The sequence below is a fragment of the Actinoplanes sp. G11-F43 genome (assembly GCF_050589265.1).
GTDB lineage: Bacteria > Actinomycetota > Actinomycetes > Mycobacteriales > Micromonosporaceae > Actinoplanes.
Genome location: NZ_JBNZCE010000017.1, coordinates 1 through 57,671, shown reverse-complemented (window position 1 = coordinate 57,671; position 57,671 = coordinate 1). Strand labels below are relative to the sequence as shown.

The 57,671-nt window shown below is 71.3% G+C and carries 47 protein-coding genes and 1 tRNA gene (1 of these 48 running past the window's edge); 30 read left to right on the top strand and 18 right to left on the bottom strand.

The genetic code is table 11. From position 1 onward, the window contains the following. Together ACQ0O7_RS19095 and ACQ0O7_RS19090 are read right to left on the bottom strand one after the other, a co-directional pair. Window positions 1-751 carry the 5' portion of a helix-turn-helix domain-containing protein gene (locus tag ACQ0O7_RS19095; protein WP_430783476.1) on the bottom strand. It extends 128 nt beyond the left edge of the window, so only the first 751 of its 879 coding nucleotides appear in the window; it begins with the start codon at window positions 749-751; its stop codon lies off the left edge, out of view. 195 nt (window positions 752-946) lie between these two features. Beyond that, window positions 947-1,378 carry an SsgA family sporulation/cell division regulator gene (locus ACQ0O7_RS19090; protein ID WP_014446635.1) on the bottom strand — a complete coding sequence of 144 codons (432 nt, stop codon included), beginning with the start codon at window positions 1,376-1,378 and terminating at the stop codon, window positions 947-949. A gap of 310 nt (window positions 1,379-1,688) precedes the next feature. On the opposite strand from ACQ0O7_RS19090, the gene ACQ0O7_RS19085 reads away from it, so the two are divergent. The 3 genes from ACQ0O7_RS19085 (at window position 1,689) to ACQ0O7_RS19075 (ending at window position 6,320) form a co-directional block, all read left to right on the top strand. Beyond that, a complete protein-coding gene (locus tag ACQ0O7_RS19085; RefSeq protein ID WP_430783475.1) occupies window positions 1,689-2,063 on the top strand; it encodes a TIGR02611 family protein in 375 nt (124 codons plus the stop codon). Window positions 2,064-2,116: 53 nt separating this feature from the next. Then, window positions 2,117-2,188: transfer RNA gene (locus tag ACQ0O7_RS19080), tRNA-Val, on the top strand. 859 nt (window positions 2,189-3,047) lie between these two features. After that, window positions 3,048-6,320 (top strand): hypothetical protein, encoded by a 3,273-nt coding sequence (locus tag ACQ0O7_RS19075; protein ID WP_430783474.1) that lies wholly within the window; start codon window positions 3,048-3,050, stop codon window positions 6,318-6,320. 517 nt (window positions 6,321-6,837) lie between these two features. Here ACQ0O7_RS19075 and ACQ0O7_RS19070 read toward each other — a convergent pair. From ACQ0O7_RS19070 to ACQ0O7_RS19055, 4 genes are all read right to left on the bottom strand, one after another. Continuing rightward, complete coding sequence (locus tag ACQ0O7_RS19070; protein ID WP_430783473.1) at window positions 6,838-7,371, bottom strand: hypothetical protein; 534 nt, start codon at window positions 7,369-7,371, stop codon at window positions 6,838-6,840. Window positions 7,372-7,689: 318 nt separating this feature from the next. Continuing rightward, window positions 7,690-8,409, bottom strand: a complete 720-nt coding sequence (locus ACQ0O7_RS19065; RefSeq protein ID WP_430783472.1) for a TetR/AcrR family transcriptional regulator C-terminal domain-containing protein — start codon at window positions 8,407-8,409, stop codon at window positions 7,690-7,692. Further along, the gene (locus ACQ0O7_RS19060) at window positions 8,406-9,926 is read right to left on the bottom strand and encodes an amidohydrolase family protein (protein ID WP_430783471.1); all 1,521 of its coding nucleotides are present in this window, start codon (window positions 9,924-9,926) and stop codon (window positions 8,406-8,408) included. The genes ACQ0O7_RS19065 and ACQ0O7_RS19060 overlap by 4 nt, the downstream gene beginning before the upstream one ends. Before the next feature lie 99 nt (window positions 9,927-10,025). Further along, entirely contained in the window at window positions 10,026-11,048 is a 1,023-nt protein-coding gene (locus ACQ0O7_RS19055) for a LacI family DNA-binding transcriptional regulator (RefSeq protein ID WP_430783470.1), read from the bottom strand. Between the two features lie 267 nt (window positions 11,049-11,315). Between ACQ0O7_RS19055 and ACQ0O7_RS19050 the strand changes: the two genes are divergently transcribed. The 5 genes from ACQ0O7_RS19050 (at window position 11,316) to ACQ0O7_RS19030 (ending at window position 16,468) form a co-directional block, all read left to right on the top strand. Continuing rightward, window positions 11,316-12,587 carry an ABC transporter substrate-binding protein gene (locus ACQ0O7_RS19050; RefSeq protein WP_430783469.1) on the top strand — a complete coding sequence of 424 codons (1,272 nt, stop codon included), beginning with the start codon at window positions 11,316-11,318 and terminating at the stop codon, window positions 12,585-12,587. Between the two features lie 60 nt (window positions 12,588-12,647). Further along, complete coding sequence (locus tag ACQ0O7_RS19045; protein WP_430783468.1) at window positions 12,648-13,580, top strand: carbohydrate ABC transporter permease; 933 nt, start codon at window positions 12,648-12,650, stop codon at window positions 13,578-13,580. 2 nt (window positions 13,581-13,582) lie between these two features. Next, window positions 13,583-14,479, top strand: coding sequence for a carbohydrate ABC transporter permease (locus tag ACQ0O7_RS19040; RefSeq protein WP_430783467.1), 897 nt, complete (start codon window positions 13,583-13,585; stop codon window positions 14,477-14,479). Further along, the gene (locus tag ACQ0O7_RS19035) at window positions 14,476-15,843 is read left to right on the top strand and encodes a GH1 family beta-glucosidase (protein ID WP_430783466.1); all 1,368 of its coding nucleotides are present in this window, start codon (window positions 14,476-14,478) and stop codon (window positions 15,841-15,843) included. Before ACQ0O7_RS19040 ends, ACQ0O7_RS19035 begins: the two co-directional genes overlap by 4 nt. A gap of 130 nt (window positions 15,844-15,973) precedes the next feature. Further along, window positions 15,974-16,468: a hypothetical protein gene (locus ACQ0O7_RS19030; RefSeq protein WP_430783465.1), complete on the top strand. Its 495-nt coding sequence runs from the start codon at window positions 15,974-15,976 to the stop codon at window positions 16,466-16,468. 65 nt (window positions 16,469-16,533) lie between these two features. On the opposite strand, the gene ACQ0O7_RS19025 is transcribed toward ACQ0O7_RS19030, so the two are convergent. Continuing rightward, window positions 16,534-17,535 (bottom strand): LuxR C-terminal-related transcriptional regulator, encoded by a 1,002-nt coding sequence (locus tag ACQ0O7_RS19025; protein WP_430783464.1) that lies wholly within the window; start codon window positions 17,533-17,535, stop codon window positions 16,534-16,536. Window positions 17,536-17,761: 226 nt separating this feature from the next. Between ACQ0O7_RS19025 and ACQ0O7_RS19020 the strand changes: the two genes are divergently transcribed. From ACQ0O7_RS19020 to ACQ0O7_RS19010, 3 genes are all read left to right on the top strand, one after another. Continuing rightward, complete coding sequence (locus tag ACQ0O7_RS19020; RefSeq protein ID WP_430783463.1) at window positions 17,762-17,989, top strand: hypothetical protein; 228 nt, start codon at window positions 17,762-17,764, stop codon at window positions 17,987-17,989. A 27-nt stretch (window positions 17,990-18,016) separates the two neighbouring features. Further along, window positions 18,017-18,265, top strand: coding sequence for a hypothetical protein (locus ACQ0O7_RS19015; RefSeq protein ID WP_430783462.1), 249 nt, complete (start codon window positions 18,017-18,019; stop codon window positions 18,263-18,265). 65 nt (window positions 18,266-18,330) lie between these two features. Next, window positions 18,331-19,677: an FG-GAP repeat domain-containing protein gene (locus tag ACQ0O7_RS19010; protein ID WP_430783461.1), complete on the top strand. Its 1,347-nt coding sequence runs from the start codon at window positions 18,331-18,333 to the stop codon at window positions 19,675-19,677. 64 nt (window positions 19,678-19,741) lie between these two features. Here ACQ0O7_RS19010 and ACQ0O7_RS19005 read toward each other — a convergent pair whose 3' ends face one another. Beyond that, window positions 19,742-21,319 carry a cellulase family glycosylhydrolase gene (locus tag ACQ0O7_RS19005; RefSeq protein WP_430783460.1) on the bottom strand — a complete coding sequence of 526 codons (1,578 nt, stop codon included), beginning with the start codon at window positions 21,317-21,319 and terminating at the stop codon, window positions 19,742-19,744. Window positions 21,320-21,450: 131 nt separating this feature from the next. Between ACQ0O7_RS19005 and ACQ0O7_RS19000 the strand changes: the two genes are divergently transcribed. After that, window positions 21,451-21,909 carry a hypothetical protein gene (locus ACQ0O7_RS19000; RefSeq protein WP_430783459.1) on the top strand — a complete coding sequence of 153 codons (459 nt, stop codon included), beginning with the start codon at window positions 21,451-21,453 and terminating at the stop codon, window positions 21,907-21,909. 57 nt (window positions 21,910-21,966) lie between these two features. Here the strand turns inward: ACQ0O7_RS19000 and ACQ0O7_RS18995 are convergent, their stop codons facing one another. Together ACQ0O7_RS18995 and ACQ0O7_RS18990 are read right to left on the bottom strand one after the other, a co-directional pair. Beyond that, window positions 21,967-22,671, bottom strand: coding sequence for a DUF4190 domain-containing protein (locus tag ACQ0O7_RS18995; protein WP_430783458.1), 705 nt, complete (start codon window positions 22,669-22,671; stop codon window positions 21,967-21,969). Between the two features lie 77 nt (window positions 22,672-22,748). After that, a complete protein-coding gene (locus ACQ0O7_RS18990) occupies window positions 22,749-23,405 on the bottom strand; it encodes an HAD family hydrolase (protein ID WP_430783457.1) in 657 nt (218 codons plus the stop codon). Window positions 23,406-23,465: 60 nt separating this feature from the next. On the opposite strand from ACQ0O7_RS18990, the gene ACQ0O7_RS18985 reads away from it, so the two are divergent. Continuing rightward, window positions 23,466-25,487 (top strand): peptide deformylase, encoded by a 2,022-nt coding sequence (locus tag ACQ0O7_RS18985; RefSeq protein WP_430783456.1) that lies wholly within the window; start codon window positions 23,466-23,468, stop codon window positions 25,485-25,487. On the opposite strand, the gene ACQ0O7_RS18980 is transcribed toward ACQ0O7_RS18985, so the two are convergent. Together ACQ0O7_RS18980 and ACQ0O7_RS18975 are read right to left on the bottom strand one after the other, a co-directional pair. After that, window positions 25,467-25,856, bottom strand: coding sequence for a CU044_2847 family protein (locus tag ACQ0O7_RS18980; protein WP_430783455.1), 390 nt, complete (start codon window positions 25,854-25,856; stop codon window positions 25,467-25,469). The genes ACQ0O7_RS18985 and ACQ0O7_RS18980 overlap by 21 nt on opposite strands. After that, window positions 25,837-26,790, bottom strand: a complete 954-nt coding sequence (locus ACQ0O7_RS18975) for a helix-turn-helix domain-containing protein (RefSeq protein ID WP_430783454.1) — start codon at window positions 26,788-26,790, stop codon at window positions 25,837-25,839. The genes ACQ0O7_RS18980 and ACQ0O7_RS18975 overlap by 20 nt, the downstream gene beginning before the upstream one ends. A 183-nt stretch (window positions 26,791-26,973) precedes the next feature. On the opposite strand from ACQ0O7_RS18975, the gene ACQ0O7_RS18970 reads away from it, so the two are divergent. The 8 genes from ACQ0O7_RS18970 (at window position 26,974) to ACQ0O7_RS18935 (ending at window position 37,094) form a co-directional block, all read left to right on the top strand. Then, a complete protein-coding gene (locus tag ACQ0O7_RS18970; RefSeq protein ID WP_430783453.1) occupies window positions 26,974-28,101 on the top strand; it encodes a DUF418 domain-containing protein in 1,128 nt (375 codons plus the stop codon). 5 nt (window positions 28,102-28,106) lie between these two features. Further along, a complete protein-coding gene (locus ACQ0O7_RS18965; protein ID WP_430784000.1) occupies window positions 28,107-29,246 on the top strand; it encodes a sensor histidine kinase in 1,140 nt (379 codons plus the stop codon). Beyond that, the gene (locus ACQ0O7_RS18960; protein WP_430783452.1) at window positions 29,243-29,872 is read left to right on the top strand and encodes a response regulator; all 630 of its coding nucleotides are present in this window, start codon (window positions 29,243-29,245) and stop codon (window positions 29,870-29,872) included. Before ACQ0O7_RS18965 ends, ACQ0O7_RS18960 begins: the two co-directional genes overlap by 4 nt. Window positions 29,873-29,976: 104 nt before the next feature. Beyond that, window positions 29,977-30,477 carry a hypothetical protein gene (locus tag ACQ0O7_RS18955; RefSeq protein WP_430783451.1) on the top strand — a complete coding sequence of 167 codons (501 nt, stop codon included), beginning with the start codon at window positions 29,977-29,979 and terminating at the stop codon, window positions 30,475-30,477. Continuing rightward, complete coding sequence (locus ACQ0O7_RS18950) at window positions 30,477-31,871, top strand: hypothetical protein (RefSeq protein ID WP_430783450.1); 1,395 nt, start codon at window positions 30,477-30,479, stop codon at window positions 31,869-31,871. Before ACQ0O7_RS18955 ends, ACQ0O7_RS18950 begins: the two co-directional genes overlap by 1 nt. Beyond that, complete coding sequence (locus ACQ0O7_RS18945) at window positions 31,868-33,166, top strand: vWA domain-containing protein (RefSeq protein ID WP_430783449.1); 1,299 nt, start codon at window positions 31,868-31,870, stop codon at window positions 33,164-33,166. The genes ACQ0O7_RS18950 and ACQ0O7_RS18945 overlap by 4 nt, the downstream gene beginning before the upstream one ends. A 26-nt stretch (window positions 33,167-33,192) precedes the next feature. After that, window positions 33,193-34,305, top strand: coding sequence for an ATP-binding protein (locus ACQ0O7_RS18940; protein WP_430783448.1), 1,113 nt, complete (start codon window positions 33,193-33,195; stop codon window positions 34,303-34,305). Next, window positions 34,302-37,094 (top strand): DUF5682 family protein, encoded by a 2,793-nt coding sequence (locus ACQ0O7_RS18935; protein WP_430783447.1) that lies wholly within the window; start codon window positions 34,302-34,304, stop codon window positions 37,092-37,094. The genes ACQ0O7_RS18940 and ACQ0O7_RS18935 overlap by 4 nt, the downstream gene beginning before the upstream one ends. A gap of 154 nt (window positions 37,095-37,248) precedes the next feature. On the opposite strand, the gene ACQ0O7_RS18930 is transcribed toward ACQ0O7_RS18935, so the two are convergent. Together ACQ0O7_RS18930 and pnuC are read right to left on the bottom strand one after the other, a co-directional pair. Then, window positions 37,249-40,158, bottom strand: coding sequence for a carbohydrate binding domain-containing protein (locus ACQ0O7_RS18930; RefSeq protein WP_430783446.1), 2,910 nt, complete (start codon window positions 40,156-40,158; stop codon window positions 37,249-37,251). A gap of 240 nt (window positions 40,159-40,398) precedes the next feature. Then, window positions 40,399-41,094 (bottom strand): nicotinamide riboside transporter PnuC, encoded by a 696-nt coding sequence (pnuC, locus tag ACQ0O7_RS18925; protein ID WP_430783445.1) that lies wholly within the window; start codon window positions 41,092-41,094, stop codon window positions 40,399-40,401. Window positions 41,095-41,140: 46 nt separating this feature from the next. On the opposite strand from pnuC, the gene ACQ0O7_RS18920 reads away from it, so the two are divergent. The 4 genes from ACQ0O7_RS18920 to ACQ0O7_RS18905 all read left to right on the top strand — a co-directional run bounded on the left by ACQ0O7_RS18920 (window position 41,141) and on the right by ACQ0O7_RS18905 (window position 49,081). Further along, a complete protein-coding gene (locus tag ACQ0O7_RS18920; protein ID WP_430783444.1) occupies window positions 41,141-42,070 on the top strand; it encodes a magnesium transporter CorA family protein in 930 nt (309 codons plus the stop codon). 70 nt (window positions 42,071-42,140) lie between these two features. After that, a complete protein-coding gene (locus ACQ0O7_RS18915; protein WP_430783443.1) occupies window positions 42,141-45,155 on the top strand; it encodes an FtsX-like permease family protein in 3,015 nt (1,004 codons plus the stop codon). Then, window positions 45,152-48,136, top strand: coding sequence for an FtsX-like permease family protein (locus ACQ0O7_RS18910; protein ID WP_430783442.1), 2,985 nt, complete (start codon window positions 45,152-45,154; stop codon window positions 48,134-48,136). The genes ACQ0O7_RS18915 and ACQ0O7_RS18910 overlap by 4 nt, the downstream gene beginning before the upstream one ends. 291 nt (window positions 48,137-48,427) lie before the next feature. Continuing rightward, complete coding sequence (locus tag ACQ0O7_RS18905; protein ID WP_430783441.1) at window positions 48,428-49,081, top strand: ABC transporter ATP-binding protein; 654 nt, start codon at window positions 48,428-48,430, stop codon at window positions 49,079-49,081. Between the two features lie 74 nt (window positions 49,082-49,155). On the opposite strand, the gene ACQ0O7_RS18900 is transcribed toward ACQ0O7_RS18905, so the two are convergent. After that, window positions 49,156-49,998, bottom strand: a complete 843-nt coding sequence (locus ACQ0O7_RS18900) for an ABC transporter ATP-binding protein (RefSeq protein WP_430783440.1) — start codon at window positions 49,996-49,998, stop codon at window positions 49,156-49,158. A 64-nt stretch (window positions 49,999-50,062) separates the two neighbouring features. Here ACQ0O7_RS18900 and ACQ0O7_RS18895 point away from each other — a divergent pair, with 64 nt between their 5' ends. From ACQ0O7_RS18895 to ACQ0O7_RS18885, 3 genes are all read left to right on the top strand, one after another. Continuing rightward, the gene (locus ACQ0O7_RS18895; RefSeq protein WP_430783439.1) at window positions 50,063-51,001 is read left to right on the top strand and encodes a ribose-phosphate diphosphokinase; all 939 of its coding nucleotides are present in this window, start codon (window positions 50,063-50,065) and stop codon (window positions 50,999-51,001) included. Between the two features lie 63 nt (window positions 51,002-51,064). Next, the gene (locus tag ACQ0O7_RS18890; protein ID WP_430783438.1) at window positions 51,065-53,089 is read left to right on the top strand and encodes a response regulator; all 2,025 of its coding nucleotides are present in this window, start codon (window positions 51,065-51,067) and stop codon (window positions 53,087-53,089) included. Between the two features lie 42 nt (window positions 53,090-53,131). Then, on the top strand, window positions 53,132-54,784 hold the full coding sequence (locus ACQ0O7_RS18885; RefSeq protein ID WP_430783437.1) for a protein kinase domain-containing protein: 1,653 nt from the start codon (window positions 53,132-53,134) through the stop codon (window positions 54,782-54,784). 68 nt (window positions 54,785-54,852) lie between these two features. Here ACQ0O7_RS18885 and ACQ0O7_RS18880 read toward each other — a convergent pair whose 3' ends face one another. After that, window positions 54,853-55,131, bottom strand: coding sequence for a PLD nuclease N-terminal domain-containing protein (locus ACQ0O7_RS18880; protein WP_430783436.1), 279 nt, complete (start codon window positions 55,129-55,131; stop codon window positions 54,853-54,855). Window positions 55,132-55,196: 65 nt separating this feature from the next. Then, window positions 55,197-55,388, bottom strand: a complete 192-nt coding sequence (locus tag ACQ0O7_RS18875) for a hypothetical protein (RefSeq protein WP_430783435.1) — start codon at window positions 55,386-55,388, stop codon at window positions 55,197-55,199. A 26-nt stretch (window positions 55,389-55,414) separates the two neighbouring features. Here ACQ0O7_RS18875 and ACQ0O7_RS18870 point away from each other — a divergent pair, with 26 nt between their 5' ends. Further along, the gene (locus tag ACQ0O7_RS18870; protein ID WP_430783434.1) at window positions 55,415-55,798 is read left to right on the top strand and encodes a hypothetical protein; all 384 of its coding nucleotides are present in this window, start codon (window positions 55,415-55,417) and stop codon (window positions 55,796-55,798) included. A 24-nt stretch (window positions 55,799-55,822) separates the two neighbouring features. On the opposite strand, the gene ACQ0O7_RS18865 is transcribed toward ACQ0O7_RS18870, so the two are convergent. Continuing rightward, entirely contained in the window at window positions 55,823-56,695 is an 873-nt protein-coding gene (locus tag ACQ0O7_RS18865; protein WP_430783433.1) for an alpha/beta fold hydrolase, read from the bottom strand. Between the two features lie 69 nt (window positions 56,696-56,764). On the opposite strand from ACQ0O7_RS18865, the gene ACQ0O7_RS18860 reads away from it, so the two are divergent. Beyond that, a partial coding sequence (locus ACQ0O7_RS18860) for an AfsR/SARP family transcriptional regulator (RefSeq protein ID WP_430783432.1) occupies window positions 56,765-57,671 on the top strand: 907 nt, incomplete at its 3' end.

Genomic DNA, 57,671 nt, shown 5'->3' with positions numbered 1-57,671 from the left:
ATCCGAGGATCCGGCCCACCTCCGCGACCGACAACGAGGTCGCCGCGAGCAGCCGCCGCGCCTGCAGCGCGACCCGGTCGTCGACGACCTGCTTGGCGGTACGCCCGGTCAGAGCCAGACTGGCCCGGGTCAGGGTACGCACCGAGCAGCCCAGTTCGGCGGCGTAGTCCTCGACCCGCCGGGTGTTCGGGTAACCCGACTCCAGCCGGACCCGGAACCGCTCGAACGTCCGGCCCTCGACATGCGTCCTGGCCTCGTCGACCGGATCGAGCACCCGGACCCGCAGCAGCAGCGCGGCCAGCTGGTGCCGCAACAGTGCCGCGGTGACCGGCCCCGGTGGTCCACCGGCGTCCGCGAGGAGATGGGCGAAGGCGGCCCGGAACACCTCCGGATCGGGTGGGACCAGTGGCGCGCGGGCCGGCCCGGCCGGAGCGTCGGGACTCACCCCCGGCAGCTCGTCCGGGCCGAACAACCCTGGTCGGAAGACGATCGTCACCGGATCACCCGATGACTCGGCGAACCGTACCGCCTGCCCAGGCCGGACCCAGAGCAGTGTGCCCGCGGCGCACGGGTGCTCGTCGAAGTCGATCTCGGCGAGCAGTGGACCGTGTGCGGTGAACACGAGCGCGTGACAGTTCAATAGGTCGGTGGTGGCGCCGGCGGCCACCGGTAGCACGCATCCCCCGATGCCCGACCAGTCCGGTGGAAGGCAGGCGGGTGCCGGCTCGGTGTGTTGTATGAGTGTCGACATCGCGCCTGACGGTAGTCGTCGATGCGTTCCTTCGCATCCACTAGCGCACCGACTGGGGCCTATGTCCGTTTTCCGGCTCGGTATTCGCTATACGTCCGATTCCGATTTCTTTTCGGAGATCGATTGCTTTTCCGGATAAAGGGCGACCCGCGCGGACCGGCAGTGTCCGCGCGGGTCTTTGGTTGCTGGCGTTCCTTATCGCCCGGCCAGTAGCCGGTTGACCGCCGCGTCGACGTCCAGATGGTCGGACTCGCGCCCGCGAGGCACCACCACGTAGGTGCGCCGCAGGAAGCGGACCAGGACACTGCGCGGAACCTCGAACAGCGCGTTCCCGTCCGGAGACGAGAGCGCCAGGGCGACGAAATCGCCCCGCGGGGTGGCCCACGGCCACACCCGGACGTCGCCGATCCCCGCCGGCTCGTCGAGCCCGGTCACGAGCAGTTCCCTTGCGAAAGACCAGCTCACGGCTTCCCCACCGGCTGATTCCGCATGGAACAACACATGGACCGCATAGGGGTCGGCTGGGTCGTACCGCAGACTGGCGCGCACGGGCAGTGCCGTCGCGTCAGGCGCTACGAGCCGCAGCGAGGTTTCGACCTCGACGGTCGTTGGACGAATGGTACTCATGGACGAACTCCCCCCGGCACCGCTGCGAGGCTGGTGAACCCCGCGTTTCCCATACTCAGGCGATCCTTGTAGTTACGCTCCGCCATACGCTGATCTCACCCAGTAGTGGGAAGACGGTTCCGAAAACCGTTCTAAGCGAGACGTAATGAGATATCTTGTCCCGTTCTGCCCAAGTACTCGGTTCCGCCCGGCGTCGGGTGGTCCAGCAGTTGACTTACTCCGGTAACGTCCATTCCTCCCGGGTAGTGACGGGGCCCAGGGACACTGGGGGATGAAATGGGCGCAAAACCGGACGACGGGGTTCTGAGACGTGCGTGTGCTTGACCGTATCCGCTCCAACTCCACCGGCCGGCTCGCTCTGAAGATCGGCGTCGGCATCCTCGGCACGCTGGTCACGGCGGTAGGCATCGTCCTCATCCCACTCCCCGGACCCGGCTGGGCCATCGTGATCCTCGGGCTGGCCATCCTCGCCATCGAGTTCCACTGGGCCCGAGGCCTGCTCGCCTTCACCAAACGCCACGTCCAGAGCTGGACGCACTGGATCGCCCGCCAGTCTCTCCCGCTCCGCGCCCTGATCGGGCTGCTCGGCATGATCTTCATCAGCTCGGTGGTCTGGTTGAGCGTCCTGCTCAGCTTCGACCTCAACCTCTACACCTGGACCCTGGACTTCCTGGGGTGGCGCTGACCCCCCTGGTTCGCGCGGCCCCGGAACCATCTAGTAGAGTTCCATCTCGTTGAGGGCGATTAGCTCAGCGGGAGAGCGCTCCGTTCACACCGGAGAGGTCACTGGTTCGATCCCAGTATCGCCCACTTTTCCTCACCCCCGTCACGGGGTCGAGGCTCGGCATGTTGCCGAGCGTTTGCCGGTTTTGCTGAACTGCACGGGTTTCGAGCTCTACTGCTCGGAGCCCGTTTTTGTTCTGCTTCGCGGCTGGCGCCGATGGATTCGGCTGCCTCCGGGCACGGGAGCCATCGTCGGCAGATCCAGCGCGCCCGAGCGCTAGGGAGATCGACCTGGGCTCGGGCGTCCACGGCTGCCAGGCAGACGCTCTGCTCGGCTGTCGCCTTGTTCTCCCGGCTGGTGGGGGTCTTCGCTCTCGGTCCAGCGGTGCTGATGGCGCTTGCGGTGATCACCACTCCGGTCAGGAGCATGCATCCGGCGGCGGCGAACGCCATGGTGTAGCCGTAAGCGCTCGGGCCGATCTCGATTCCACCGAGCCGGCACTCTCGAAGGGTGGCCCGGAGCCGAGGGATGACGTGACAACACATCGCCTTCGGCTAAGGACTCGATACGCCGCAGGCGGCGAAGCCGAGGTACGGACACCTGGAGACACGTTCCGAAGACGCCGGGCGTACTGACGGCGGCTGCCGGGCGCTGGAGGTGGGGGCAGGCATAGGCCGGGCCACCGAGGTGCCGGCCCGAGAGGGTCCGCCCGTCGTCCGGACGTGCGGGTGGTACGCAGGCTTCGAGGAGTTCATCCCACGCAGCGGTTCGGACTGCTGTTCAGCGTGAAGGCATGACACTGGACTGCGCCCCGGACGCGATGGGCACCGGCCGCGGACGCGCTGGCCGGCAGCGCGACGCTGGCCCTGTGCTGGAACACCGCGTCGTTCGTGAGCTGCCGAGTGAGGCGATATTCGATCTCGTTCCGGTGCGTTCGTAGGCACAATGTACGCCGTGCTTACCGCCACTCGTACTCTGCTGACGTCGCTGGATCCGCTGTCGTACCGCGAGCGGATGAACCGGCTCACCGAGTGGGCGCGTACCGCGCCGGACCGTGACCAGGTCTGCGGTGAGCTGCGCGAACGGGGCCCCTATGAGCGGCATCTCGCTCTGGTCGCCGCGATGGTGGCCCAGGACGCTGACGGCATCGCCGGTGCGGCGCGTGATCCACAGCCGTCGATCAGGATTGCCGCGCTCACTGCGGCGGTGTCCGCCGGCGCCCTGCCCGGCGATCATGTCGATCGGCCGGCGGTGGAGCGGCGACGTGTCTATCGGGCCTTGCGCCGCCGACATGTGCCGGGCGTCGCTGATGCGCTGATCACCGTCGTCCGGGCCGAATTCGGTGATGAGGAGGCCGCCGCTCTGCTGCCCGGCTGCGGCGCTGACACGGTACGAGCACTACTGCCCGACCTGGAACATGCGCTCCACCTAGAACGACTCGTCCGCTGGCACCCCGGTCCGCTCCTGAACCGGGTGCGTGAGCGGCTGGCCGAGGCTCCGGCCGAGCTGCGTGGCCGGATCTGGGGCGACGCCGCCGGTGCGGTGCTGCGATGTGACCCGGCGCAGGCTCTCGACCTGATCGAACGGTACGCGCCACGGGAGTCGCTGCCCGGCCCGCTCGTCGCGTACGGCGTCCTCGCTGCGCACGATGCGAGCCGGGTGGTGCGTCTGCTGACCGCGCGTGACCGTACGGCCTGGCTGCAACGGATCGTGTTGCCTCCGGCCCTGCTGCGCCGCCTCGCGGTGCTGCCCACCGGCGACCTGGCGGAGCTTGCCAGCCGGTTCCGCGAGCACAGCCGGGCACTGGCGGGGTTGCTCGCCGCGGTCGCGCCGGCCCGGCGCGGGGAACTGTATGACCGGGCCTTGGCCGAGGTCGACACGGCGTCGCTGATTCCGGCGGCCGAGATCATGGAGGTGCTGCCCGCCGCGGTCCGGATCCGCGAGGCGGCCAGGGTGCTGGGCCTGTCGAGAATCCAGGAACGCGAAGCCCAGGTGCTTGCCTGGAGCGCCTACCTGGCATGGCCGGACGCGTCCGCGGCGTTGGAGGTCGCGCTGCGTTCGGGCGACGCCGACGAACGAGCCTCCGGCTATGCGCTGCTGGTGGAGGCCGCTCGCCGGTCCCGCGACCGGGAGGCGGTCGCGGAGGTGATCGTCCGGCTGGGTCGGCTACGCAACGAGCAGGATCCGGTACGCGCGTCCGCGCTCACCGCACTGGCAAGGGTCGCGCCGCTGCTGACCGCGGGCACGGCGGCCGGGCTCACGCAGCTCACCACCGACGCGGTTGACGCCCGTGACGCGTCTGCCGCCACCACCACCGCGTTGAGCACGCTTGCCGCCGACGTCCTGCAGCACCATGTCGCCGTACCGCAGTTGCGCGAATGGGCACTGTCGACCATCGACCTGGTGAGCACCGGCGCGCAGGTTCCGGTGCTGCGCCGTTTCGACACGGTCCTACGTCGTGGACAGGAGGCGATGGTCTTCGAACGGTTACGGGGCTGGGTCGAGGCGGGCATCGCCCGCGGCCGGTACGGTCCGCTGTTCGCGCTCACCCACGCGCTGGGTAAAAGGGCCCGGCAGCTGCCGCACCTGCAGGATCTGCTGCGGCGGGCGATCGGCCCGCGCACGCTGGCTTCGGTGGCCCGCCCGGCCATCGGGCTGTGGCTCGACGACCCGCGGACCCGTTCGGAGCGAGTCGCCGAGGTACTGGCGATCGATCCGACGGCGGTGACGATCCACGGCGTGTGGGCGACCATCTGCGCCTCTCGGACCGATCTGCTGGACCTGGTGCTGAGCCGCCGCCCGCGCGGACGGTTCGTGGAACCCGGGACACGCTGGGTGCCTGCCTGGGCATTGCACACCGAGCGGTGGCTGCCCCGCCAGCAGGCCCGTTTCGTGGAGCTGCAGGAGCTGATCATCGCGGACACCGAGCAGCCGGTATGGCAGCGGGCGGCGGCGATCCGGGCCGCTGCCCGTGTGCCCGGCGCGGGTCGTGAACTGGTGCTGCGCCACATCGACGCCCCCGAGGTGCCGATCGCGGAGGCGGCGCTGGGGGCACTGGTCTGGACCGATCGGCCGGACGAGGCACTGCCGGTGCTGCTGTCGTACGCCGATGGCGACCGGGCGCGCGTCGCACTGTACGCAGCCGGCCGCGCTGTCCGGCACACGCGGCCATCCCTGCTGCCGGATGCGCTCGGCTCGGTGCTGACCCGCCCCGCGAAGATCACCAGTCGCAAGGAGGCTGCCCGGCTGCTGGCCCGCTACGGGCCATCACAGGTGATGGCGTCGCTGCTCGAGGCGTACACGAATCCGGACGCGCACCGCGACCTGCGCGCGGCGATCGTCTCCGCCGCCCGACAACGTCTGCGGGCCGAAACGAGCTGGACCATCCTGCGGACCGCCGTCGGTGGGAGCCGTGAAGAACGCCGCGCTGTCCTGAGCGCCTACCCGTACACGATCCCGGAAAGACACCGCCGACGTTACGGCGAGCTCATCGTCGAGGCGTGCCAATCCACCGATCGGGAGGTCCGGCGGGCAGCGTTCGGCCAGCTCGGGGAATGGTCACCGTGGCTTGCCGGGGTCACCGCGATGGTCGTGGACCGTCTCACCGATCTCGGCGAGACGATGGCGCACATCGAGGTCGCCAATCTCCTCAAGGCCGGCGGCGACCCGACACTGCGTACCGCGTTGGCTCGGCTCGTGGACCGCGACGCTGCCGACGATCATCCCGGCGACCCGGTCTCGGACCGACCGGCTCGACGACGCATCAAGCTGCTGGCGCGAGGTGCGGTCAACCGGTCAGGGAGCCGGCCGGTCGATGCCGACCGAACGGCGCTGGTCGACGCGGCGCGATGGCTCGCTCGCCATCCCGCATTCACCGGTACGGCTGCTGAGCTCCTGGTCGATCTGGGCCGGCTGGACAATCTGGACGAGATCGCCGGACTCTGTGCGGCCCGCCCCGTTCTCGCCGTACGCACCGCCGAACACGTCGGAGCCCGCCTGCGGGGCCTGCGCCACTGGCCCGACCCGATGCTCCTCGCCGATACCGTCACGGCGCTGGCAGGGCGCGGCGACCTCGCCGGAGGACTGTTCGCGGTGGCGGTGGTCCGGCACGGGGCCGGGTTCGGATGGAAGCAGCCATGGCGGGACCTGCTGACCGGGCTGCGGCGGCATCCGGACATAGACGTGCGCGAGGAGGCGTACGCCATCGACATGAGCTGAGCGCCGCCCGGTCGGAGCGACCCACCGGGCAGAACCGGCCACTCCACCGAACGCAACGCGTCGGAGCCTTCGCTCGGCGATGGGCGTGTACCGACCGACGACCGGCGGGCGGCCCAGGTAGAACCACGACAAAGTCATGACTCTCCGGGTCCTGGCCCACACTGGGCGCCTCGCCGACGTCCCGAAAGTCAGAATCAGGCGTCGGCAACGTTGGCAGGGGTCCTAGCCCATTCCTCCGGGCTTGCATCCACATATCAGGATCCATGAGGATCCGCTCAGCGTGAGCAGCACGTTGTCATCATCGAGTTGCGCGTCCACCCTCACCTCGAACCGCTCCATGTGCGAGAGCATCGCAGCAAGATCGACGCAGGACCGCCCTTCGGGAGCGAGGAGACGCCGTTCCGGCATCGCCGACAACCGCTCGCGACCGCCGAGGCCACCCTCCGCACGGACACGCGGCAGAAGAGGACGGCCGCCGAGCGGGAGGCACCGAAGATCTCACAAAGGGAGGCCGGCCTCAACGATGGGCGACAAGCCGTCGATTCAGCTCGGCGAGCAGCGCCGACGGTCTGGGCGCCATCAGGCCGACGTCGACGATGAACGCGGGGGCGCCCGAGCGTCGACGTATCCGTGGTGCCTCCGCCGACACGGCGGCGACGGTAACGGCGTTCAGGCTCGTGGGAATTATGAGCAGCTCGGTCAACGGGCCGGTGAAGCGCAGCCCGACCGACTGAACCGCCGACCACGGCAGGAACACCGGTTGGCGGCGGGTGGCCGCGAACTCCAAGCCGGCGGCCGAGGTTCGAATCCAGCCGAGATTGCGGCCGGCAGTGAGGACGGCCCCGGTTGCTCCGGCGATCGCCGTCAGCAGCACCCAGGTCACCGTTTCAGTGAAGTCCCACTCCTCTAGCGAGAGGCCGATCGCGATCCCGCGCATCAGCAAAAACGCGGGAATGAGGATCAGTGTCATCCGCAGCCATAGCCGCGACCGGCGCAGACGGAATGTCACCGCGTCGTCGGCTGGGGCGGGGATGGGGTCAACGCTGGCCATCAGGGAAGTATCCGCAACCCGGCTCGTTCTCGGATCAGCCGAAAGATCACAGCCCGAGCCGTGGTCGCAGCCAATGCCGGTTGCCGGCGCATCTGGGTCGGCACCCAGTCGAGCCTCATCGGCAAGACACGACGTCAAGCCGTCACAGCGCACCAACCGGCCGCCCCCGCAGCGGCCGGTCCGAGTGGTTGGCGGCTGTGGCGGGATTGGCGGCCTACACGTCGCAACATCGTCATCCAGGTCGGCGCGAACGGTTCGGTCGACTGCGAGACAGCGCCAGACTTGGCGTATCGCCGCGACGGAACGGCGATTTGAGCACTACGAAACTACCTCGCTGCGACCGAGAAGCGCGTCGATCCCGTCGAGGATCACGGTGAGACCGAGTTGGAACGCGTCGTCCTGGGGCCCGTCGGCCAGCGCGGCCCCGACCGCCGCGGCGATCGACGGGTAGCGGCCGGGGTGCCGGCGTAGCACCTCGCCGATCACCGTGGTGAGCTGGGCCTCGGGGTCGCTCTGTGCGATGCCCTGCTGCGCGATGGCGCGCACGTGCCCGGCGAGCACTGCGATGACGTCCAGCCGCTGGGCGCCGGGAATGTCTGTTCCGTCGAGCGCGGACAGCGCCTGTTCCATCCAGGCGAGCTCGTTGGGGCCGGTCACCCGTGGGCCGGCGGTGGCTTCGAGGATCCACGGGTGACGCCGGAAGGCGGGCAGCAGCAGGCGGGCCCAGGCCGCGAGACGGGCTCGCCAGCCGACCGCATCGCTGCCGGGGTCCGGCGGTGGGCCCAGCGCGGTGTCGGCCATGAGCGCGATGAGTTCGGCTTTGCCGGGCACGTACGTGTAGAGGGCCATCTTCGAGAAGCCGAGGGCTGCGGCGACGCGCTGCATGGAGATGGCGGTCAGATTCTCCGTGTCGGCGATGGTGATTCCGGCCTCGGCGATCACCTTGAGGCTGAGTGCTCCTTTCGGGCCTCGGCGGGGTTGCGCACGCTCGCCCCACAACACCTCGAATTGTCCGGTGCGGCCGGCGGGTGCGTTCACCCGCAACAGCTTACGGTCGCCGGCGACGTCCGGGTGGCCTGGGCGGTGGCCGCGATGCTCGCCAGCAGGCGCTCGCGCTCGGTGGGGGAGATGTAGCGGCCACGGACCAGCACCGCGTGGATCCTCAAGGTGTTGCGGATGTCGTCGAGGGGATTCGCGTCCAGTACGACGAGATCGGCGACGTGGCCACGCCGGACGGTTCCCGACGCGTCGTGCCGGCCGAGGAAACGGGCCGGCTCGCGGGTGGCTGCCTGGAGGGCCTGCATGGGAGTGAAGCCCGCTTGGACGAGCAGCGCCAGTTCGTCATGCACGGAGAATCCTGGATAGCCGAACGCGATCCCGCCGGCGTCGGTGCCGGCGAGGACCGGTACGCCGGCCCGGCGCATCTCGCCGATGACGCGAAGCCGATGCGCGAAGAGCATCCGATGACGCCGTGCCTGCTCGGCGGTACGCCCGTCGACGAAGGTCTCCGCCAGTTGTGCTGCCCAGTTCTGTGCCGTTCCCGGTGGCAGATACCGCAGCCGTTCTGGATCGGCGTCGACCTCCGCCGGCAGGTCTGTGATTCTGTGCATGACCAACGTCGGTGTGATCGCGGTTCCTCGCGCGGCTAGCCGGGCATAGATCCCGGCCGCCCGGTGGGGGTCGTACGTCGTCGCGGCCAGCCACTCGGCGGCCTGGATGCCATGGAACCATTCACGGTGCCCGGTACCGTTGCCGCTGAGCCGGATGGCGCCAAGGAGCCGCCGCACCGCCGCTTGATTGCCCGAGGCCCCGATATGCGCCGGGAACAGGTGCTCGAAGCTGCGTTGCCCGGCTGCGGACGCCTCGGTCATCGGTACGGCGTCGGCGGCGTGACCAGCGAACGGAAGTCCTTGGCGTCGAGCCTCGGCAGCGACGGCGTGCAGGATCCGACGGTCGATCCGGCTGTACAGCTTGACGAAGTCGGCACCGTCGCGTCTGGCCCGGCGCACTGCTTCCCGCGCTTCACGCGGCGTGCCGATCTCGTCGAACACGCCCGCGGTGTTGCCCGACCAGATGGAGGGACGCCCGTCGAGGATGGCGCTGCCGACGATCCAGCGCGGCCCGAGGAGCTCGCCCGCCTCCACCCGCTCGCGCCACTGGTGAACCCAGGGCAACCCCATCATCTCGCGAACGGTTGTGACGCCGGCAGCGACGTACAGCGCGGGAAGAATTCCTTCCGGGAAGAGCGAGTGGACGTGCATGTCGCACAGCCCGGGGATGAGGAACCTCCCCCGAAGGTCCACTTCGAGCGCATGGGGAGGCACCCGCACCTCCGCGCTGCGACCGATGGCCGAGATCGTCTGGCCCGTGACGATCACCGTCGTGTCGGGTTGCGCCGGCGCGCCCGTGGCATCGATGAGAGTGACGTGTGTCAGGGCCACCACCGGGCCGGCCGCCGCCGCCGGTTGCCGGGGCAGTCCGGCGGCACCGATGGCGGCGCCGAGACCAGCCGCGAGTACGCCCCGTCGGGACAGACGATCCGAACTCAGTCTCATGGCGTCACCCTCGGTCAGTTAACTCCGTCCGGTGGATTCAGTATATGGCGGACGGAGTTAATGTCCATGCCGCAGATCGACGTCTTCCGGTCAGCCGGTCTAGGTGGAGCCGCGGAGGATCAGCCTGGTGGGCAGCGTCGTCGGTTCCGGTGGGGTCGGCGTACCGGCCAGCATCGCCATGAGAGACTCCGCGGCCGCTGTGCCGAAACCGGTCTTGTCCTGCGTGACGGTGGTCAGGCCGGGCGGGATCAGCGCCGCCACCTCGATGTCGTCGAAGCCGATGACGGCGACGTCGTCGGGGACGCGCAGACCGGCCTCGCGGATCGCCTTGATCGCGCCGACCGCCATCTCGTCGCCGGCGGCGAACACGGCGGTCGGGCGGGGGTCGCGGGCGAGCAGCCGCGTCATGGCGGCGTGCCCGCTGTCCAGATAGAAGTCGCCGGACACCACATCGTCATCGGCCAGGGTGATCCCCGCCTCGGTGAGCCCCTCCCGGAAGCCGGCCAGGCGTTGCGTGGCCGGCCAGTTGCCGGCCGGCCCGGTGATGGTGGCGATGTGCCGGTGTCCGCGTTCGATCAGATGCGCCGCGGCCAGCCGGCCGCCCCCGGCGTTGTCGGAGGCGATGTAGGTGCAGGTCGGTCCGGTGAACTGCAGGTCCAGGGCGACGCAGGGCACCGCGGCGTCGACCAGGGCCAGCACCGCGGGATCCCGGCTGCCGTTGTCGATGATGACCACGCCGTCGACGTCGTGGCGCTGGACGGTGCGCAGGAAACGCTGCGGGTCGGCCGGGCCGGCGGCCGGGTCGGGCGCCAGCATGAGCAGGTGCAGGCCGTGTGCGCTGAGCGCGCTCTTCAGTGCCACCAGGATGTCCTGCAGGAACGGATGCCGCCAGCCGGGACGGCGGTGGTCGGTGTCCCACACCAGGCCGACCATGTTGGACTTCTTGGTCGCGAGGGTGCGGGCCGACTCGTTCGGCAGGTAACCGATCTCGGCCGCCACGCCGAGAACGAGCTGGCGCGTCTGCCGGCTGACCACCTCCGGATTGTTGAAGACGCGGGACACGGTGGCGACGGAGACGCCGCAACGCCGTGCCACTTCTCTGATGCTGGACACGGGGAACATCCTTATGTAACCGGTTTCAGGACCGTAACAGCCCCGTGTCTCCCGGGTCAACACAGTGGATCTCGTTACCCTTTCGTGACTTGACGGGAGTGGCACCGATCGATGCAAACTCTTGGCTCGAGGGGCTACACCCACCCCGCCGCAACGCTTCTCCGGCCGCATCCATGCCGCCTCTCTATCGACTCAAGTCATTCGAAACTCCGGTTCTGCAGCGTGTAACCGGTTTCATGTAACCGATTACATCAGATGAAATAGGGGAGAACTGCCATGCTCTTGTCTCGATCCTTGCGGGCCCTGACCGCGGCGACGGCCGCCGCGGTGATGCTGACCGCGTGCGGTTCCGGCGGTGACGACGGTGCGGGCGGTGAAGGCGGCAACGTCACGCTGAACGTCAACCTCTTCGGCAACTTCGGCTACGAGGAGCTGTACCGGGAGTACGAGAAGGCGAACCCCAACGTCACGATCAAGCAGAACACGGCCGCCTACAACGATCACCACCGCAATCTCGCCACGCACATCGCCACCGGGTCGGGCGCCGGTGACATCGAGGGCGTCGACACCGGCTTCATCGCGCAGATGCGCGAGGTCGGCAAGAAGTTCACCGATCTCGGCACCGAGCGCCAGGCGGACTACCTGCCCTGGAAGTGGCAGGCGTCGCTGACCAAGGACGGTCAGCAGATCGGGTACGGCACCGACGTCGGCGGCCTGGCCATCTGTTACCGGCGCGACCTGTTCCAGGAGGCCGGCCTGCCCACCGACCGCGACGAGGTCTCCGCGTCGTGGGCGAGCGGCTGGGACAAGTACATCGAACAGGGGCAGAAGTACACCCAGAAGGCGCCGGCCGGCACGGCGTTCTTCGACGGCGCGGGCGCGCTGTACAACGCCGTCATCGGACAGGCGCCGGTCGGCTTCTACAGCGAGGACAACACCGTCATCGTCGGCAGCAACCCGGAGGTGCGCAAGGCCTGGGACCTGGTCGTCCGGGCGGTGCAGAGCAACCTGTCGGCCAAGCTGCTCGAAAGCTCCCCGGAGTGGAACAACGGCTTCGCCAAGGGCCAGTTCGCGACCATCGCCTGCCCCGCCTGGATGATGGCCAAGATCAAGGACCAGTCCAAGGACGCGGCCGGCAAGTGGGATGTGGCGGCCGTGCCCGGCGGCGGCGGCAACTGGGGCGGCTCGTACCTGACCGTGCCCCAGCAGGGCGAGCACGTCGAGGAGGCGAAGAAGCTCGCCGACTGGCTGACCAGGCCCGAGCAGCAGGCCAGGGTCTTCACCTCGAAGGGGCTGCTGCCCTCCATCCCGGCGCTGTACGACAAGCCGGAGATCGCCGAGTACAAGGACCCGTTCTTCAACGACGCGCCGGTCGGCAAGATCTTCACGACGGCCGCGAAGGAGCTGAAGCCGCAGTACCAGGGCCCGCGTACCGGTGACATCCAGACCACCATCCGCGACGGCCTGGTGCGCATCGAGCAGGGCAAGCAGACCTCCGACGAGTCCTGGCAGCAGACGGTCAGCGACGTCGAGCGCCTCGCCAAGTAGCCCACCCGCACGGCCGGCGGTCCACGGATCGCCGGCCGCCCCGGCGACTAAGGATCGACCATGGCCATCCCCGCGCTGACCACCAGTCGGGCGAGACTGACCCGGCTGGACACCAAGGGCTCGCCCTACCTGTACGTACTCCCGTTCTTCCTGCTCTTCGGCGCGTTCGGGCTCTTCCCGCTGATCTACACCGGTTACGTCTCGTTCAACGACTGGGACCTTCTCGATTCCGGCTCGCACGAATGGGTCGGCCTGGCGAACTATCGCGAGCTGCTGCAGGACGCCTACTTCTGGAACGCCCTCGGCAACACGCTCAGCATCTGGGTGCTGTCGACGGTTCCGCAGTTGCTCGCCGCGCTCTGGATCGCGCATCTGCTGAACCACAGGCTGCGGGCCCGCACCAGCCTGCGCATGGCCGTGCTGCTGCCGAACATCACGTCCATCGTGGCGGTGACGATCGTCTTCACCCAGATGTTCGGCCGCGACTTCGGCATGGTGAACTGGCTGCTCGGCGTCGTCGGCGTCGGCCCGATCGACTGGCAGGCCGGCACGTGGAGTTCCCACCTGGCCATCTCGATCATCGTGGCCTGGCGCTGGACCGGCTACAACGCGCTCATCTACCTCGCCTCCATGCAGGCCGTTCCCCACGACCTGTACGAGGCCGCGGAGCTCGACGGTGCGTCCTCGGCGCAGCAGTTCTGGCGGATCACCGTGCCCATGTTGCGCCCGACGATCATCTTCACCGCGGTGATCTCGACGATCGGCGGTCTGCAGGTCATGGCCGAGCCGCTGCTGTTCGCCGGCAGTTCGACGCCCACGGGCGGCTCCGACCGGCAGTTCCAGACGGCCGCGCTGTTCATGTACGAGCAGGGTTTCCGTGAGTTCCGGTTCGGCTACGCCTCCGCGATCGCCTGGACGCTCTGCCTCGTCATCGCCGTCTTCGCGGTCGCCAACTACCTGATCACCCGGCGCATCGCCAACGACGAGGAGTAGTCGTGACCGTTCTCGCCGACCCACCGTCCACCCGCACCGAGACACCGGCGCCGCGAAGCCGGGCACGCCGCCGCGTCTTCGGTCATCCGCGCAAGGCCTCGGTCTGGACCTACGCCGCCCTGCTGGCGGTCGTGGCCGGATCGGTCTTTCCGCTCTACTGGTCGCTGGTCGTGTCGTCGCAGACCAGTGACGCCGTCGCCGCGGTGCCACCGGTCCTGATCCCGGGCGGCCACCTGTTCGACAACATCGCGCGGGTCTTCGACTCCACCGACTTCGCCGAGGCGCTGCTCAACTCGTTCATCGTCAGCGGCTCGGTGACGATCTCCGTGGTCTTCTTCTCGACGCTGGCCGGTTTCTCCTTCGCCAAGCTGCGCTTCCGCGGCCGCAAGATACTGCTCGTCGTCGCCATCGGCACGTCGGTGGTGCCGCAGCAGCTCGGCATCATCCCGCTCTACCTGCTGATGGCCGAGTTCGGCTGGACCGACCGGCTCGCCGCCGTGATCGTTCCCGGCCTGGTCACCGCGTTCGGCGTCTTCTTCATGACGCAGTATCTGGGCCGGGCGGTGCCCGACGAGCTGCTGGAGGCCGGCCGGATCGACGGCTGCAGCACGTTCGGCCTCTTCTGGCATGTCGTGCTGCCGGCCGCGCGCCCGGCGGCGGCGGTGCTCGGCCTGTTCACCTTCATGCAGGCGTGGAACGACTTCTTCTGGCCGCTGGTCGTGCTGCAGGACAACGCCACGGTCCAGGTCGCGCTCTCCGCGCTGGCCAGCGGCTACACCACCGACTACACACTCACCCTCACCGGCACGCTGCTGGCCACCGTGCCGATCCTGGTGATCTTCATGGTCCTCGGCCGGCAGATCGTCGGAGGCATCATGCAGGGAGCGATCAAAGGATGACGGACTCGGAACTGCCGCGGATGCCCGCCGGCTTCCTCTGGGGCGCCGCCACCGCGGCCTATCAGATCGAGGGAGCGGTGGCCGAGGACGGCCGTGGCGACTCGATCTGGGACACGTTCAGCCGGCGGCCGGGCGCCGTCGCCGACGCCACCTCGGGGGCGGTGGCGTGCGACAGCTATCACCGGTGGCGTGACGACGTGGACCTGCTCGACGGTCTGGGCGCGAGCGCCTACCGATTCTCGATCGCCTGGCCGCGGATCGTGCCGTCCGGCGACGGTGCGGTGAACAAGCCGGGCCTGGACTACTACGACCGGCTCGTCGACGCCCTGTGCGAGCGCGGCATCCGGCCGTTCGTCACGCTCTACCACTGGGACCTGCCGCAGGCGCTCGAGGACCGGGGTGGCTGGCGGGTGCGGGACACGGCGGAGCGCTTCGCCGAGTACGCCTCGGTCGCCGCCGGCCGGCTCGGTGACCGGGTGGGTGACTGGATCACGCTGAACGAGCCGTACTGCTCGTCGATCGTCGGCTATGCCGAGGGCCGGCACGCGCCGGGCGCCACCGAGGGCCACGGCGCACTCGCGGCCGCCCACCACCTGCTGGTCGGGCACGGGCTGGCGGTCGCGGCGGTCCGGGCCGCCTGCCCGGGCGCCCGGGTGGGCATCACGCTCAACCTGTCCCCGGCCGTGCCGGCGACCGGCACCGAGGCGGACCGGGAAGCCGCGCGGCGAATGGATCTGCTGGTCAACCGGCAGTTCACCGATCCGGTGCTGGGCGGCGCCTACCCGGAGGGATTCGATCAGCTGTACGCCGGGGTGAGCGACCTGTCGTTCCGGCGGGCCGGCGATCTCGACCTCATCGGCGCCCCGCTGGACTTCCTCGGCGTGAACTACTACTACCGGATCCATGCCGCCGCCGCCCCGTACGAGCAGGGCGACCCGGCGCTGCGTACCGCCTGTGACATCGGTGTACGGTCCGTGCCGCGCGAGGGGGTGCCGGTCACCGACCTGGGCTGGCCGATCGAGCCGCGGGGCCTGACCGACACGCTGACCGGTCTCGCCGGCCGCTTCCCGGGCCTGCCCCCGATCTATGTCACCGAGAACGGCGTCGCCGAGGTACGTGAGGATCTCGGCGGGGACCCGGACCGCATCCGTTTCATCGCCACGCACGTCACCGCCGCCGCCGAGGCCGGGGTGGACCTGCGCGGCTACTTCTACTGGTCCCTGATCGACAACTTCGAGTGGGCCCGGGGGTACGGTCCACGCTTCGGCCTGGCGCATGTGGACTATCCGACCGGGAACCGCACCCCACGCGCCAGCTACCACTGGCTGCGGGACCAGCTGGCCCGGCAGCGGGCCGTCATCTGACGGCGCGGGCGTGTGGGTGCCGGGGCCGCCCACACGCCCGCGTGCCCGGTGATCGGGTCCGGTGTTCGCGCCGCCGGCCGGTGACGACCCTGTTCATCCGGCTGTGGCATCGCGGCCCTACCCTCGGGCCGTGCGGTCGCGTACGGAGAACTCGATGTTCGGGATCATGGTGATCCTGCTGGGAACACCCGCTGTGTGGTATTTCGTCAGGCGGCTGGAGGGCTCGACGGTCATCGGTACCGGCGAGTGGCGCAACGGGATGATGGCCGGCGGCATCGGTGGCGGCCTGGCCGCGGTCTGCTGGCTGTGGCGCACCGTCCGGCACCGCGACGACGGTCTCGTGCCGTGGCAGTGGATCACCATCGGCCTGCTGCTCGTCTCCGCGATACTTCCGCACTCGGTCACCTGGCCCAACGCCCGGCGCGGGGTGCCGACCCCGCCGGTGGACAGCGCCGAGGACGTCGCGATGACCGTCTACTCGATCATCGCCCTGGTGTGCAGCCTGCTGGTCGCTCTGATCCGTGTCATCACCGCGCCGGACCACTGGACGGACCCGGCCGTGATCAAACGGACCCGGACCCGTCCGGCCCCCTCCAAACACAAGAGGAGGCAGCGGCGCCGCTGACAGACACAAGGGGAGGCAGCGGCGCCGCTGACAGACACAAGGGGAGGCAGCGGCGCCGCTGACCGTCAGAGCCAGCCTCGTTCGCCCGCCCGGATGGCCAGTTCGAAGCGGGAGTTGGCGTGCAGGCGGGTCATCAGGTCGGCGATGGTCCGGCGGACGGTTCGGACCGACTGGTTCACCTGGCGGGCCACCGCCTCGTCCTTGGCACCGGTGGACAGCAGGCGCAGGACGGCGCGCTCGGCCTCGGTGCAGTCGTCGATGCCGGCCTGGCTCAGCTCCTCGGCCCGCTCCCAGTAGGAGTCGAAGAGGGCCACCAGGGCGGTCACCGTGCCGGGGTGGCGGATCAGCAGACCGCCGTCGGTGCCGGTGCCGGCCTGCCGGGGCACCACCGCCACCTCGGCGTCGATGGCGATCAGGCGGACCGGCAGGACCGGCACGATCCGGACCGCGCCGCCGGCCTCGACCAGCGCCTCCGCGTACTCCCGGGCGCCTTCGGCGTGCATCGCCGACGCCGAGTAGATGGTCCGCATTCGCACCCCGCGTTCCAGCGCGGCGAAGTCCAGCGGCCTGCTGGCGGCCTTGGCGGCGGCCGGGTTCCCGGCGCGCGGCGAGAAGGACAGCACCTCGTCCCGGGTGACCAGGGCCAACTCCTCCAGCCGGCGGCGTACGGCGGGCAGGTCGGGTAGTTGTTCGGCGATCGGCGCCGGGTCGGCGGCCACCTCGGCCTCGCCGGCGACATACCCGGTGAGCACCTGCGACAGCGTCGTGTATCCCTGTTGGAGGAACGCCTGCCGTTCGGCGAGCATCTGCTGCTCGCGCGCCATCAGCTGTTGCATGGCGAGCACCGGGCTGGCCGCGATCAGGCTGCCGTTCTCGCTGGGCCGCCGGTGCAGCAGTGCCAGGTCGACCATCCGGTCCAGCAGGTCGCGGGCTTCGGCGACGGTCCGGCCGATCCGTGCGGCGAACTCCGGCAGGTCCAGTCCGGGTGCCCGTAACAGGAGGGCGTACGCGCCGGCGATCTCGTCCTCGACCGGTAACGACAGTCCACCCATCGGCATGACGGCCATGTCTGGCACCTCCGCTGTCGCCGGCCGGGCCCCGTCCCGTACGGCACAGGCAGATTAACCAAAAGATCACCGCAAGACGATAGAGGTTTTCGTGGGGCCGTCGATGGCAGGGAACTGCCATGGCAGCTTGTGCGGGTCGCTCACCTACTGACATCCGGGTGTCCATGCCGGAGGGTGATCTCAGCGCCGCGAACGCCGCGGCGCGAAGATCGAAGGAGTCGCCGTCATGAGCCGTACCCCTCTCGCCCGCACCGCCCGGGCGGCCGGCCTCCTCCTGCTGGCACCGGTGGCGGTGGGCGCGTTCTCGCCGGCCACCGCCACGGCCGCCAGTGCTGCCGAGAGCACGGTCGAGGTCGTCCTGGACCCGGGCGACGAACCCGTCCCGCCGAAGACGTCGCCGAACGAGAAGGCGGTCGGTGGGCCGTTGACCTTCGAGTGGGGTAGCTGGCAGTAGCCGGCTGAGCCCGTGTACGCCGTCGAATTGAGTTTCACCGGGGACGAGACGGCCGCGGCCGTGGACCGGGAACTCGGCCGGGCGGCGGAGTTCAACGGTTTTCCCGTTCAGCACATCACCCGCTCCGGACCCCGCGACGCCGTCGTGTTCCTCACCGCGGCGGACCGCTCGGAGGCGGTGGCCGTCGGACATCTGCTGGCGGTGACCGTTCTGGCACACCGGCCGGATCTCCGGGAGTACAGCTTCACCATCTGGCCCGCCTCGGGCCCGCACTGACCCCTCACCGTCGTCACCCGGCCGCGCCCCGGCCGGGCGATGACCCCTGCCCGAAAGGACATCACATGAGACGCGGATTCCGGCTGTTGCCGGCGATGCTCGCGCTGCTGGTGGCTACCAGCATGGCGGTCGCTCCGGCCGGCCCGGCGGCGGCGGCTCCGGCCACCCCGAACTTCCCGAAGACGATTGACGCGTACGCCGCCTACGACCCGCAGACCACGTGCGAGTCGAGTGCCAAGCCCGGTGTGGTCGCCCTGAAGGACATGCTCAACGCCACCTACGGCAACCACGACTGGGGCATCGGCCGGAGCTGCAACGGCACGGTCAGCGAGCACCACGAGGGCCGGGCTCTCGACTACATGCTCAGCGCGTACAACGCCGGCCAGAACGCGGTCGCCAACGACATCCTGAACTGGCTGCTCGCCACCGACCAGCACGGCAACAAGCACGCCAACATGCGCCGCCTCGGCATCATGTACCTGATCTGGAACCGGAAGATCTTCCTGTCCGACCAGGCGAGCGCGGGCTGGCAGCCGTACGTCGGTGACGGCCCGCACGACGACCACATCCACTTCAGTTTCAGCTGGGCCGGAGCGCGCCAGCAGACCAGCTGGTGGACCGGCGGCGGCCGGGCCCACCCGGACCTGAACGGTGACGGCTACTCCGACCTGTGGGCGCTGACCACCAGTGACATGCAGCTGGTCTACCCGAACAAGGGCTTCGGTGACGGCACGTTCTGGTCGTCGAAGGAGCGTGGGTACGCCGGCTTCCGGCTGGCCGATCTGGGTGACATCGACGGCAACGGCTCCGCGGACCTGTTCGGGGTGACGGCCGGGGACTCCAGGCAGCTCTGGTACCCGAACAAGGGTGGCAGCGCGATGGAGTTCTGGTCGAGCCGGGACAACGGTGCGGCCCCGGCCTTCAACCTGGTGACCCTGGGCGACCTGAACGCGGACGGGTTCGCCGACATCGTGGCCCGCTACGACAACAACGACCTGGTGCTGTACATGAACAAGGGCACCGGGGACGGAACGTTCTGGTCGGCCAAGAGGTTCGACGCGGCTCCCGGCTTCCGGATGATGGACCTGGGCGATCTGAACGGCGACGGCTACGCCGATCTGTACGCGGTCACCACCGGGGGCCAGCAGCTCGCCTACCTCAACCGGGGCGCCGGCGGCACCGACACGCTGCGCTTCTGGGGTGGCAAGGACCTGGGCTACGCCAACTTCCGGGCCGCGCAGCTGGGCAACCTGAACGGCGACAAGTACGCCGACCTGTACGCGATCACCGGTGACGGCAACCATCAGCAGCTGGTCTACATGAACAAGGGCGGGCAGGGCACCGACACCTCGCGCTTCTGGTCCAGTGACCCGATCGGCGCCGCGCCCGGCATCAAGATCCCGGCACTCTGATCCACCGATGACGGACGGCCGGCCCCGGATGACCGGGGCCGGCCGTTTCACCGTCGTGGACCGGTCAGGGCGCCATGATGGCGTCGATGATCGCCTGCTGGGTCACCGTCGCGGAGTTCCGGTCGAACAGCCCGAACCCGTACTGGCCGTTGTATCCGTTGTCCCAGTAGGCGGTGGCCGCGCCGTACTTCTTGGCGGTGGCCACCAGGGTCCGCGCGTAGTCGGCGCGGTACCTGTTGTTCGCCGAGTCGTGCGTGCTCTTGTCGATCGAGCCGTACTCGCCGACGAAGACCGGGTACCCCTTGGTCACGAACGCGTCGTAGGTCTTCTTCAGCTGCGCGTCCATGAAGTCCTGCTGGCCCCACGTCGACTTCTTCGCCGGGTTGGTCGCGTTCGGGCCCCACTGGGTGATGGTGCCGTCCTCGGTTCCGGCGAAGTCCCACGGGTCGTAGTAGTGCACCGAGATCATCAGCCGCTTCTCGGCGGCCGGGATCGAGGACGACCGGTACTGGTCGGTGGGGATCACGAAACCGCTGCCCACGGTGTGGTCGATGTTGGTGTTCCAGCCCGGCACCAGCAGCCAGCGCGAGGTGTTGGTGCCACCGGTCTGCCGGACGGTGTCCACGAAGATCTGGTTGTACGCGTTGATGTTGGAGTAGCACGGCTGGGTCGGGTTGCCGTACTGGCCGTCGAAGTTCTCGTTCATCGACTCGAAGATCAGCCGGCCGTTGTAGCCGGAGAACTTGGCCGCCACCTGCTGCCAGACCTTCTGGTACTTGGCCCGGATGGTGGTCTGGTCGGCCGCGTCGCAGATCAGCCACGCGCCGCCGACACTCTTGTAACCGTCGCCGTGCATGTTGATCAGCACGTACAGGCCACGGCTGTGGGCCAGATCCACCACCTGCTGGATCCGGGTCAGCCAGGCGGCGTCGACGGTGTAGTTCGGCCCGGCCCCGATCTTGCCCAGATAGGACACCGGGATGCGGATGGTCTTGAACCCGGCCGCCTTCACCCGGTCGATCAGCGCCCCGGTGATGACCGGGTTGCCCCAGGCCGTCTCACTGGGCACGCCGTTGACGTTGGCCTCCAGCTGGTTGCCCAGGTTCCAGCCCTTGCCCATGTCGGCGACCAGCTGCGCGGCGCCGGTGACCGGTGGGTTGCTAGTCGACGGGCTGGCCGACGGACTGGGCGGGTTGCTCGGCGTGACCGGCGGCGAGCTGCTCGGGGTGGTCACCCCACCGGTGCAGGCGGTGCCGTTCAGGGAGAAGGCGCCGGGGACCGGGTTCGTACCGGTGAATGCGCCGTTGAACCCGAACGACGCGGTCCCGTTGGTGGCGATGCTCCCGTTGTAGCCGGCGTTGCGCACCGTGACCGCAGTCCCGGACTGGGTGAACGAGCCGTTCCACAGCTGGGTGATGCTCTGGCCGGAGGCGAACGAGAAGGCCAGGTTCCACTGGGTGATCGGGTCGCCCAGGTTGGTGATGTTCACATTGGCGCCGAAGCCGCCCTGCCACTGGTTGGTCACCGAGTAGTCGACCCGGCAGCCGGCGGCGGCGCTGGCCTGGACGGCGACCGCGACCGAGCCGCCGACGGCGACCGCGGACAGCACGGCCGCCGACAGCACTTTTCGTGTTCGAAGCATGGGAGTGAATTCCTCCGAGGGGATCGGGAGCGCTCCCAATGGGGGTGGGATGTCACTCCGGGCGGTGGAAGGGATGCCGCCCATTATCGACGGACGACGATCAGAACGTCAAAACATGCCACGATTACCGTATGCCTGCCACGCGTGCACTCACGGTGCGTCTCGCCCGGACCGTCGTCGCCGAGGTCGCACCCGAGGAACTGCCCGCCTTCGATCTCCTGGCCGATCCCTACCTGCGCGGCGCGGACGGCTCCGGCCCCTCCGGGGACCCGCGGCCCGGGCCGGCCCCCGTGGCCGAGACGGCCACGCCGATCGTGACGATGGTGAGCGCGGCGGTGGCCGGCGCGGTGCTCGACGGGACGTCCGCGGAGGCGGAGAAGGCCGGTGGCCGGCTGGTCCGGCAGGTCGTCGCGGTGTTCCGCCGCCGGCCCGGGGCACCGGTCCCGATCGAGTGGACCCCGCGGCGGCTGGCCGAACTGCGGGAGGTGGCCCGGCGGCGGGCGCTCGCGCTCGGCCTCGACGAGAACGCCGCCGCGACCCTGGCCGACGCGGTGATCGGTGCCCTGACCAGGCCCCCCGACCCGGGCTGATGAGAGCCGGCCCCGGTCGGCGCCGGACCGGGCCGGCGGCTCATCCGCCGCTGACGGCTACTTGGACAGCGGTGTGGTCCGGTTGCCGGCCGGGTCGTCGGCGATGCACAGCACGGTGCGGTCGCGCCGCCACTCGATGGCGTTCTGCGGGTACATGTAGTAGATCTCGATGTTCTCGTTGGCCGCGGAGTCGTACGGATCGAACGCCGACACGCACTTGTCGCTGCTCTCCGCCTCGACCGCGGCGGCACCCGGGTACTCGCCGTCCGGGAAGGTGAAGGTGTGGTAGATCTCGGCGCTGTGCGGCGCGGTGCACGCCACCACCGGCAGGTCGTAGATGGTCGACGACACGTCGAACTCGCGGACGCAGTCGCCGGTCTTCAGCGCGGTGACGTCGGTGTCCTGGATGCCGGCCTTCCGGTCCCGGGCCTCGTCGGCCACCCCGTAGATCAGGGCGCCGGCCAGTGCCACCAGATGCAGGCTGGCGATCACGATGGCGGCGATGGCCATCCCGCGGCCCTTCTGCGGCTGCCGCTTGATCTGGCTCAGCGCGAGGAAACCGAAGACGTAGCCGAGCGCGGTGCCGATGCCGAGACCGCCACAGATGCTGATGATCAGCGCGCCGATCGCGAACCCGTTGGTGCGGGGCGGCGGGGGCGGATAACCGGGCGGTGGCCCGTACGGCTGAGGAGGGTATGGGTATGGCCCGGCAGCCGGCGGCGCCGGCTGCGGAAAGGGATCCGGGGGTACTTGGTTGTGCACGGTGGCACCGTAGTTCGCGCCGGCACCCCCGTGGTGCCGCTGTCGATATCGAATTGGCATCGACGGCGGTCAGGGTTTCAGTGCACGCCGTCCAGGCGCTTCCGGATGTACGACACGTCCAGATCCGCCAGGTTCGCGACCACCGGGACGTCGTCCGCGTGCGGCACGCCCACCACGCCGAGCCGCACGACCGCACAACCGGCGGCCAGCGCGCTGGCCACCCCGACCGCGGAGTCCTCCACCGCCACACAGTCGCCGGGCCGCAGGCCCAGACGGCGCACGGCCTCCCGATAGGGATCCGGCGCCGGCTTCGCCCGCGCGACGTCCTCCAGGCACACCACCGTGTCGAACAACGGCCGCAGGCCGCCGGCCAGCAGACCGTCCACGATCACCCGGCTGTTGCTGGTCACCAGCGCGGTGCCGAAGCCGGCGCCGCGCAGACCGGTCAGCAACTCCGGCACACCCGGCCGCCAACCGGGATCGTGTGCCTGCCGGCCGGCCACCTCACGCTCCAGCCGGTCGACGTTCTCCCGGATGTCGGCCCGCACCAGCCCGAGCCGGGAGTGCACGAGTGCGACCGCCTCGGCGGTCGGGATCCCGGACAGCCCGGACGTCACCGAGGCCGCCGCACCGGGCGCCAGCGACCGCACCAGTGAGGCCATCGCGGCCTTCCAGATCGGCTCGCTGTCCAGCAGAGTGCCGTCCAGATCGAACAGGACGCCCTGACGCTCCAACGTGTCACCTCCATGTCGCTTTCGGCTAACATCTAGCTTCTACCTGCGTAGGGGGAAGCGTTGGGCAAGCTCGAGCGTGCCGTGGCGTTTGTACTCGACAGCCATTCCGACCGCAGAGTCGGGCTCGCTTTTCTGATCGGCGACCGGGTGCTGCTGACGTGCGCTCACGTGGTCAACGCCGCGATCGGGCGGGACACCGCCGAGACCGCCCGGCCGCACCGGGCCGCCTTCCTCTATCTCGAGTTCCCCCTGCTCGGTTCGGAGTCCGACCGGATCGTCCGCCCCGCCGACGTGACACAGTGGCTGCCGGTGACCGGTGCGGACTTCGAGCCGCGGGACGTCGCCGTGCTCGGCCTCCAGGAGGACGTGATCGGGCAGGGTGGCGTGCCGCTGCGGATCAGCCCGGACGCCACCGTCCGCCGGGGCGGGGAGGTCCGGATGTGGGGGCCCGGTCCGGGGCGCGGGCTGGGCCGCAACACGGTCGGCGTGGTGCGGGGCGAGTCGGGGAAGAACCGGTTCCAGATCGACGACCCGGACCGCCGTGTGGTCCCGGGGTTCAGCGGCGGCCCGGTCTGTCACAGCGACAGCGACGAGGTCGTCGGTATGGTGCAGGCGGTGCCCCGGGACCGGAGCGCGCCCGACGTCTACGTGCTGTCGAACAATCTGCTGTACACCGCGGGAGAGGCCGCCCAGCAGCCGGTGGAGGTGTCCCGGCCGGTGGTCAAACTGCTGCACGACCATGGTGAGGTGCACTACGACGGGGCCTCCTACCGGCTGATCCAGCGGCGCCGGCTCTACAACGGCAGCCGGACCGCCCGGCGGACCTACGAGTTCAAGGTCTCGGTGGCGTTCTACCCCAACGACGGTGTCCCGCAGAACGTCGAGCACCACTCGAAACACCCGTTGGTCCCGCCGGCCCGGCGCGACGACCCGGCCGGTGCGATCGAGGTGGAGGCCTGGTTCACCCTGACCAAACCGGGCCGTGGACAGTCCGGGTCGCCGCGGCTGGGCCTCCGGCAGCCGATCGCGGTCCGGGCGCTCAAGGTCGCCGACCAGCAGGTGGACTACAAGCTGTACTACCCGCTGGACACACCGCTGGAGCCGGGCGCCGAGGCGGTCATCGAGTACTGCTACCGGGTCACCGACCGGCAGTGGGGTCAGTGGTACAAGCGGAACATCAAGGCGGACACCGAGGCGATCTCGGTGGAAGCCCACCTACCCGCCGATCTCGCCCCGGAGGCCTGGGGGATGAACCTGCCGCCGTCCGACAACGGACTGCGGCCGCTGCCCGGCGTTACGGTCCGGACCGAGCACGACAAGGTCGTCTACGCCTGGACCGCCCGGGCCGACGACGAGGATCTCGACGAGGGCCGGCGGGTCCGGCTCGACTGGTTCTTCTGGAAGCGCATCCCGGAGTCCACCCGGGCGGAGAACGCGGCCGACGTCCTCGGCCAGTTCGGCATCCTGCAGATGCGGGACCCGGTCCGGGGCAGCAGCCTGCGAACCCTTCCGTCGGTGACACAGACCCTCGACCTGGATCTGCCCGCGGACCGGGATCTGGCCACCGACGTGATCCGGCATCTGCGCCGGGTCGCCCACTGGGTCGGTCGATTCCACGACTTCAAGCCACAGGTCAGCCGGGGGATCGCCGCCCCACAGCTCGGTATCGCCTACCGGATCGCGATCGTCAGCCGCCCGGCCGACGGGGTGACCTACGACGCCGACCTCTTCCGGGACGGCTATCTCGAACTGGTCAATCCGCGGATCGTCGAGGAGACGATCGAGGAGGTGACCGACTACGAGGGCTGCCTCAGCTTCTTCGACGTCCGCGGTCAGGTGCGCCGGCCGTACGGAATCAGGGTCGCGATCGACGGCCGGGCGGAGCCGAGGACGTTCACCGGAGCGCTGGCCCGGAGCATCTCGCACGAGATCGACCACCTGAACGGCAAGATCTACACCGACAGCGACCGGATGCCGTACGGCGAACAGCCGGTCACCGTCGCCGATTACCAGCGGATGCGCGAGGAGGACCGGATCGCACCACCGGTGATCCCGGCCCGGCTAACCTGGCGACCCGTCTGACTCCTCCGCGACCTCGACCTCGACCTCCGGGGCGGTGGGCCGCGACGGGTCGGCGAGCCACTTGACGGTCACCTTGAGGTTGGCCTCGGCGGTCCCCTTGGTCAGGATCACCCCGTGCTCGCCGCCGATCTTCAGGCCCAGCTCCAGCGTGACCTCGTCCGGTGCGACGCGCCCGTCCCGGACCCGGTTGATGATCACGTCGAGGGCGGGCATCACGTTGTCCATGGCGGTCACCAGGTTGAACGAGGGCCGCCGCCAGCCGCGTGCGCCGTTCGACGCCAGGTCCACGCCGTCCTCGGGATCCACCTCCACGGTCAGCCAGTGCCGCCCGCTCTCGTCGACCGGGATGTCAAGGGTGTCGTCCGCCAAGGAGAACTCCGTCGGGTCGAGGCTCGGTTCCGTGGAACTTCCATTCGAAATGGTAGAGGTTGGACAGTGCCGGCGCCGATCCCGTCCAGGTGAAGGTGGTGGCGTCGCCGGACTGTGACATCCGGAGCGGATCGCCCAGCGGCAGCTCGCCGGCGGTCCACGTCTCCTGGCGGCCGGAGAGGCGCGCGCCGGACCGGCTCGGGAAGGTGAACGAGACCGAGATGTGCAGGGTCGGCCAGCGGATCTCCCGGGCGAACCACGGGCCCCACTTCGAGTGGTGCAGGCGGTATCCGCAGGTCACCGTCGCCGACTGGCCGGGGTAGACGGGCCGGGAGACGCCGCCCGGCTCGAACAGGATGTCGATCTTCTTGTACGCGTCCCGGTCACGTTTCACCCGCCACGTCGTGGGCTCGCCGTCGAACCGCGCCCAGAACCCGGTCTCGGCCAGAGTGACCGGGTTCTCCCGGTAGAAGTCGTGGGACATGGCCGGGTCGGCCGGGTAGGCGTCCACCTCGATCCGGGTCGGGAACCGGGTGATCGGCCGCTGCCAGATGTTGTGGATGCGGCGGGTGATGGTGATGTCGTAGTAGCCGTCGTCGTCGAGGCGCAGCTCGGACTCCTCGTGGTCCACGAACAGCACGCTGCCGAGGGCGGCGGAGGCCGGCCGGCCGGTGCCGGTGTCCGGTTCGGCGGGCACGAGGCCGTACTCATGGAAGATCCGCAGCAGCGCGCCCCGGGAGTCGAGGACGGCGTCGGCGCGGCGGGCGAACTCCAGGGACGGCCGGTGCCGCCGGCCCTCGATGTGGCTGACATAGGACGGGTCGAAGCCCATCCGGACCGCCAGCTCCTTCATGCTCAGCCGGCGGAACTCCCGGAGGTCGGTCAGCGACCTCACGAAACGGTCGGCTGCCTCGTTGTCGTCGAGTCTGGTCATGTGGGCCACCTCGTACCCGGGAGCCTCAGTGTTTTCGATGTCATCGACGGGTGGCAAGGTGACCATCGTCACCGGAACTCTGTCCATGATCTGCTAGGCGGGCACCGGCAATACGTCGATCGGTTGATTCGGGCCCGGCGGCGGTTGATTCGGGGCGGGGTCCGCGGGCCGCAGCCTGGAGACATGACAATCACAGCGGTACGGGAAAGGCTGCTCGCCCCGGATCTGGCGCGCGGCCTGATGCTGGCGCTGATCGCGCTCGCCAACTCGGCGGTCTACCTGCACGCCCGGCCCTACGGGGTACGGCAGCACATCGTCGAGGACGGCCTGCTCGACCGGATCGTCAGTGTGCTGACGGTGAGCCTGGTGGACGCCCGGGCGTACCCGATGTTCGCCGCCCTCTTCGCCTACGGCGTCGTCCAGATGCTCGCCAAGACCGGTAAGGACGTGCTGCGGCGGCGCAGCCGATGGCTGATCGTCTTCGGTTTCGCGCACGCCGTCCTGCTCTTCCCGGGCGACATCCTCGGGCTGTACGGCGTGGTCGGCTTCATCCTGATCGCCCTGACCCGGGTCAGCGACCGGAACCTGCTGATCGCGGCGGCCGGCTGGCTGGTGGTCGTGGCCCTGGTGCAGGGCGCGGCCTACACGCTGCCGTCCGACGGCGGCCGCTCGTTCCTCTGGTCGTTCGAGATCGCCGACCCGCTCCGGGTCCTGGCCCTGCGCCCGGTCGAATGGCTGATGGTCCCGTTCGGCGTGATCGGGGTCGGCAGCGCCGTCCTGGCCGGCACCTGGGCGGCCCGCCGGGGGATCCTCGCCGACCCGGCCGCGCACCGGGTGCTGCTGGTCCGCACCGCCACGTTCGGCCTGCTCGCGGCGGTCGCCGGTGGGCTGCCGGTGGCTCTGGCGGTCGGGCACTTCTGGACCCCGGAGGGCACCCTGGTCCTCTGGACGATCTCGGCGCTGCACGCGGTCACCGGAGTCGCCGGCGGGCTCGGGTACGCGGCTCTGATCGGCCTGGCCGCGGCCCGGATCGGCGACCGGCCCGGCCCGGTGGTGCGGGCGCTCGCCGCCACCGGGCAGCGATCACTCACCTTCTACCTGTTCCAGTCGGTGGTGTTCGTGGTCCTGCTGCTGCCGTGGACGCTCGGGCTGGGCGCCACCCTGGGCACCGCCGAGACCGCGGCACTGGCCCTGGGCACCTGGCTGGTGACGGTGCTGATCGCGGACCTGATGCGCCGGAACGGGACCCGCGGGCCGGCCGAGGTGCTGCTGCGGCGGCTGACGTACGGACCCCGGAAGATGGACGGGTGAATCCGATGGAGCGGCACGAGCAGCGGTGGAATCGGGCGTGGGCGCTGACCCCGTACGGCTTCCTGCTGCTCGCCTCCGGGGTGACGCTCGCCGGTGACGAACCCGGCCGGGCCGTGACCCTCGCGCTGGCCGCCGTGCTGGCGGTCTGGCACGGCTGGTTCCTGGTGCTGCATCCGCACTGGTGGGAGACCTGGAAGTGGCAGAACTCGGTCTACTTCACCGGCCTGATCGCGCTCGCCACGGTGCTGGCGCTGCGCAGCCCCGCGTTCCACCTGTTCGTCCCGGCCTGCTACATCGTCCCGTTCCTGGTGTTCCCCGGCCGGGCCGCCTACGCCGGCCTGCTCGCCGCGAACATCCCGGCGCTGGTCGTGGACGGCGCCGACGGAGTGAGCACGCTGATCGCCCTCGGGGTGGCGACACCGGGCGCCGCACTGATCGGCGGCCTGGTCCGCGCGATGGAACGGGAGGCGGTCCGCCGCCGCGAGATCAACAGCGAGCTGGTCGCGATGGTCGCGGAGAACGCCCGGCTGGCCCGGGAGGCGGGCGTCGCCGAGGAACGCGCCCGGCTGGCCCGGGAGATCCACGACACCGTCGCGCAGGGCCTGACCGGGATCGTCACCCAGCTGGAGGCGATCGGCGAACTGCCGGCGGAGGCCCGCGCCCGGCTGGACACCGCCCGCGGCCTGGCCCGGACCAGCCTCGACGAGGTCCGCCGGTCGATCGACGCGCTGCGCCCCGGCCCGCTGGCGGACGCCCGGCTCAGCGACGCGGTGGCCCAGACCGTGGCGGCCTGGGGCGAGCAGTACCGGGCGCCCGCCGGGTTCACCGCCACCGGCACCCCGCTGCCGCTGCACTCGGAGGTCGAGGTGACCCTGCTGCGCGCCGCCCAGGAGACGCTGTCGAACGTCGGGCGGCACGCCGGCGCCGGGCGGGTCCAGGTGACCCTGTCGTACATGGAGGACGTGATCGTGCTGGACGTGCGGGACGACGGCGCCGGTTTCGACCCCGCGGCGGCCGGCGGGTTCGGCCTGACCGCGCTGCGCCAGCGGGTCGCCGCGCTGGGCGGCACGGTGGAGATCGAGTCGGCGCCCGGCGCGGGCACGGCGGTCAGTGTCACGGTTCCGGTGATCGGGGTGGAGCGATGACATTACGGCTGGTCGTGGTTGACGACCACCCGGTGGTACGGGACGGGCTGCGCGGCATGCTCGGCACCCAGCCGGACTTCGCGGTGGTCGGTGAGGCGGCCGGCGGCACCGAGGCGCTGACCGTGGTGGCGGCCCTGCGGCCGGACGTGGTGCTGACCGATCTGCGGATGCCCGCGCCGAGCGGCGGCGCCCTGATCCGGCTGCTGCTGGAACGGGTCCCGCAGACCCGGATCCTGGTGCTCACCACGCACGACACCGACGCCGACGTGCTGCCCGCGGTGGAGGCCGGCGCGATCGGCTACCTGCTCAAGGACGCCCCGCGCGAGGAGCTGTTCCGGGCGGTACGGGCCGCCGCCCGCGGCGAGACGGTGCTCTCCCCGTCGGTGGCGGCGGTGCTGCTGGCCCGGGTCCGGCCCCGCACATCACTCACCGTGAGCACGCTGAGCGCCCGGGAGCGGGAGGTGCTGGCGCTGATCGCCGAGGGCCGGACGAACCGGGAGGCGGCCGCGGCGCTGTTCATCAGCGAGGCCACGGTGAAGACCCATCTGCTGCACATCTACGCCAAGCTGGAGGTGCCGGACCGGGCGTCCGCGGTCTCCGCGGCCCACCGCCGCGGCCTGCTCTGACCGGCCCGCCGGACGGCCACCCCGAACTCCTCTGACCAGGGTCGATGCGGTTTTGTCGTACCCGTGGGATAGAACTTCCGCACCTGGTTCTGAGGAGGTCTGTTGTGACCAGTGAGAGTGCCGCCCCCGAGCGGCGCAGCACAGCATCAGTCATCGCGCCGGTGCGGCCGCGCAAGCTGGCCAAGGTGCCGTTCGTGGAGCTGTCCGAGGGCCGTCTCCAGGGTGTCGTGTCCAGCGGATCGGACGTCGAGCGGGTCTACGTCTCGTCGATCACCGCGGGTGAGCACGGCCTGAGTTGCAACACCAACAACAACCGGCGCTGCGGTGGCCTCTCCGGCGGTTCCCGGCCCTGCGGCCACCTGCGCGCCCTGGCCGACGCCGCCGTCGCGCAGTACGGGCTGGACCGCGTCGCCCGCTATCTGAAGGCGGCGCTGCCGGACGACTCCGACAACCTCTGGGCCGGCCTGCACACCACGACCGCGCCCAACCGGGCCGCCGAGGTGTTCTCCGGCTTCCTGCGCCACCTGGCCTACCTGGAGGTCCCGCCGACCTCCGATCCGCTGCCCGACCTGCAGTGGTTCCCGGCCGCCGGGGCGGTGCGCTGATGCTCGCCGACGCCCTGCGCACCCACCCGGCCGGCGTCGACGAGGCGTTCATCCTGATCGACGGTCTGGACGACGCACTGGTCCACGGCCTGGCCCGGATCGACGAGGACCGCGCCGCCGCCCTGGAGTCGCTGGCCGCCGCGTTCGCCGGTTCGCCGCTCGCCGACCGGGTCGCCGACTCGGTCGGCAAGATCATCGCCGGCACGGTGACCGACGAGCATCTGGCCGTGCTGGCCGGTGCCCGGGCCGCGCTGACCGGGGCCGTCCACGACGCGCTGCTCGGCGGGCTGGACACCGCGCTCGGCCGGTCCCGTCACCCCGGCCCCGCCGCGCCGTCCGGCCCCGCCGCGGCCGGTTCGCCCGCGCCGGCCGGCGGTGGTCCGCTGCTGGCCGGTGGCCGGTCGTGGCTGCGGGAGCTGGCCATCGCCGGCTGGCGCGGCGTCGACCACGAGATCGCCGGCGGCGGAGCCCAGGCCGTCGCGGCCCTGCTCGCCGACCCGGCCGGCCGCCGGCTCGCGGTGCTGCTCGACGGGTTCGCCGCCGAGCTGCGGGCCACCGCCCCGGTCGCGACGCTGGACCGGATCCCGGTGCGCCGCTGGGCCGACCTGTGGTCGCGGGCGCTGCTGCTCGCCCAGTCCGGTTTCCCGGCCGTCGCGGCCGAGCCGGCCGACGGCCGCTTCCTGCTGCTCGGCGTCGATCTGCACGAGCACCCGACGGTCTTCCGGGCCCAGGCCCACGGCCTGCTGGAGACGCCCGGCGGCGAGGTGCGGCTGGTCCGGGCGAGTGTCGCCGCGGCCAAGGTGGACACCATCAGCGGCCCGTCCGCCTGGCGGATGCTCGCGGCGTTCCCGGTGTTCCGGGCCGCCCTGGCCGAACGGCGCGCGGTCGAGATCACCGGCATGCCGCTGACCGCCGGCGGCGACCTGCTGTGGGACGAGTCGTGCGCGGTGCCCGGCGAGGCGGTCGACCCGTTCGCGCTGGCCCGGGTCCGGCTCGGCAAGGTGACCGCCCCGGCCACGCCGCCGCTGGACCGGCACCCGGCCGTCATCGCCGAGCCGGTGCTGCTGGAGGGCTACACGGCCGGGCCGGAGTCGTTCGACCTGGGCGGCGTCACCCTCGCCGTCGACCTGGACCGGCTGCCCGAGGCCGGGCCGCTCACCCCGGCCCTGGTCGCCACGTCCACCGCCTGCCTGGGCCTGCTGCGCTGGGAGTCCGGCCGGTGGTCGGTGCAGCCGCTGGCCGTGCAGGCGGTGGTGCGGAAGAAACCGGTCGTGGCGCACACCGGTGACTGGGCGCTCGGCCCGACCGAGGCGAAAGCGGCGAAAGCGGAGGCCGCCGCCGGCACCGCGGTCGACGTGCTGCGCGAGCGAGCGGGAAGGCTGCTGCGGAAATGACCGTCGACGAGACCCGCCGTCAGGTCCTCTACTGGCGGCTGCTGGCCCGGTTGTTCGACCCGGAGGAGCAGGCGGCCCTGGAGTCGGCGAGCATGGCGATCGTCGGCGACCTCGATCTGCCCGCGGCCCTGCTCGACCCGTCCGTCTCGGTGGACACCGTGGTGCAGCGGTTCCCGCAGCTGGAGGCCGAGTTCGACGGCCTGATGAGCGAGCCGGGCGACGATCGCGAGGGCGAGGTCCGGCGCGCCGCCCTGGTGTCGAAACTGATGCTCAACGTCTTCGCCACCGGCTCCGGCAACGTCACCGCCGAGCAGTTGCAGCGCTGGCAGTCCGACGCCGGCTGGTTCGAGCGGGCCACCGGCTGTGAGCCCGGCGGGCTGCGCGGCCGGGCCGCCGGCGACGACTCAGGCCTCGGCAAGACCCTCGCCGGCATCGAGGGCGACCTGGTCAGCCGGATGCGCCTGCGCGAGGTCCTGGCCGACAACCGGCTGGCCCGGCAGCTCACCCCGAGCATGTCGCTGATCGAGCAGCTGCTGCGCGACAAGGACAATCTGGACGGTGTGGCCCTGGCCAACGCCAAGGCGCTGATCCGGCGGTTCGTCGACGAGGTGGCCGAGGTGCTGCGCACCCAGGTCGCCCAGGCCAGCACCGGCACGATCGACCGCTCCGTCCCGCCGAAACGGGTCTTCCGCAACCTCGACCTGGACCGCACGATCTGGAAGAACCTGCCGAACTGGAGCCCCGAGGACGAGCGGCTCTACGTCGACCGGCTCTACTACAAGCAGACCGCGAAACGGATCGAGCCGGCCCGGCTGATCGTGGTCGTCGACCAGTCCGGGTCGATGGTCGACGCGATGGTCAACTGCACCATCCTGGCCTCCATCTTCGCCGGCCTGCCCAAGGTCGACGTGCACCTCATCGCGTACGACACGAGGGCCCTCGACCTGACGCCCTGGGTGCACGACCCGTTCGAGGTGCTGCTGCACACCCACCTCGGCGGCGGCACCGACGGCACGGTCGCCCTCGACCTGGCCCGGCCCAAGATCACCGATCCGCGCAACAGCGTGGTCGTCTGGATCTCCGACTTCTACGAGTGGAACGAGCAGGCCTGCTGGGACGGCATGCAGGCGATCCACCGCTCGGGGACCAAATTCATCCCGGTCGGCTCGGTCAGCAGCGGCGGCCATCAGAGCGTCAACCCGTGGTTCCGGCAGCGGTTCAAGGACCAGGGCACCCCGGTCCTCTCCGGGCACATCAAGAAGCTCGTCACCGAGCTCAAGAACTTCCTCGTCTGATCTCTCACCCAAGGAGACACATCCCCATGAGCGACATGCTGCGCGCCCCCGCCGAGGTCAAGTACGCCGAGGAGCTCGACTGGCTGGAGTCCGTCGACGACGGCCCGAAACCGTTCTCCTGGCGGCTCAGCCCGAAGATGGTGCGGCTGTTCGTCCTCGGCTCGGAGCGCGCCGACGGGCTGGACCGCCAGATCGCCCCGAAATGGTTCGGCGACCGCAGTTTCGTCGAGCGGTCCATCGTCACCCTGGCCTCCGACCGCGGCCTGCTGCTGATCGGCGACCCGGGCACCGGCAAGAGCTGGCTGGCCGAGCTGCTCGCCGCCGCGATCAGCCGCAACTCCACACTGGTCGTGCAGGGCACCGCCGGCACCACCGAGGACCACATCAAGTATTCGTGGAACGTCTCGATGGTGATCGCCAAGGGCCAGTCCCGCGCCTCGATGATCCCGTCGCCGATCATGACGGCGATGGAGGGCGGCGTGATCGGCCGGTTCGAGGAGCTGACCCGGTCCACCAGCGACGTGCAGGACGCGCTGATCTCGATCCTCTCCGAGAAGTACGTCTCGATCCCCGAGCTGGACGACGACAACATCGTCTTCGCCAAGCCCGGCTTCAGCATCATCGCCACCGCCAACAGCCGGGACCGGGGTGTCAACGACCTGTCCTCGGCGCTCAAGCGGCGCTTCAACTTCGTCCGGATCCCGGTGGTGACCAACAAGAAGAGCGAGGCGGAGATCGTCCGCTTCCGCACCGAGGAGCTGCTGCGCCGGCACAACATCGAGCTGGAGGTGCCGCCCACCCTGCTCGACGTGCTGCTGCAAAGCTTCGCCGACCTGCGGGCCGCCTCCGCCTCGGCGGGCAGCGACGACGAGCGGCTCGAGTCGGCGCTCTCCACCGCCGAGCAGATCGGTGTCCTGGAGGACGCGATCCTGCACAGCAACTTCTTCGGCGCCCGCGCGCTGACCGCCGAGACGCTGGCGTCGTCGCTTGTCGGATCGCTGGCCCGGCGCAGCCCGGAGGACCTGGCGATCCTCAACAAGTACTGGCACGGCGTCGTCGAGCCGCGCAGCAAGGAGCACAGCGGCGAGTGGACCGGGTTCCTGGAGGGTGGCCGCCAGGCGATTGCGACCCTGTCATGAGCAGCCCGGTGACCAGCCCGTTCGACCCGCTCCGCGACCAGCTGCTGGGTGCCGCCGAGGCCCTGGCGGACGGCCCGGCGGCACTGCCGGAGATCCTCGCCGGGATCGTCGACGACGTCGACCACGCCCTGCGCGAGCCGCTGGAGATCTTCCCGGTCTGCCACCACTCGCCGGCCTCGGCCCTGGCCATGCTGCGGCGGCTGCGGGCGAAACAGCCCACGGTGATCTACCTGGAGCTCTGCGAGGACCTGCGGCCGCTGCTGACCGAGCTGCGCAACTGCCGGCTCCCGGTGGCGCTCCAGGCGTTCGCCTCCGAACTGGACGGCTTCCCCAAGGAGTCGGCTCCGCTGTCGGTCATCGCGCCGATCACCGAGGCCTCCGCGGAGTACCAGGCGATCGCCTACGCGCTGGACACCCCCGGCGTCGAGCTGGTCCTGGTGGACCGGTCCACCGACCACGTCTTCCAGTGGCAGCCGGACGTCTCGTCCCCGGCGGACACCCCGGAGCCCGAGGAGGATCTGCACGGCGACGCGGTCGGGGTGGAGATCGGCGACCTGCGGCCCCGGTTCGCCGAACTGGAGGAGCACCTGCTGCACCACGGGCGGGTGCGGCACTGGTCGGAATGGTGGGACCAGTATGTCGAGCAGCCCCTGGCCGGAGCCGACCATGACACGTACCGGCAGGTCATGGTCTTGATCGGCAGTCTGTTCCGGAGGCTGGCCCCGCGGGACACCCGGCGGTTCGCCAGTGACGAGGACCGCGAGCGCTACATGTGGACCCGGATCCGTGAGCACCTCGCCGCGTCCGGCGCCGACCCGGCCGACTGCCTCTACATCTGCGGCGCGTTCCACGCGGCCAGCCGGGTTCCCGAGGCCGGTTCGGCACCCGGCACCCCGGACTTCGCGATCACCCCGCGGACCGGCACCACCTGGCTCTACGGGCTGATCCCGTCCAGCCACTCGGCGATCGAGTCGCAGTTCGGGCTGGCGCCCGGCTCGGTGTCAATCGCCGCCGCCACCTGGCAGAAACAGCTCGGCCGGCGGCGGCTCACCCCGTTCCGGCTGGACGGTCAGAAAGGCGCCGGCCGCCGGGCGAAGAAGGCGCTGCCCGCCCCGGTGGCCGCCGGCGCGGAGGTCACCGACCAGCTCAGCGGATACCTGGCCGGGCCACCCACCCTCGACGGCCTCGACGAGGAGGAGCTGCGGGGCTGGTGCGTCGACATCGTCCGGCTCGCCCGCCGCAACGGATACCTCTCCAGCACCGCCGACGCGATCGCCGTCTTCGAGACGTCGATCCTGCTCGCCGGGATGCGCGGCCGGGCCCGCCCCACGCCGTACGACTTCCAGGACGCCGCGGTCACCTGCATCGAGAAGGACACCGTGCCCGGCCGCCGCGACGTGCGGCGGCTCTGCGAGATCCTGCTCGGCGGCGACCGGATCGGCCAGGTCGGCTACGAGGCGCTGCCGCCCCTGGCCCGGGACGTCCACGACCGGCTGGCGCCGCTCGGGCTCAACCTGGAGCAGCGCAACATCCAGCGCGCGCTGCTCGACCTGAACGCCCGGCCCGAACTGGGCGCCTGCTCCCAGCTGCTGTGGATGCTGCGCTATCTGCTGCCCGACCAGGCGGTCCGCCCGATCATGGGCAGCCGCAAGCTGGGCGAGAAGCACATCCAGGAGAGCTGGGACCTGGACATCGGCCGCCACCAGCGCAGCATCATCGAGCTGGGCTACGAGGGCGTCACCGTCGAACAGGTCCTGGAGCAGCGGCTGCGCCGGGACGCCTGGGATCCGAAGGCGACCGCGGCCACCGCCCTCAAAGCGGTGGAGAACTCGCTGCTCTTCCTGGAGAGCCCCCGGCTCACCAGCGAATTGGGTGCCCGCGCGATCGAGCTGCTCTCCGCCGAGCGCACCGTCGACGACGCCCCGGACGTGCTGCGCCGGATCCGCCGCCTACTGGGGTTCTACCGCGCGACCGCCCCGGTGCTGCCGAGCTGGTGCGAACGGTTCGTCACCGAGGGGTACGCCCATTACTGCACCCTGCTGCCCACCGCCTTCGTCGAGGAGGAGACCGGGGTCCGGCAGGTCGGGGCGATGCTCGGGTTCCTGTTCAGCATGGAGAGCCTGGCCCTCTCGCTGGGCTGCGACCGGGCCCAGCTGGAGATCGCGGTCCGGCAGTCGCACCCGGAGTCCCCGGCCAAGGTCGCGCTGCTCTGGGCGGCGCTGCACCAGCTCGGGGTGCTGCCGCTGGCCGACCTGCGGGCCCGGGTCGGTGACCTGCTCGGCAACCCGCTGGTGGTGCCCTCGGTCCCGCAGTATGTGAGCGGTTTCGTGCAGGCTCTCGAACCGGTGCCGCGGCTGGCCCCGTTCGTGGTGGAGACCCTGTCCCGGGCGTTCGCGCAGCTGCCCGACCCGGTCCTGCTGCCCTGGCTGCCGACCCTGATCACCACGTTGAAGGCGACCGGCGCGGACCTGGTGCCGGTGCTGACCCGGGAGGCCGGGCGCACCTTCCCGGCGACCCTCGCGGGCCTCGACTCGTGGGTCGCCCCGTGGAACGCTCCGGCCCGCTCCCGCCCGTCCGGTGGCCCGGCCGTCCCGGACGGTGGTCCGGTGGCGGCGCTGCTGGCCGGGAACCGTTCGACAGCCGGCGCGGTGGCGGACCTGTTCGGTTGCGAGGGGGAGTGGGCGCCGGTCGCGTCCTCGTCCGGGGCGCCCGGCGCGGGTGCCGCGCGGGCCCTGCTGGCCGCACATCCGGCGGCCCTGACCGCCGCCGCCACCCTGGTGAGCGCCTGACCTCGCAGCCCGAACCGCGGCACGCGGGAATCGCGCGCCGCGGCCCATCGGGGCGCAGCGTGCCGACTTGTGGTGTGGATTGTGCCGTTGCTTGGCACGCTGTCGGGTGTGCCGCGTTGTGGTGCGGGAGGCTTCACAACGCGGCACGGGTGGGCTACTTGAGGTAGGAGGTGGTGGCTCCGATCTTGCCGGGGGCCGGGGTGGCGCTCGTGGAGAGGACGTAGACGCGCAGGTTGCCCTTGGCGTTGAGGTCGACGGTGAGGGAGCCGTTGGTGACGGTCCTGGTGTCGCCGGTGACCGCGTCGACGTAGGAGCCGTTCGGGATTCCGGTGAAGGTGGCGCCGCTGGAGACGGCGATCAGGGCGAAACTGTCCACCCCGTTCGCGGTGTAGCGGCGCTTGTAGGCCATGTTGCCGCTGACGCCCTCGGTCGAATACTGGCCCATCTGCAGGGCGGGCACCGCCCGGCGGATCTGGTTGAGCCGCTGCAGGTGCTTGACCAGGGGCTTGGACAGGGTGGTGGCGACCTGCCCGGTGGCCGAGGACACCACACCGTAGTCGGCGGCGGTGACACTTCCGGCCAGGTGACCGCCGTAGTAGGCGCGCCCGGTGGTCTCCAGCGGGCAGGTCGGGCCGCAGTCGATCCGCTGCCCGGCCTTGAACTCGATCTCCGAGCCGTAGTAGAGCGTCGGAATGCCGCGGAACGTCCACATCAGCGTCATGTTCTCGGCCCACGCGTCGGTGCCCTCGGCGTACCGTACCGACGATTTGTTGGGCCCGTAGTCGTGCGAATCCACATAGACCACGTTGTACGTGGCGTCGTTCACCGAGTCGTCCGAGTCCTTGCCGTTGTGGTAGGCGTTGGACGCGTCCCCGAAGTTCATGTGCATCCGCATGTCGATGATGTTCATGCCGGAGAACTTCGAGTGGTCCGGCGCGTGATAGGTGTTGCCGTTCAGGAAGGCGTTGGTGCTGGTCGGCTGGTTGTCCGTACCCAGGTTGTTCTCGTGATCGAACTGTTCGAGGGCGGCCGTCACGTCGTCGGGCGAGTAGGTGGACCGTTCCTTCCAGGTGTAGAACTGGGCCGAGTGGTTGACCGAGCCCCGGTTCCACTTGTCGTTCACGAATGCCGCGACCTCACCGAAGATGTAGAAGTCCTTGGCTTTGGCGGCGCCGTACTTGGCGGTCAGATGGTCCTGGAGGGCGGGCAGGAACCGCCGGTTCCAGGTGACCCGGGGAATGTGCACGGCGGTGTCGATGCGGAAGCCGTCCACGCCCATGTCGATGTATTTCTTGTACGCCCCGATCAGATGATCCTGCACGACCGCGTTCTCGGTGTTCAGGTCGGCGAGGTCCTCGTGCAGCCAGCAGGACCGGGCGTCCTCACCCTCCCAGTTGCCGATCCAGCACTGGTGGAAGAGGTTGGCCGGGAACATCTTCGCGGTCGGTGACGGCCATTGGCAGTTGTACAGTTTGTAGCCCTCGGGGCTCTTCCCGCCGGTCGGGGTGCCGAAGCCGGGGCAGGTGTTCCCGGCCGGCGCGGTGCTGCTCCACAGGTCGCCGTTGTAGGTGCGCCCGGCGCTGTTCTCCACCAGCGGGTCATAGGTCCTCCCGGCGACCTTCTCGCTGTAGTACCAGCTCCATTCGCTGTCCCGGACGCCGTAGGTGGTGGTCGTGTAGAGACCGTTGGCGCCCCAGCGGGAGGTGTGGTTGAAGACCACGTCCTGGTAGATCTTCAGGCCTTTGGCGTGGGCCGCGTCGATCAGGTTCTGATAGGAGGCGCCGTCCGATTCCAGGCGCGGGTCGACCTCGTAGAAGTCGTATCCGTGGTAACCGTGGAAGTCGTAGTCGGACCGGTTCAGCACGACCGGGGTGATCCAGATGGCGGAGAAGCCGAGGCCTTTGATGTAGTCGAGTTTGTCGACCAGACCTTTGAAATCGCCGCGGAACATCGGGTCGTCGTTGGCGGCGTTGCCGGATTTCACGTGCTGGCTGCCGCCCCGGTTGTTCCCGGCGTCTCCGTCATTGAACCGCGCGGTGAGGATGAAGTAGATGCTGTCCTTACGCGGGTCGCCGCCGAGCATCTGGCCTCCGGCGGGGGCGGGCGGCGCCGAGCCGGTGGTCACCGTCGCCGAGGCGCTCCCGGAGAGGTTCCCGGCGGCGTCGAGAGCCTGGACGGTGTACGTGTACCGGGTGTTCGCCGCCAGCCCACGATCGGTGTACGAGGTGGTGGAGCTGCTCAGTACGGTGCCGCCCCGGGTGATCCGGTAGCCGGCCACCCCCACGTCGTCGGTGGACGCGTTCCAGCCGAGGGTGACCGTGGTGTGCGCGGCGGTGGCGGTCAGTCCGGCCGGGGTGGACGGCGGGGTGGTGTCGGCCGGCGCGGTGGCGCAGGGGTCGGCCGCGTTCGCGGTGATCACGCCCCCGGAGACGGTGCTGGTGCCGGTGCCCAGCGCGTAGTCGCGCCCGGAGTTGTTGTCCCACGCGCCGGAGCCGTTGGTGAAGGTGGCGGCCCAGGTGGTGGCGGTGCCGAGGCTGACGGTGCGGCGTACCCAGCCGGTGCACGCCGGTTCGTTCATGACCACGCCGGGGACCGTGGTCCAGGCGCCGCCGGTGGGCGCGTAGTGCAGGTGGGTGGTGGTCCAGGCGGTCCGGTAGTAGACGGTGGCGGTGTTGGCGGCGCCGGCCCCACACGGGACTGCTGATCCGAGGGCTCCGGCGGCGACCGTGACGGTGCCCGTACCCAATCGGTAGTTGTTTCCGGAGTTGTTGTCCCACGTCCCGGAGCCGTTGTTGAAGACGGCCTGGATGCCGGTGGCGCTGCCGAGGTCGAGCTGTTTGACGTGCCAGCCGGGGCATCCGGGGTACGCGCTCATCGCGACGCCGGGCGCGGCGGTCCAGGCCCCGCCGGCCGGTGCGTAGTGGATGTTCACCGTGGACCAGGTCGTGGGCGCCTGGTAGTAGACGGTCACCGTGGTCGCCGCGCGCGCGGCGGGCAGGTCGGTCAGGAGCAGCAGGGGTACGGCGCAGAGCGCGGCCAGCACCCTGCGGAATATTCGGGACACGAAGCCTCCAACCACCTCGGGGGACGGGCGGTGCTGTGGGGGAAATGCGGGCGTAATCCCGCGTTCACATGACGTGGAAGCTAGCAACTTCTTTCAATATCTGGAAGAGCCTGACGTGTTCTTGCAAAAAGATCCGGCTCCACAACGGATGAAGCCCCGTCGGCAGGCGACGGGGCTCCTGATCTGAAGCGGTCAGCGGGTGGCGGCCGGGGTTCCGGTGGGCCTGTGGATGCTGCGCCGTCAGGCCGCCACCAGCTCGGCCCGGACCGACCGGGAGATCCGCAGCCAGACCACGAACCCCCAGATGACGAACACCGCGTAGACGGCGTACAGGATGGCCGAGGGGTAGTAGCCGAAGTGCAGCAGCTCCGGCACCCCGACCAGGTCCACGGCGATCCAGCACAGCCAGAACTCGACCCAGCCGCGGGCCATCGCGTAGGTCGCCAGCATCGAGCCGACGAAGATCCACGAGTCGGCCAGGTAGTACCACCAGGGCACCGGGAAGCCGGCCCCGATCTCCCGGAACACCACGAAACAGACGGCCACCGCGACCAGCGCCAGCGGAATGAAGATCATCCGCTGGCGCGGGGTGGCCCAGTGCGGGATGACGGCGGCGCCGTGATCCCGCCGCCGGTTACGCCGCCAGGCCCACCAGCCGTAGACGCTGGTGATCAGGAAGAACACCTGCCGGGCGGCCTGACCGTAGAGCGGGGTGCCCTGGTCGTTGCCGACCGCCTGGCCCAGGAAGACGGTGAACAGCAGCAGGTTGCCGACGATCCCGACCGGCCAGGCCCAGTAGTTGCGGCGCAGGCCGAGCAGCGCCGAGCCCAGGCCGAAGACGTTGCCGACGATCTCCCGCCAGTAGATCGACTGCGTGTCGGTCACCTGCCAGCGGGCCTCGTAGAAGGCGGTCAGCAACTGATCTATCCAGGTCACGGCTCATGGTAGGCCGGTCCGGTCCCCGGTCGTGCATAGTGGGCCGGTGAGCGCGCGTCTCTACGTCAAAGGCCGACTGATCGCTGAAGGGCCCGGCACCGAACCGGACGCCGACCCCGGCATGGTGCAGTGGCTCGACCTGCGCGACCCCGGGCCGGCGGACCTGCGGAGCCTGGCCGAGCGGTTCGGGCTGCACCCGCTCGCCGTCGAGGACGCCCTGCAGGAACACGAGCGGCCCAAGGTCGACAAGTATCGCGATCACCTGTTCCTCAACGTGTACGCGGTCGGCTTCGATCCGGCGGACGGGCCCCACAAGATCGAGATCAGCGCTTTCGTGCTGCCGCGGGTGCTGATCACCGTACGCAAGCCTGATCTTGATCTTGATCCGCTGTTGTCCGGATGGGACGAGTCGTCCGGCGTCGACGCCCTGGTGCACCGGCTGCTCGACCTCGTCGTGGACAGCCAGTACCGGATCGCCCAGCGGATCGACGAGGCGATGGACACCGTCGAGGACCGGATGCTCGGCGACGGGCCGGCCCCACGCGACGTCCGGCGGCACGGCTTCGTCCTGCGCCGCGGCCTGGCCACCCTGCGCCGTGCGGTGGCGCCGATGCCCGACGTGGTCCGCGACGTCGCCCGGGAACTCGCCGGGGAGGGCCACCTGCGGCCCTACTACCGGGACGTCGAGGACCACGCCCGGCAGGCCGTCGACCTGATCGAGCACTCCCGGATCCGGATCACCGAACTGCTCGACGACGACCTGGCCGAACAGAGCAACGAACTCAACATCGTCACCCGCAAACTGGCGGCCTGGGCCGCGATCATCGCGGTGCCCACCGCACTGACCGGATACTTCGGACAGAACCTGCCGTATCCCGGCTTCGAGAAGTGGTGGGGATTCCTGCTCAGCAGCGTGCTCATCGTGCTGACGGCCGGCGGTCTGTACCTCTTCCTGAAACGCCGCGGCTGGCTCTGACCGCTCTGTCCACAGGGGCCCCGCGTGGCCGTGCGATCGCGTAACGTCGCCGGCAACCGGGGGAGGGTGAATGCTCGCACTCGTCTTCGGCGCGGTGCGGACCAGAGCCGCGCAGATGCTGACGATTCTCGTGCTGACCATGCTGGCGGCAGCGGTCGCCGCCGCCGGCCCGTGGTATGGGTTCGCCGCCGTCGGTGACGCCGCCGGGGCCTACCTGACCACCGCCCCGGCCGCCCAGCGCACCGTCACGGTCGCCAACCGGGTGGACGTCCGCGACGATCCGCGGGCCCGGCTGGACCGGTTCGTCCAGGAGTCCCGGGCCGGGCTGCCGGCCGGGCTGGCGGACGGCGTCGGCGGCATGCTGTGGCCGGTCAGCACGCGCAGCGGAGCCGCCGCGGTGAGCATGCCGGTGGCCTACCGGGACGGCTTCTGCGACCACGTGCGCATCGAGGGCGCCTGCCCGTCGGCCGATCGCGAGGTCGCGATCACCCGGGAGACCGCCCAGCGGCTCGGCATCGGTGTCGGTGACGTCCTGCCGACCCAGACCACATCCGCCGACGGCCCGCTCGGCCTGCGGGTGGTCGGGCTCTACGCGATCACCGACCCGGCCGGCACGTATTGGAACAACAGCATGTTCCGCGGCGGCGGCGTGCTCGACCCGGGCTTCACCACACCCGCCGTGTTCGCCCACAACGACCTGCGGACCCCCAACATGGCGTACGACGCGGTGGTCCCCGACGCGATGCTGCGCGGCGACGGCGGCCTCGATCTGGCCGCCGAGATCAGTGCCGCCGACCGCCGCCTCGGCAGCTCCCAGCTGCGTCTCACCACCCGGGCCGGGCCGCTCGCCGAGGCCATCGCCCGGGACCGGTTCACCATCCTCAACGGCGTCCTCACCACCGGGGTCCAGCTGCTGATCCTCACCTGGTTCGCGGTCGGCCTCGCCGGGTGGTACACCTCGCGCGACCGCCGGGCCGACGCCGCCCTGCTCAAACTGCGCGGGGTCGGCCGGTTCGGCCGGCTGCGCCTGGCCTGGGGCCAGCACCTGGTCCCGCTGACCGGCGGCGTGCTCCTCGGCGCACCGGCCGGCTACCTGCTGGCCCGGCTGCTGGCCGGCCCGGTCCCGGTCTCCGCCGACCGTGATCTGGCCGTGCTGGCCAGCGCCGCGGCGGTGGCCGCGGTGCTGATCGGCGGCCTGATCGTGCTGGCCGCGGTGGAGACCGTGGTGCTCGGCCGCCCGGTCGCCGTCCTGCTCCGCCCGGCCGGCACCGAGCGTGGCGCCTGGCGGCCCGCCGTCGCCGACCTGCTCCTGCTGGTGGTCGCGGCCGCCGCCATCTACCAGGCCCGTTCCGACGGGCCCGACGACGGCCTCGGCCCGGCCGCGCCCGCCCTGGTCGCGCTGGCGGTCGGCCTGATCCTCGCCCGGCTGCTCGGCCGGGCCGCCGACCGGGGTGGCGGGGCGGCCCTGCGGGCCGGTCGGCTGCGCACCGGCCTGACCGCGTTGCGGTTCTCCCGCGCGCCCGGCACCGACCGGGTGCTCACCCTGCTCGTGGTCGCCGTCGCGCTGTTCCTGACCGCGGCCGGCGGGTGGGGCGCCGAGGCCGAGGCCCGGCGCGAGCGTAGCGGGACCGAGCTCGGCGCCAGCCGGGTGCTGACCGTCGAGGCGGCCAACCGGACCGCGCTGCTGCACGCCGTCCGCGGCGCCGACCCCGGCGGCCGGGAGGCGATGGCCGCCGTGCACAACCGCGACGACGACATCGAGATCCTCGAGGTGGACACCGCCCGGCTCGCCGCGGTCACCGGCTGGCGCCCGGAGTACGGCCCGGCCGGCGCCCTGCCCTCCGCGGTGGCCGCCGACGGGCGGCCGACGGCGCCACCGGTCACCGGCGACCGGCTCACCCTGACCGCGCGCCGTGACGGCCCGGCCGAGCTGGCCCTCGTGCTGCGCCTGCAACACGAGGCCACCGGGCTGCCGGTGACGGTGCCGTTCGGCACCCTGCGCGCCGGTGCGCAGACCGTCTCCGCACCGGTCACCGGCTGCGCCGCCGCCCCCGGCTGCCGGATCGTGCGCTGGGAGCTGACCACCCCACCCGGGCCCGAGGGGCGGGTCGGGGCGCCGCCGGCCGGCACCACGGTCAGCGTGCTCGGCCTCCGGCTCGGCGACACCGGCCCCGCCGTGCTGGACGGTGCGGCACTCGGCGACATCGCCCGCTGGCGGGCCGGCACCGGCGGCGCGGCCCTCGACGTGACCGCCGGCGACGGAGCGCTGCGGATGGCCGCCGACTCCACCAGCGCCGGGCAGGACCAGGTGGGCGTCGAGGCGTGGGCCGCCGACACCCCGCTGCCGCTGCCCGCGCTGCTGGCCGGCGCGCCACCGGCCGACTGGCAGGAGGGCGAGGCGCTGCTGACGGCGTATGGGGAGCCGGCGCCCGTCCAGGTCAGCGCGGTGGTGGCCGCGCTGCCCCGGCTCGGCCGGGCCGGCCTGATCATCGACCTGGACGCGGCCCGCCGGATCGCCGCCGAGACCGATCCCGGCGGGGCGTACCAGGTGTGGCTGGCCGCCGGCGCCCGGCCCGGCATCGTCGCCGACCTCACCGCCGCCGGGCTCACCGTCACCGCCGACGACACCGTCACCGCCCACACCGCCCGGCTCGGCGCCCAGGCCCCGGCGGTCGCCGTCCGGTTCGGGCTGATCGCCGGGACCGCCGCGCTGCTGCTGGCCGCCGCCACCGTCGCGGTCGGCGCCACGGTGGACCGGCGGTCGCTCGCCGAGCAGTTCGCCGCCCTCCGCGACCAGGGCCTGTCCCGCCGGGTCGCGGTCACCACCGGCTGGGCCGGCGCCGCCGCCCTGATCCTGGCCGGCCTGCTCGGCGGCCTCCTCGCCGCGCTGCTGGCGGTGCACGTCACCGGGCGCACCGTGCCACGCTTCGCCGACGGCTGGGCGGTGCTCGACCCACCCGACCCGCTCAACCCCGTGACGACAGTCCTCGCCCTGGTGGCGGCGCTCGCCGTGCTCGGGCTCACCGCGTGGGCCGCCCTGTCGCCGTTGCTGCGCGCGCTGCGGGCCGGGGAGGGCCGCCGATGATCTCGCTGGTGCTCGCCATGGTCTGGACCCGTCGCGGCCAGGCCGTCACCCTCGCCCTGCTCGCCCTGCTGGCGGTGGCCTCCGCGGTCGCCGCGCCGGCCTACCTGATCACCGCCGAGCGGGCCGTCGCCGCCGGGCAGATCGCCACCGCGCCGACCAATGAGCTCAGCCTGGTGCTGCGCCGCACCAACGACGTCATGGACGAGTCGAACAACAGTCCCGGCATCACCTTCCCGGACGTCGGGCGGGTGCTGCTCGACCTGCGTGGATTCACCTACCACCACGCCGCCGAGGTGCCGGCCGTCGGCCTGGAGGAGACCCTCGACTTCCCCACCCGGCTGGTCTTCCGGCAGGAGATCTGCGCCCACCTGACCATCCTCAGCGGGCGCTGCCTGGCCGGCGAGGGCGAGGTCCTGATCGGCGCGGACACCGCCCGGCGCCGCGGACTGTCCGCCGGCGACCCCGTCGTGCTCAGCGCGGCCCGGCAGAACGACGCGACCAACCCACCCACCTGGGCGGCCGAGGGGCAGCCGAAGACGATGACGGTGGCCGGTGTCTACCGGCCGGCCGAGCCCACCGACGCCTACTGGGGACTGCACGGCTACTTCGTCAGAGGCGTCGGCATCAGCTCCGGCGAACCAGCCTTCACCAACGCCGTCACGCTCGACACGATGAGCCGGACCACCACGGTGCTGACCATCGACGGCATCGCCCAGCCCGGCACCATCGACATCGCCCGGCTCGGCGACCTGCGGGCCGACCTGACCCGGCTCGACCAGTCGTCCCGGGAGCTGGAGCAGATCCAGTTCGACAGCGGGATCCCCCGGCTGCTCGACCGGATCGACCAGGGCCGGGCCGCGGCCCGCCTGCTGGTGCCGGTGATGGCGGTGCCGCTGGTGCTGCTCGCCTGCTTCACCATCTACCTGACCGTCGGCTACGGCGCCGAGGGCCGGCAGCGCGAGATGGCCGTCGTCGCGCTGCGCGGCGCCCGCTGGTGGACCCGCTGGTGGCTGGCCACCGGGGAGAGCCTGGCCGCCGTGCTGGCCGGAGCGGTGGCCGGCTGCCTGGCCGGGCAACTGCTGGTCAACGCGATGTCGGCGGCGCTGTTCCCGGGAGTCGGCGCCGAACCCGCGGCCACCTCCCTGCGGTACGCCCCACTCGCCGCGGTGGCCGCCGTGATCGCCGCCGTGCTGGCCCAGCGGCGGCAACTGGTCAGCCCGGTCGCCGCGCTGCTCCGCCGGGCGCCGTCCCGCGACCACCGGCCGATCGCCGTCGGCGAGGCCGTGGTGGTGGTGCTCGCGGTGGTCACCGGGGTCCAGTTCACCATCTCCGGCGAGCCGCTCACCGGCGTCGGGCTGTTCGCCCCCGCGCTGATCGTGCTGGCCCTGGCCCTGCTCGCCGCGCGGGTGCTGCTGCCCGGAGTGAGCCGGATGGCGGTGCGGGCCCTCAGCCGTGGCCGTCTCGGCCCGGCCCTGGCCGGTCTGCAGCTGTCCCGCCGGCCCGGCGCCGGGCGGCTGTTCGCGCTGCTGGTCGCCACCGCCGCGGTCTCCGGGTACGCGATCGGCGCGGTGGACACCGCCGGCCGGGGCCGGGCCGTGGAGGCCCGGCTCGGTCTCGGCGCCGACCGGGTGGTCACCGTCCAATCGGTCACCCGGCACACCCTGCTCGGCGCCGTCCGGGCCGTCGACCCGGACGGCGCCTACGCGATGGCCGTGATCCCGCTGCCCGGCGGCAGCATCTCGGTGCCCGGCCTGGCCGTCGACACCGGACGGCTGAACGCCGTCGCGTCCTGGCCCGACGGCGCCCCGGACCAGGACACCGTGCACCGGCTGCTGGCCCCGGCGGCGCCCGAACCGCCACTGCTCGCCGACTCGGACATCCGGATCGGCGCCACCACCACGACCACCGGCGAGATGCGGATGATCGTCTCGGTGTCGTCGCTGGCCGGGCTCGGCGACGCCCTGGTCGAGATGGGGGACCTCCGGCCGGGCCGGCACGACTACTACCAGCGGACCGCGGTCTGCGAGCAGGGCTGCCGGATCAACGGCATCCGGATATCCGGCGCGGGCACCGCCTCCGGCACCACCGGGCAGATCGTCCTGCACGAGCTGAACAGCACGGTTCCGGTGCCGTTCACCGACCCGGCGCGATGGCGGGCCGCCGGTCCCGGCCGGCTCTCGGCGTCAGCGGACGGGCTGCGCGCCGACGTCGAGGTCTCCGCCAGCGTCTCCGAGGTGGTCTGGATCCAGCCGGCCGTCTCCCCGTACCCACTGCCGATGGCGTACGCCGGGCAGCCACCCGCCGACCCGGTGATCACCGGGGTGGGGCCCGGGGCGGTCCCACTCACCCCCGTCGTCACCCTGCCCGCGGTGCCCGCCGCCGGCCGGCAGGCCGCCCTCGTCGACCTGGACCACCTGGACCGGCTCGCCGTCGACCCGAAACCGGTCACCGGCCCCCAGGTCTGGCTCGGCCCCGGCGCTCCGGCCGACATCACCGACCGGCTCGCCGCCCAGGGCCTGGTGATCGTCACGGACACCACGGCCGCCGAGGTCCGGGCCGGGCTCGACCAGCAGGGCCCGGCCATCGCCCTCCGCTTCCACCTGCTCGCGGCGGTGCTCGCCGCGCTGCTGGGGGCCGGCGCGCTCGTCCTCACCGTGACCGTCGACCGGAACCGGCGCACCGAGGACCTGACCGCGCTGCGGGTCCAGGGCCTGCGCCCCGGCCCGGCCGGCCAGGCCACCCTGTGGACATATCCGGTCCTGGTGGTGATCGCCACCGCGGTCGGCCTGCTGGTGGCGGCCGGGGCCTGGTGGCTCACCGGGTGGGGGATGCCGCTGGCCGGCCTCAGCCCACCCGACCTGCCTTTGCCGGCCTGGCCGGGCGTGCCGGCGCTGCTGGCGGCGGGCGGCGGGGTGCTGGCGGTCGAGCTGCTCGTCGCCTTCCTGGGCGGCCGTGACCTGCGCCGCCGGATCGAGCAGTGATGACCAGGGCATCCGCCGGATCCGATGGTGGATCGCGGGCGGTGGAACGGGACCGGGCGGTGACGGGGCGATGCGCGGGCGGTGGGCCGGGACCGGGCTGTGGGCCGGGATCGGGCTGTGGGACGGGACCGGGCGGTGACGGGCGATGGGTCGGGACCGGGCTGTGGGACGGGACCGGGCGGTGACGGGCGATGGGTCGGGACCGGGCGGTGGCAGGGGCGATGCTCGGGCGGGGCCGGGAAGGAGCGGTGAGGCGTGATGGGAGTCCGGGGCGACAGGGAAGGGGAGGCTGTGCGGACGTTGGCGGTGGAAGGGGCTGAGTTCGGGTACGGCGAGGGCCCGGCCGTCCTGAGCGGGGTCAGCGTCACGGCCCGGGCGGGGGAGGTGCTCGCCGTCACCGGGACCTCGGGAGCGGGGAAGACCACGCTGCTCAACGCCATGGCGGGGCTGCTCGGGGCGCGAGCCGGCACGGTCGCCGTGGACGGGGTGCCGCTGGACGGGCGGGACCACGCGGTGTCGCTCGGGGTGGTGCTGATCCCGCAGGACAACGGGCTGGCCGCGATCCTGACCGCGGCGGAGAACGTGGCCGTCGCCGTGATCGCCGTCGGCGGGTCGCCCGCGGACGCGCGACGGCGCACCGCCGAGTCGCTGGAGGTGCTCGGGCTGTCCGGGCAGGCGAATCAGCTGGTCGACGAGCTGTCCGGCGGGCAGCAGCAGCGGACCGCGCTGGCCCGTGGGCTGGCCCTGCACGGTGACGTGGTGCTTGCCGACGAGGTGACCAGCGAACTCGACGCGGCCAACCGGCAGCGGGTGCTCGACCTGCTGCGGGCCGAGGCGGCGCGGGGGGCGGCGGTGGTCTTCGCCACCCACGACCCGGAGGCGGCGGCCGCCTGCGATCGCGAACTCCACCTGTCCGACGGCGTCGCGTCATGGGCCCGCCCCTGACCTGCCGGAGGAGTGCGAGCGGGGCGGGGGGCGTACACACGAAGGGGTTGGGGGTTGGTCCTTGCGGGGGAATCTCAGACCGGGGTCTCGTGGCCGGACGGCTGGAGGGTGACCTCGCCGTCGATGTGCTGGACGGTGAAGAGGGTGCCGGGCGGGTAGGAGCCGAGCACCTCGGGGGGCAGCTGGACCGTTCCGTCGCCGGCGACCACCGCGAAGTCCTGGCCGTCCCGGCCCTCCGCGCCGACCCGGCCGTCGCGGATGGTGACCGCCCGGCCCAGGCGGGCGCCGACCTCGTTGTCGTGGGTGACGACGACGATCGTGGTCTGGCGTTCGGCGTTGACCGTCTCCATGGCGTCCAGGACCTCGTCGCGGCCGGCCGTGTCCAGGCGGCTGGTCGGCTCGTCGACCAGGAGCAGACCGGGGCCGGTGGCGATGCCGACGGCCAGGGCGGCGCGCTGCCGGCCGCCGGGAGTGAGGTCGGCGAGCCGGCGGCGGCCCTGACCGGGCAGCCCGACGAGGTCGAGAATGCGGTCCGGGTCGTCCAGTTCGATGCCGCGGGTGTGCGCGGCCCGGCGCTGGGCCAGCCAGATGTTGCGGTGCAGGGTGGCGTACGGCAGCAGGTTGCGGGCCGCGCCCTGCAGGACGACGCCGATCTCGGTGCCGCGCAGCCGGGAGATCTCGCCGTCGGAGAGCTTGCCCATGTCGTAGGTGCCGATGTTGATCCGCCCGGCGGACGGGCGCATCAGGCCGGAGAGCAGGGCGATCAGGGTGGACTTGCCGGAGCCGGACGGGCCGACCAGGGCCAGCGTCTCGCCGGGGGCGATGGACAGGTCGACGCCGGCGAGCGCGACGACGTCACCAGCCTCGGCGCGATAGATGTGCACCACTCGGCGGCAGGCGACGGCGAGTCCGTTCATGTGGCCAAGCTAACCGAGCGGGACCGGCGTAGCGACCCCGCCGCGCGCCTCTTATCGTGTGGGCGTGCGTGACATCGCCGTTTTCACCGGATCTGCCCATCCTGAACTCGCCAAGGAGATCTGCGAGCACCTCGGTGTACCGCTGATGCCGACCCGGATCGACAGGTTCGCCAACGACTGCATCGAGGTGCAGTTGCAGGGGAACTGCCGGGAACGTGACGTCTTCCTGATCCAGCCGATGGTCCCCCCGACCCAGGAACACCTGGCCGAACTGTTGTTCATGCTCGACGCGGCGCGGGGCGCGTCGGCGGGCCGGATCACCGTGGTGCTGCCGCACTACGCCTACGCCCGCAGTGACAAGAAGGACGCCCCGCGAATCTCGATAGGCGGCCGCCTGGTCGCCGACCTGCTGACCACCGCCGGCGCGGACCGGGTGCTGGCGATGACGTTGCACTCGCCGCAGGTGCACGGCTTCTTCAACATCCCGGTCGATCACCTGCACGCGCTGCGGGAGCTGGCCAACCACTTCCGGGGGTACGACCTGAGCAACACCGTCGTGGTCTCCCCGGACCTGGGCAACGCGAAGGAGGCGGCGGCGTTCGCCCGGATGCTCGGGGTCGAGGTGGCGGCCGGGGCCAAGCAGCGGTACGCCGACGACAAGGTGGTGATCAGCTCGGTGATCGGTGAGGTCGCCGACCGGGACGTGATCGTGCTGGACGACGAGATCGCCAAGGGCAGCACGGTGTTCGAGCTGCTGGCCCGGCTGCGGGAGCGCAACGTGCGCAGTGTCCGGGTGGCGTGCACCCACGGCCTGTTCACCAACGACGCGATCCGGCGGCTCTCCGCGGAGAAGGAGATCGAGGAGATCGTCTGTACGAACACGGTGCCGATCCCGGCGGAGAAGGCGACCGACAAGCTGACCGTGATCTCGGTGGCTCCGGCGCTGGCCGAGGCGATCCGCCGGATCCACAACGGCGAGTCGGTGAGTGCGTTGTTCGCCTGACCAATTCCGGCAAATCGGCCGCACGGCGAGCGGCAAACACGAATCATGTTGCTCATGGGTGTCATGGCTTACCCCCTCCGGTACGCGCTCGCCGACCTGGCCCTCGCGCTCAGCCGCGCTGCGGCCGACCCGGCCGAGGTGCGCTCCACGGCCGCCCGCGCCGCCGCCGACATGATCGGTGACGGCGCGGGCGTGCAACTGCTCCGCGACGACGGGCGGTACGAGGAGATCTCGTACCACCATGTCGACGACGAACGTTCGGAACAGCTGGCCCGGGCACTGTCCCGGGCCGGCCAGGCCCCGGACAACGAGTACTCGACCACCCTGGCCGCGAGCCGTCGCCCGATCGTGCTGGCCGGTGAGTCCGCGGCCGAGCTGGCGACACCCGAGGCGGCGATCACCGCGGCGGTGCTGTGCCCGGTGATCGTGGACAACACGTACACCGGGTACCTGATCCTGACCCGGCACACCGAGGACGCCTTCTACTCCACCCCGGAGGTGGAGCTGGCCCGGGACATCGCCGGTGAGCTGTCGCTGGCGGTGAGTTCGGCCCGCGCCCAGGAGCGGCTGCGGGTGGCCGAGGAACGCTACCGCCGGGTGCTGGAGACCATCCCGGAGGGTGTGCTGCAGCTCGACCCGAACGGGGTGGCGACCTACGCCAACGAGCCGATCGGTGTGGTGCTCGGGATGCCCCGGGCCGAGCTGATCGGGGTGTCGCTGCGCGGCTTCCTGGACAACGTGGGCCAGAAGGAGCTGGACCGGCGGATCGCCGAGTGCAAGACCGGGCGGTCCACGGTCGGTGCGACCCGGCTGATGCGGGCGGACGGGTCCCGGCGCAGTGTGCGGATCAGCATGATGCCGGTGCAGGACGAGACGCACGAGTTCGTCGGCGTGCTCTGCATGATCACCGACACCACCGACCACATCGACGCCCGTGGTCTGAAGCGCCAGCTCGACCACCTGCGCCGGCTGGACAGCCTGGGCCAGCTGATCGGTGGCCTGTCGCACGACTTCAACAACCTGATGACGGTGGTGGCCGGTTCGGCGGACATGATCCTGTCCACCGCCGAGGAGTCGTCGCCGCACCACCAGCTGGCCAAGGACATCCTGGACGCGGTCGGGACCGGGCGTACGCTCACCCACCAGCTGCTGGCGTTCGGCCGCAGCGAGGGCAACCGCCCCGAGGTGATCCCGATCCCGGACCTGCTCACCGACGTGCAGGCGCTGTTCAGCCGGACGCTCGGCGAGCACATCGGACTGGATCTGGCGTTCGGCCCGGACGTGTGGCCGGTGAAGGCCGAGCGCGGCCCGCTGGAGCAGGCGCTGGTCAACCTGGCCGCGAACGCCCGGGACGCGATGCTGCACGGCGGCATGGTCCGGGTGGCCGCCACCAACGAGGTGATCGAGCCGGGTCAGCTGGCCGCCGAGAACGCGCCGGCCGGCAAGCTGGTGCACCTGGTGGTCACCGACACCGGTGTGGGCATGGAGGACGAGGTGCGCCGGCGCGCGCTGGAGCCGTTCTTCACCACCCGCCCGACCGCGGCCGGGCTGGGCCTGGCCACCACCGCCGGGATCGTGCAGAACCTGGGCGGGCACATCGAGCTGGAGTCGCAGCCGCGGATGGGCACCACGGTGCACATCTACCTGCCGGCGGCCGAGCAGAAGACCGGCACCGCGGGTGAGGGCCAGAAGAAGAACGCGGTGATCGGCCGGGTGCTGATCGTCGAGGACCAGCCGGACGTGGCCCAGCTGGTGCGGCGGCTGATCGAGCCGGCCGGGTACGAGATCGCGGTGGCCACCGACGCGCTGATGGCGGTGACCCAGGTGGCCTCGGGCGCTCGCCCGGACCTGCTGATCACCGATGTGGTGATGCCGACGATGACCGGGCCGGAGCTGGCCGGGGCGTTGCGTACCCACCAGCCGGACCTGCCGGTTCTCTACATGTCGGGGTACACGGCGGCGTCGCTCGGCCCGCAGCTGCACCTGGACGAGAACAGCATGCTGCTGGAGAAGCCGTTCACCAGGTCGACGCTGTTGGGCGCGATTAGATCCCTGTGTGGTCCACAACCGCCAGTGTCAGGAAGATGACCGCTACTTGCCGAAATTTCGGGCAAAGGCCAGTATTTCGGGGTGGCTGAGGACCAAGTCGTCGGGAACTCGTACCGCATGATCCGCCCGATCGGGCAGGGCGCGACGGGCACCGTCTGGCGTGGAGAGGATCGTTCCACCGGTGAACCCGTGGCGATCAAGCTTCTGCACGACAGTCTGCTCCGTCAGCCCCGCCTGGTCACCAGGTTCGTCCAGGAACGCACCATCCTGCTGATACTCCGCCACCCCAACGTGGTCCGGGTCCGGGACCTGTTCAGCGCCGGCGAGACCCTGGGCCTGGTGATGGACCTGGTGGACGGCGGCAGTCTGCGCGACCACCTGCACCGCGACCGGACGTTCGCCCCGGCCGAGGCGGCCCGGCTGGCCGCGCAGATCGCCGCCGCGCTGGCCGAGGCACACGAGCTGGGCATCATCCACCGGGACCTGAAACCGGACAACGTGCTGCTGGACCGGGACGGCCAGACCCGGCTCACCGACTTCGGCATCGCCCGGATCCTCAACCTGCCGAGCATGACGACACCGAACGCGGTGGTCGGCACCCCGCACTACATGGCGCCGGAGGCGTTCCACGGCACCACCCCGAGCGCGGCCACCGACGTGTACGCCCTCGGGGTCCTGCTGTACGAGCTGGTGTGCGGGCATCCGCCGTACCGCAGCGACTCGATCCCCGAGCTGATGCGCCTGCACGCCGAGGGCGATCCGGAGCGCCGGCCGGGCATCCCGGGACCGCTCTGGCGGCTGATCACCGCCTGTCTGTCCGGCAGGCCGCGGTCCCGTCCGAGCGCCGCGGAGCTGGCCGCCGACCTGGCCGCCCTGGCCGCCGACCTGGGCCCGATCCCGGCACTGCCGCCGGCCGTCTCCCTGGAGGAGAAACCGCAGGACCAACCCGCGCCGGTACGCCGGAGGAAGGCGATCCCCCGGCCCCGAAACGACGCGCCGCCCGCCCGCTGGGCCCGCCCCGGCGCCCTGGCCGCGCTCGTCGCCGGAACCGTCCTGGTCACCGGGGTGGCGACGACCGCCTGGCACATGGGCCGCGCGGACGGCGAGGGCCGGTCGGTGGCGACGGCCCCCAGCACGGCGGTGGTCCCGTCGCCGTCGGCCACCACGGTCGCCCGCCGTCCGGTGGCGGGCCCGGCGACGGCTCCGGCGGCCGATCCGGTGGCCGGCCCGGCGAGATCCCCGAGCAAGGCCGCCCGCAACGTCGCCCTTCCCGCGCCCCGGGCGTCCACCAAGCCCGCTTCGGTACGGTCGAAGCGCACCCCCGCCCGCCGCCCGGCCGTGACCAGATCCCCGCAGCCGGAGGGGAAGAGCCGCGGCCCGTGGCAGTGCCGGCAGAGCCTGGTCCTCGACCTGGCCGGGCGCTCGCCGCTGGGCCCCCGCCCATGTCACCAGACCGGCCGGGACATCCGTTTCCAGGGCTCGCTGACGGCGCCCGCCGGGGGCCGGGCCCGGATCGAGGTGACGTTGCGGGACAGCCGCACCGGGCGGACCGTGGCCGGGCCCACCACCTGCACCGACCTGAGTTTCACCAGGCAGCGGATCACCCGGGGGTGCGGTCCGGGTGGGGCCAGCCCGCGCCGGGGCCGTAGTTACATGGTGGTGATGTCGTACCGCTACGTCCGTGACGGCCGGACCACCACGAGCATCACCAGGGGCAATCCCTTCACGTGGTGAGCCTTCGGTGAATACAGAACGGGCGAGGCGCCGAAGCACCTCGCCCGTTCCACCGGGGGTGGGTGAAGTCAGGAGTTCCGCAGGGACTCGGCCATCCGGCGTACGAAATCGGGGTCGTCCTCCGGGCCGGCCGGCCGGACCGGCGCGGCCACCGTGACGGACCGCGGCGCTCGCCCGGCCCGGAACCAGGCGACCGCGCCGAAGATCGGGCAGAGCAGGATGAGCACGGCCCACGCGCCCCGCGGGAACGACCGCAGACGCGACCGCTCGGTGGCGAGGCAGTCGATCAGCGCGACCACCGCGAACGCGACGACGACCAGGAAGAGCAGCGTGTTCACTCGGGCCATGGGAAGAAGGATGGCGACCGTGGGCGGCGGATTCGGGTCCACCCACGGTGCCGGACGGTTGCCGCTCACACGGCGCCGCTGAACGCGGGCGGGTAGCCGCCGGAGCAACCGGCGCCGTTCGGGTGGTACGAGTTCTGCGGCGGGACGATGGTCAGGCCGTTGAGGTACGGCGACCGCGCGCACACCCCCGCTGTCGCCGAGTGGCGTCCGTCGATGCGGCGCGTACCGGAGAGGTTCAGGGGATCCTCAGCGATCATCCAGATCCGCGAGCTAGCGTTCGATCATGCAAGAGAGCCGCGCCCGCCGTGTCGTCGCCCGTCTGCGTGAGCGCAACGTGTTCGCCCACCTCAAACTCCCCAGCGCCGGCCGCTCCGGTTATGCCGTCCGCGTCGTCCTGCCGGACGGCCGCGAGGCCAGCTGGGGCGACGACGGCTCGGCCGCCCTCAAAGCCCAGGTGATGCGCGACGGCGTGCTCGTCGGCTTCGTCGACTCCATCCCCGGCTCCGAGGACTTCACCGACGAGCAGGTGGTCGACGCCATCGCCGCCGCCGACTACGACCGGCCCATCGGCCGCTCCCGGCCGGCCACCGGGCAGCGGCGGCCGGTGCCCCCACCGCCGCCGCCCAGCCTGGCCCAGCGCCTGCGCAACCTGGGTTCTGCCTCGTGAGTCACGCGATTCGCGAGACGGAACCTATCGGGTCAACAGTTCCCGCAGCGCCGCGCTGATCTCCGCCGGAGCCTCCTCGGCCATGAAATGCCCGCAGGCCACCGTGCGGTGCGTCAGATCCGCCGCCCACGGCCGCCACAGCGCCGCCGCGTCGAACCCGAGCGCCGCACCCCAGTCCTGCTGCACCACACTCACCGGCATCGTCAGACGGCGCCCGGCGGCCCGGTCCGCCTCGTCATGCTCCATGTCGACCCCCGCCGTCGCCCGGTAGTCGGCCACGATCGACGGCACCGCCTCCCGGGACGCCCGCAGATATTCGGCCCGCACCTCCGCCGGGATCGCCGCCGGATCCCGCGTCCACGCGTCCAGGAAGAAGCCGAAGAACTCGTCGGCGGTCGCCGCGATCATCCGCTCCGGCAGACCCGGCGGCTGCGCCATCAGGAACAGGTGGAACCCCACCGCCGCGCTCCGCCCGCGCAGCACCTCCCACGAGTCCAGCGTCGGCAGCACATCCAGCGACGCCACGTGGGTGACCGCCTCCGGACGATCCAGGCCGGCCCGGATCGCCACGTGCGCGCCCCGGTCGTGCCCGGCCACCGCGAACCGGTCGTGCCCCAGCGCCCGGGCCAGCGCCACCACGTCGGCGGCCATCACCCGCTTCGCGTAGGCGGCACCGGACGGATCGGCCGGCTTGTCACTGTCGCCGTAACCGCGCAGGTCCGGGCAGATCACCGTGTGATCGGCGGCCAGGTCGGCGGCCACGTGCCGCCACATCAGGTGGGTCTGCGGGAAACCGTGCAACAGCACCACCGGGCTTCCGCTGCCGGCCACCGCCACGTTCAATGCCACGTCGCCGGTGACCCGTACCCGCTGATATTCGAAGTCCTTGATCTTCATGAGCCGAGCGTGCGCCCGGCCGGTCAGTGCCCGGTCAGCAGTGGATCAGTGGATGGTTGGATCGGTGACGTGACCAGCGTGAGCTTCGGTGTGCTCGGGCCCGTCACGGCACACGGCCCGGCCGGCGAGATCCCGATCCGCGGCGCCCGGCAGCGTGCCGTGCTGGCCCGGCTGCTCGTCGCCCGGGGCCGGGTGGTCCCGGTCGACCGGCTGGTCACCGACCTGTGGGAACGTCCCCCGGACGGCGCGATCGGCGCACTCCGCACCTTCGTCGGAGATCTCCGGCGGTCCCTGGAACCGGACCGTCCGCCGCGCCAGGCAGGCGCGTTACTGGTGACCAGGCCGCCTGGGTACGCCCTACTCGCCGATGACGTTGACGCGCTGGCCTTCGAGACGGCTGTCGGCGCCGCCCGTGACCTGCCGCCCGATGCGGCCCTGCGCTGCCTGGACGGGGCCCTGGGGCGGTGGCGCGGGCCCGCCTATCCGGAATGGGCCGGTGCCGCCTGGGCTCGCGCCGAGATCGACCGCCTCGACGAACTGCGGCTGCTCGCTGTCGAACGGCGGGCCGAAGCCCTGCTCGCCCTCGGCCGGGCCGGTGAGGCCGTCACCGGGCTGCGGGCGCACGTCACCGGGCATCCGCTGCGGGAGGAGGGGTGGCGGCTGCTCGCGCTCGGTCTCTACCGGTCGGCCCGGCAGGCCGACGCGCTCGCGGCTCTCCGGGAAGCTCGTGCGCTGCTCGCGGGGGAGCTGGGGCTGGATCCGGGGCCGGCTCTGCGGCGGCTGGAGGCCGGCATCCTGGCCCAGTCCGCCGACCTCGACCGGCATGAGGCCGCCTCTCCTGCCGTCCCCTCCGCGTCACCCGCCTCCCACCTTTCCCCCGCCTCCGACCTTTCCCCCGCCTCCGACCTTTCCCCCGCCTCCGACCTTTCCCCCGCCTCCGACCTTTCCCCCGCCTCCGACCTTTCCCCCGCCTCCG

Bases quoted from the DNA above. Each gene is read 5' to 3' on its own strand.
- ACQ0O7_RS18915 (WP_430783443.1), top strand. From the start codon at position 42,141: ATGCTCGCACTCGTCTTCGGCGCGGTGCGGACCAGAGCCGCGCAGATG.
- ACQ0O7_RS18975 (WP_430783454.1), bottom strand. From the start codon at position 26,790: ATGACCAGACTCGACGACAACGAGGCAGCCGACCGTTTCGTGAGGTCG.
- ACQ0O7_RS18960 (WP_430783452.1), top strand. From the start codon at position 29,243: ATGACATTACGGCTGGTCGTGGTTGACGACCACCCGGTGGTACGGGAC.
- ACQ0O7_RS18945 (WP_430783449.1), top strand. From the start codon at position 31,868: ATGACCGTCGACGAGACCCGCCGTCAGGTCCTCTACTGGCGGCTGCTG.
- ACQ0O7_RS19055 (WP_430783470.1), bottom strand. From the start codon at position 11,048: ATGTTCCCCGTGTCCAGCATCAGAGAAGTGGCACGGCGTTGCGGCGTC.
- ACQ0O7_RS19070 (WP_430783473.1), bottom strand. From the start codon at position 7,371: ATGGCCAGCGTTGACCCCATCCCCGCCCCAGCCGACGACGCGGTGACA.
- ACQ0O7_RS18890 (WP_430783438.1), top strand. From the start codon at position 51,065: ATGGCTTACCCCCTCCGGTACGCGCTCGCCGACCTGGCCCTCGCGCTC.
- ACQ0O7_RS18935 (WP_430783447.1), top strand. From the start codon at position 34,302: ATGAGCAGCCCGGTGACCAGCCCGTTCGACCCGCTCCGCGACCAGCTG.
- ACQ0O7_RS19005 (WP_430783460.1), bottom strand. From the start codon at position 21,319: ATGCTTCGAACACGAAAAGTGCTGTCGGCGGCCGTGCTGTCCGCGGTC.
- ACQ0O7_RS19025 (WP_430783464.1), bottom strand. From the start codon at position 17,535: ATGGCCGTCATGCCGATGGGTGGACTGTCGTTACCGGTCGAGGACGAG.
- ACQ0O7_RS18870 (WP_430783434.1), top strand. From the start codon at position 55,415: ATGCAAGAGAGCCGCGCCCGCCGTGTCGTCGCCCGTCTGCGTGAGCGC.
- ACQ0O7_RS19020 (WP_430783463.1), top strand. From the start codon at position 17,762: ATGAGCCGTACCCCTCTCGCCCGCACCGCCCGGGCGGCCGGCCTCCTC.
- ACQ0O7_RS19090 (WP_014446635.1), bottom strand. From the start codon at position 1,378: ATGAGTACCATTCGTCCAACGACCGTCGAGGTCGAAACCTCGCTGCGG.
- ACQ0O7_RS19060 (WP_430783471.1), bottom strand. From the start codon at position 9,926: ATGAGACTGAGTTCGGATCGTCTGTCCCGACGGGGCGTACTCGCGGCT.
- ACQ0O7_RS19050 (WP_430783469.1), top strand. From the start codon at position 11,316: ATGCTCTTGTCTCGATCCTTGCGGGCCCTGACCGCGGCGACGGCCGCC.
- ACQ0O7_RS18880 (WP_430783436.1), bottom strand. From the start codon at position 55,131: ATGGCCCGAGTGAACACGCTGCTCTTCCTGGTCGTCGTCGCGTTCGCG.
- ACQ0O7_RS18940 (WP_430783448.1), top strand. From the start codon at position 33,193: ATGAGCGACATGCTGCGCGCCCCCGCCGAGGTCAAGTACGCCGAGGAG.
- ACQ0O7_RS19045 (WP_430783468.1), top strand. From the start codon at position 12,648: ATGGCCATCCCCGCGCTGACCACCAGTCGGGCGAGACTGACCCGGCTG.
- ACQ0O7_RS19000 (WP_430783459.1), top strand. From the start codon at position 21,451: ATGCCTGCCACGCGTGCACTCACGGTGCGTCTCGCCCGGACCGTCGTC.
- ACQ0O7_RS18970 (WP_430783453.1), top strand. From the start codon at position 26,974: ATGACAATCACAGCGGTACGGGAAAGGCTGCTCGCCCCGGATCTGGCG.
- ACQ0O7_RS18900 (WP_430783440.1), bottom strand. From the start codon at position 49,998: ATGAACGGACTCGCCGTCGCCTGCCGCCGAGTGGTGCACATCTATCGC.
- ACQ0O7_RS18950 (WP_430783450.1), top strand. From the start codon at position 30,477: ATGCTCGCCGACGCCCTGCGCACCCACCCGGCCGGCGTCGACGAGGCG.
- ACQ0O7_RS18865 (WP_430783433.1), bottom strand. From the start codon at position 56,695: ATGAAGATCAAGGACTTCGAATATCAGCGGGTACGGGTCACCGGCGAC.
- ACQ0O7_RS18965 (WP_430784000.1), top strand. From the start codon at position 28,107: ATGGAGCGGCACGAGCAGCGGTGGAATCGGGCGTGGGCGCTGACCCCG.
- ACQ0O7_RS18875 (WP_430783435.1), bottom strand. From the start codon at position 55,388: ATGATCGCTGAGGATCCCCTGAACCTCTCCGGTACGCGCCGCATCGAC.
- ACQ0O7_RS18910 (WP_430783442.1), top strand. From the start codon at position 45,152: ATGATCTCGCTGGTGCTCGCCATGGTCTGGACCCGTCGCGGCCAGGCC.
- ACQ0O7_RS19075 (WP_430783474.1), top strand. From the start codon at position 3,048: ATGTACGCCGTGCTTACCGCCACTCGTACTCTGCTGACGTCGCTGGAT.
- ACQ0O7_RS19035 (WP_430783466.1), top strand. From the start codon at position 14,476: ATGACGGACTCGGAACTGCCGCGGATGCCCGCCGGCTTCCTCTGGGGC.
- ACQ0O7_RS19010 (WP_430783461.1), top strand. From the start codon at position 18,331: ATGAGACGCGGATTCCGGCTGTTGCCGGCGATGCTCGCGCTGCTGGTG.